This window comes from Rhodococcus sp. 05-2255-1e (genome assembly GCF_002259025.1).
Lineage (GTDB): Bacteria > Actinomycetota > Actinomycetes > Mycobacteriales > Mycobacteriaceae > Rhodococcoides > Rhodococcoides fascians.
On the sequence record NZ_NOZE01000046.1, the window covers coordinates 114,042 to 171,712 of the forward strand.

General features: G+C 61.9%; 48 protein-coding genes and 2 pseudogenes (2 of these 50 cut by a window edge). 18 read left to right on the forward strand and 32 right to left on the reverse strand.

Translation table 11 applies throughout. The features are described 5' to 3' along the window. Both CH262_RS25725 and CH262_RS25730 read right to left on the reverse strand, forming a co-directional pair. On the reverse strand, positions 1-370 hold the 5' portion of the coding sequence (locus CH262_RS25725; RefSeq protein ID WP_094718780.1) for an ArsR/SmtB family transcription factor. The gene continues 104 nt to the left of window position 1, outside the view; only the first 370 of its 474 coding nucleotides appear in the window; the start codon lies at positions 368-370; its stop codon lies off the left edge, out of view. Then, complete coding sequence (locus CH262_RS25730) at positions 367-1,470, reverse strand: serine hydrolase (RefSeq protein ID WP_094718781.1); 1,104 nt, start codon at positions 1,468-1,470, stop codon at positions 367-369. Before CH262_RS25730 ends, CH262_RS25725 begins: the two co-directional genes overlap by 4 nt. A gap of 159 nt (positions 1,471-1,629) precedes the next feature. On the opposite strand from CH262_RS25730, the gene CH262_RS25735 reads away from it, so the two are divergent. Further along, complete coding sequence (locus tag CH262_RS25735; protein WP_179275116.1) at positions 1,630-2,232, forward strand: TetR/AcrR family transcriptional regulator; 603 nt, start codon at positions 1,630-1,632, stop codon at positions 2,230-2,232. A gap of 31 nt (positions 2,233-2,263) precedes the next feature. Continuing rightward, the gene (locus CH262_RS25740) at positions 2,264-2,695 is read left to right on the forward strand and encodes a GNAT family N-acetyltransferase (RefSeq protein ID WP_094718785.1); all 432 of its coding nucleotides are present in this window, start codon (positions 2,264-2,266) and stop codon (positions 2,693-2,695) included. A gap of 55 nt (positions 2,696-2,750) precedes the next feature. On the opposite strand, the gene CH262_RS25745 is transcribed toward CH262_RS25740, so the two are convergent. Then, positions 2,751-3,524, reverse strand: a complete 774-nt coding sequence (locus CH262_RS25745) for an 8-oxoguanine DNA glycosylase OGG fold protein (RefSeq protein ID WP_094718787.1) — start codon at positions 3,522-3,524, stop codon at positions 2,751-2,753. A gap of 43 nt (positions 3,525-3,567) precedes the next feature. Further along, complete coding sequence (locus CH262_RS25750; protein WP_094718788.1) at positions 3,568-4,443, reverse strand: helix-turn-helix transcriptional regulator; 876 nt, start codon at positions 4,441-4,443, stop codon at positions 3,568-3,570. A gap of 86 nt (positions 4,444-4,529) precedes the next feature. Here CH262_RS25750 and CH262_RS25755 point away from each other — a divergent pair, with 86 nt between their 5' ends. Further along, positions 4,530-5,315 (forward strand): SDR family NAD(P)-dependent oxidoreductase, encoded by a 786-nt coding sequence (locus CH262_RS25755; RefSeq protein WP_094718789.1) that lies wholly within the window; start codon positions 4,530-4,532, stop codon positions 5,313-5,315. A 75-nt stretch (positions 5,316-5,390) separates the two neighbouring features. After that, positions 5,391-5,873, forward strand: a pseudogene (locus CH262_RS25760) (AAA family ATPase); the annotation flags it as partial. A 183-nt stretch (positions 5,874-6,056) separates the two neighbouring features. Here the strand turns inward: CH262_RS25760 and CH262_RS28365 are convergent. From CH262_RS28365 to CH262_RS28485, 3 genes are read right to left on the reverse strand one after another with little or no spacing between them, the layout of a single operon-like run. Then, positions 6,057-6,221 carry a hypothetical protein gene (locus tag CH262_RS28365; protein ID WP_306436804.1) on the reverse strand — a complete coding sequence of 55 codons (165 nt, stop codon included), beginning with the start codon at positions 6,219-6,221 and terminating at the stop codon, positions 6,057-6,059. A 3-nt stretch (positions 6,222-6,224) separates the two neighbouring features. Further along, entirely contained in the window at positions 6,225-6,926 is a 702-nt protein-coding gene (locus CH262_RS25765) for an 8-oxoguanine DNA glycosylase OGG fold protein (RefSeq protein WP_256988995.1), read from the reverse strand. Between the two features lie 42 nt (positions 6,927-6,968). Next, complete coding sequence (locus CH262_RS28485) at positions 6,969-7,277, reverse strand: MmyB family transcriptional regulator (protein WP_373453800.1); 309 nt, start codon at positions 7,275-7,277, stop codon at positions 6,969-6,971. 412 nt (positions 7,278-7,689) lie between these two features. Between CH262_RS28485 and CH262_RS25780 the strand changes: the two genes are divergently transcribed. After that, positions 7,690-10,794, forward strand: a complete 3,105-nt coding sequence (locus CH262_RS25780) for a DEAD/DEAH box helicase (RefSeq protein WP_094718792.1) — start codon at positions 7,690-7,692, stop codon at positions 10,792-10,794. Positions 10,795-11,146: 352 nt separating this feature from the next. Here the strand turns inward: CH262_RS25780 and CH262_RS25785 are convergent, their stop codons facing one another. Both CH262_RS25785 and CH262_RS25790 read right to left on the reverse strand, forming a co-directional pair. Continuing rightward, on the reverse strand, positions 11,147-12,148 hold the full coding sequence (locus tag CH262_RS25785) for a NaeI family type II restriction endonuclease (protein WP_256988996.1): 1,002 nt from the start codon (positions 12,146-12,148) through the stop codon (positions 11,147-11,149). Positions 12,149-12,376: 228 nt separating this feature from the next. Continuing rightward, positions 12,377-13,462 carry a DNA cytosine methyltransferase gene (locus CH262_RS25790; protein ID WP_094718795.1) on the reverse strand — a complete coding sequence of 362 codons (1,086 nt, stop codon included), beginning with the start codon at positions 13,460-13,462 and terminating at the stop codon, positions 12,377-12,379. 172 nt (positions 13,463-13,634) lie between these two features. Between CH262_RS25790 and CH262_RS25795 the strand changes: the two genes are divergently transcribed. The 5 genes from CH262_RS25795 to CH262_RS25815 all read left to right on the forward strand — a co-directional run bounded on the left by CH262_RS25795 (position 13,635) and on the right by CH262_RS25815 (position 19,511). Beyond that, a complete protein-coding gene (locus CH262_RS25795; protein ID WP_094718797.1) occupies positions 13,635-15,644 on the forward strand; it encodes an ATP-binding protein in 2,010 nt (669 codons plus the stop codon). 195 nt (positions 15,645-15,839) lie between these two features. After that, positions 15,840-16,463, forward strand: coding sequence for a hypothetical protein (locus tag CH262_RS25800; RefSeq protein ID WP_094718799.1), 624 nt, complete (start codon positions 15,840-15,842; stop codon positions 16,461-16,463). A 923-nt stretch (positions 16,464-17,386) separates the two neighbouring features. After that, a complete protein-coding gene (locus CH262_RS25805) occupies positions 17,387-17,878 on the forward strand; it encodes a hypothetical protein (protein WP_143547175.1) in 492 nt (163 codons plus the stop codon). Continuing rightward, a complete protein-coding gene (locus CH262_RS25810; protein WP_094718801.1) occupies positions 17,875-18,537 on the forward strand; it encodes a hypothetical protein in 663 nt (220 codons plus the stop codon). Before CH262_RS25805 ends, CH262_RS25810 begins: the two co-directional genes overlap by 4 nt. Then, positions 18,471-19,511, forward strand: a complete 1,041-nt coding sequence (locus CH262_RS25815; RefSeq protein WP_143547176.1) for a hypothetical protein — start codon at positions 18,471-18,473, stop codon at positions 19,509-19,511. Before CH262_RS25810 ends, CH262_RS25815 begins: the two co-directional genes overlap by 67 nt. 582 nt (positions 19,512-20,093) lie before the next feature. On the opposite strand, the gene CH262_RS25825 is transcribed toward CH262_RS25815, so the two are convergent. Then, entirely contained in the window at positions 20,094-21,329 is a 1,236-nt protein-coding gene (locus CH262_RS25825) for a helix-turn-helix domain-containing protein (RefSeq protein WP_094718806.1), read from the reverse strand. Positions 21,330-23,060: 1,731 nt separating this feature from the next. Between CH262_RS25825 and CH262_RS27895 the strand changes: the two genes are divergently transcribed. Next, positions 23,061-23,222, forward strand: coding sequence for a hypothetical protein (locus CH262_RS27895; protein WP_179275117.1), 162 nt, complete (start codon positions 23,061-23,063; stop codon positions 23,220-23,222). 212 nt (positions 23,223-23,434) lie between these two features. On the opposite strand, the gene CH262_RS25850 is transcribed toward CH262_RS27895, so the two are convergent. The 3 genes from CH262_RS25850 to CH262_RS25860 form a co-directional block, all read right to left on the reverse strand. Then, on the reverse strand, positions 23,435-23,812 hold the full coding sequence (locus CH262_RS25850; RefSeq protein ID WP_032393076.1) for a DUF6941 family protein: 378 nt from the start codon (positions 23,810-23,812) through the stop codon (positions 23,435-23,437). Positions 23,813-23,873: 61 nt separating this feature from the next. Next, positions 23,874-25,184 (reverse strand): cytosine permease, encoded by a 1,311-nt coding sequence (codB, locus tag CH262_RS25855; RefSeq protein ID WP_094718812.1) that lies wholly within the window; start codon positions 25,182-25,184, stop codon positions 23,874-23,876. After that, positions 25,181-25,645, reverse strand: a complete 465-nt coding sequence (locus tag CH262_RS25860; RefSeq protein ID WP_032368971.1) for a nucleoside deaminase — start codon at positions 25,643-25,645, stop codon at positions 25,181-25,183. The genes codB and CH262_RS25860 overlap by 4 nt, the downstream gene beginning before the upstream one ends. 144 nt (positions 25,646-25,789) lie before the next feature. Here CH262_RS25860 and CH262_RS25865 point away from each other — a divergent pair, with 144 nt between their 5' ends. The 3 genes and pseudogenes from CH262_RS25865 (at position 25,790) to CH262_RS25875 (ending at position 28,576) form a co-directional block, all read left to right on the forward strand. Next, positions 25,790-27,343 (forward strand): helix-turn-helix domain-containing protein, encoded by a 1,554-nt coding sequence (locus CH262_RS25865; RefSeq protein ID WP_094718863.1) that lies wholly within the window; start codon positions 25,790-25,792, stop codon positions 27,341-27,343. A 59-nt stretch (positions 27,344-27,402) separates the two neighbouring features. Beyond that, positions 27,403-27,741 (forward strand): annotated as a pseudogene (locus CH262_RS25870) (NADP-specific glutamate dehydrogenase); the annotation flags it as partial. Positions 27,742-28,105: 364 nt separating this feature from the next. Beyond that, positions 28,106-28,576, forward strand: a complete 471-nt coding sequence (locus CH262_RS25875) for a GreA/GreB family elongation factor (RefSeq protein WP_143547177.1) — start codon at positions 28,106-28,108, stop codon at positions 28,574-28,576. 33 nt (positions 28,577-28,609) lie between these two features. On the opposite strand, the gene CH262_RS25880 is transcribed toward CH262_RS25875, so the two are convergent. The 16 genes from CH262_RS25880 to CH262_RS25955 form a co-directional block, all read right to left on the reverse strand. Continuing rightward, entirely contained in the window at positions 28,610-29,446 is an 837-nt protein-coding gene (locus CH262_RS25880; RefSeq protein ID WP_094718814.1) for an SDR family oxidoreductase, read from the reverse strand. Positions 29,447-29,455: 9 nt separating this feature from the next. Beyond that, positions 29,456-31,387, reverse strand: coding sequence for a hydantoinase B/oxoprolinase family protein (locus CH262_RS25885; RefSeq protein WP_094718815.1), 1,932 nt, complete (start codon positions 31,385-31,387; stop codon positions 29,456-29,458). Beyond that, on the reverse strand, positions 31,387-33,486 hold the full coding sequence (locus CH262_RS25890) for a hydantoinase/oxoprolinase family protein (RefSeq protein ID WP_094718864.1): 2,100 nt from the start codon (positions 33,484-33,486) through the stop codon (positions 31,387-31,389). The genes CH262_RS25885 and CH262_RS25890 overlap by 1 nt, the downstream gene beginning before the upstream one ends. A 250-nt stretch (positions 33,487-33,736) precedes the next feature. Continuing rightward, entirely contained in the window at positions 33,737-34,399 is a 663-nt protein-coding gene (locus CH262_RS25895; protein WP_094718816.1) for an SRPBCC family protein, read from the reverse strand. Next, a complete protein-coding gene (gene cutA / locus CH262_RS25900) occupies positions 34,396-36,876 on the reverse strand; it encodes an aerobic carbon-monoxide dehydrogenase large subunit (RefSeq protein ID WP_094714604.1) in 2,481 nt (826 codons plus the stop codon). The genes CH262_RS25895 and cutA overlap by 4 nt, the downstream gene beginning before the upstream one ends. After that, a complete protein-coding gene (locus CH262_RS25905) occupies positions 36,873-37,511 on the reverse strand; it encodes a (2Fe-2S)-binding protein (protein ID WP_027497753.1) in 639 nt (212 codons plus the stop codon). The genes cutA and CH262_RS25905 overlap by 4 nt, the downstream gene beginning before the upstream one ends. Further along, complete coding sequence (locus tag CH262_RS25910; protein WP_094718817.1) at positions 37,511-38,422, reverse strand: FAD binding domain-containing protein; 912 nt, start codon at positions 38,420-38,422, stop codon at positions 37,511-37,513. Before CH262_RS25910 ends, CH262_RS25905 begins: the two co-directional genes overlap by 1 nt. Positions 38,423-38,502: 80 nt before the next feature. Beyond that, entirely contained in the window at positions 38,503-39,963 is a 1,461-nt protein-coding gene (locus CH262_RS25915; RefSeq protein WP_045840797.1) for a uracil-xanthine permease family protein, read from the reverse strand. A 129-nt stretch (positions 39,964-40,092) separates the two neighbouring features. Further along, complete coding sequence (locus CH262_RS25920) at positions 40,093-41,697, reverse strand: helix-turn-helix domain-containing protein (protein WP_256988998.1); 1,605 nt, start codon at positions 41,695-41,697, stop codon at positions 40,093-40,095. A gap of 56 nt (positions 41,698-41,753) precedes the next feature. Continuing rightward, positions 41,754-42,896: an XdhC family protein gene (locus CH262_RS25925; protein WP_094718820.1), complete on the reverse strand. Its 1,143-nt coding sequence runs from the start codon at positions 42,894-42,896 to the stop codon at positions 41,754-41,756. A 141-nt stretch (positions 42,897-43,037) separates the two neighbouring features. Continuing rightward, positions 43,038-44,414 (reverse strand): amidase, encoded by a 1,377-nt coding sequence (locus tag CH262_RS25930; protein ID WP_094718821.1) that lies wholly within the window; start codon positions 44,412-44,414, stop codon positions 43,038-43,040. A 21-nt stretch (positions 44,415-44,435) separates the two neighbouring features. Then, positions 44,436-46,154 carry a PucR family transcriptional regulator gene (locus CH262_RS25935; RefSeq protein WP_094718822.1) on the reverse strand — a complete coding sequence of 573 codons (1,719 nt, stop codon included), beginning with the start codon at positions 46,152-46,154 and terminating at the stop codon, positions 44,436-44,438. Positions 46,155-46,196: 42 nt separating this feature from the next. Beyond that, on the reverse strand, positions 46,197-47,645 hold the full coding sequence (locus CH262_RS25940; protein WP_094718823.1) for an amidase: 1,449 nt from the start codon (positions 47,643-47,645) through the stop codon (positions 46,197-46,199). 105 nt (positions 47,646-47,750) lie between these two features. Next, a complete protein-coding gene (locus CH262_RS25945) occupies positions 47,751-48,857 on the reverse strand; it encodes a ring-opening amidohydrolase (protein WP_032375321.1) in 1,107 nt (368 codons plus the stop codon). A gap of 78 nt (positions 48,858-48,935) precedes the next feature. Continuing rightward, positions 48,936-50,516 carry a carboxyl transferase domain-containing protein gene (locus tag CH262_RS25950; protein WP_094718824.1) on the reverse strand — a complete coding sequence of 527 codons (1,581 nt, stop codon included), beginning with the start codon at positions 50,514-50,516 and terminating at the stop codon, positions 48,936-48,938. Further along, positions 50,513-51,685 (reverse strand): CaiB/BaiF CoA transferase family protein, encoded by a 1,173-nt coding sequence (locus CH262_RS25955; protein ID WP_032364454.1) that lies wholly within the window; start codon positions 51,683-51,685, stop codon positions 50,513-50,515. Before CH262_RS25955 ends, CH262_RS25950 begins: the two co-directional genes overlap by 4 nt. A gap of 203 nt (positions 51,686-51,888) precedes the next feature. Here CH262_RS25955 and upp point away from each other — a divergent pair, with 203 nt between their 5' ends. The 3 genes from upp to CH262_RS25975 all read left to right on the forward strand — a co-directional run bounded on the left by upp (position 51,889) and on the right by CH262_RS25975 (position 54,602). After that, entirely contained in the window at positions 51,889-52,512 is a 624-nt protein-coding gene (gene upp, locus CH262_RS25960; RefSeq protein WP_094718825.1) for a uracil phosphoribosyltransferase, read from the forward strand. A gap of 395 nt (positions 52,513-52,907) precedes the next feature. Beyond that, a complete protein-coding gene (locus CH262_RS25965; RefSeq protein ID WP_032384880.1) occupies positions 52,908-53,285 on the forward strand; it encodes a PH domain-containing protein in 378 nt (125 codons plus the stop codon). A gap of 1,029 nt (positions 53,286-54,314) precedes the next feature. Further along, positions 54,315-54,602, forward strand: a complete 288-nt coding sequence (locus tag CH262_RS25975; RefSeq protein WP_094718826.1) for a hypothetical protein — start codon at positions 54,315-54,317, stop codon at positions 54,600-54,602. 22 nt (positions 54,603-54,624) lie between these two features. Here the strand turns inward: CH262_RS25975 and CH262_RS25980 are convergent, their stop codons facing one another. Together CH262_RS25980 and CH262_RS25985 are read right to left on the reverse strand one after the other, a co-directional pair. After that, positions 54,625-55,494 (reverse strand): TIGR03619 family F420-dependent LLM class oxidoreductase, encoded by an 870-nt coding sequence (locus CH262_RS25980; RefSeq protein ID WP_094718827.1) that lies wholly within the window; start codon positions 55,492-55,494, stop codon positions 54,625-54,627. Positions 55,495-55,525: 31 nt separating this feature from the next. Beyond that, positions 55,526-56,425 (reverse strand): NADP-dependent oxidoreductase, encoded by a 900-nt coding sequence (locus CH262_RS25985; protein ID WP_094718828.1) that lies wholly within the window; start codon positions 56,423-56,425, stop codon positions 55,526-55,528. A gap of 120 nt (positions 56,426-56,545) precedes the next feature. On the opposite strand from CH262_RS25985, the gene CH262_RS25990 reads away from it, so the two are divergent. Continuing rightward, the gene (locus CH262_RS25990; protein ID WP_094718829.1) at positions 56,546-57,160 is read left to right on the forward strand and encodes a TetR/AcrR family transcriptional regulator; all 615 of its coding nucleotides are present in this window, start codon (positions 56,546-56,548) and stop codon (positions 57,158-57,160) included. Positions 57,161-57,193: 33 nt separating this feature from the next. Here the strand turns inward: CH262_RS25990 and CH262_RS25995 are convergent, their stop codons facing one another. Beyond that, positions 57,194-57,671, reverse strand: partial view of a long-chain fatty acid--CoA ligase gene (locus tag CH262_RS25995; RefSeq protein ID WP_094718866.1) — the final stretch only. 1,148 nt of this gene lie beyond the right edge of the window; the window shows 478 of its 1,626 coding nt (coding positions 1,149-1,626); its start codon lies off the right edge, out of view; its stop codon occupies positions 57,194-57,196.

Below are 57,671 nucleotides of genomic sequence, written 5' to 3' on the forward strand. Positions count from 1 at the left end.
CGACGATGTTCGCCGAGCTCAGCGTCTTGAGATGGTGGTAGATCTGGCCCGAGGAGCCGACTCCCACCGCGGCATGGAGATCAGCCGCGTTCGCCGGACCGCGCAGCAAGGTTCGTACGATCTGCAACCGAACCGGATGGCCCAGTGCAGCAAGCACTTCCGACATCGAGGCAACGGGCAGGTCGACGATGGCGTCGGGGGAGTAGCTGATGTCCCAGCGGACCGTTCCGTTCAGATGCACGTCGCCCTGGTAGGCCACGATGCCGCCCGTCGACGGGGCGGCATCGACCTGCTCGGGAGCGTCGCGTCGTTCCAGCTCGGCGACGCGGGCTTCCAGCTCTGCCAGTCTCGACTCGAACTCTGCGCTCACACCACGCAGGCTATCCGGTCGAGAACGTCCGGCGATTGCATCGCCTCTAGGATGAGTTGCTGCTGGACTCCGATGCCGGCCATGGCTTGATCGAATTTGTCCCCTGGGATGCCGTCGATCAGCCACACTGCGGTAGCGACAGTTCCGTCGGTGCGGCGTAACTCGAATCCCTGGGTCAGCACACCAGGGAGGCTGCCGCCTTTAAAACCGACACCGAGAACGCTGTCACCTGCGGGTTGCCATTCCAGTTGGCGCAGAATGGTTTCGGACGCAGTGTCGTACGTCCCGTCCGTGAAAGCGCGATACAGTCCATTGAGTTGTTCCGCCGAGGCACCGCGAAAGTTGTTCTGCACGCGGGTGGCCTGGTCTTCGTAAGTCGGTAGTTGCACGGCTGCGTCGACCTGGGCTCGGAACTGCGGATCGAATGCCCACTTCTGCGCGGTCTCCCAGCGGTCCTCGTCGGCGAGGGCGGGGTCGAATACTGACAGCATGTCGGCCACCAGGCTCGGCACCTCGAAGTTCTCCCACCTTCCGGTGGCGGCTGCGTCGATGATGGCTTGGTCGCCGAGTCGGTATCGGAGGTAGTCGGGGACGGAGTTGTCGCTTTCCTGAATCATGGCCGTGACGATGTCGTCGATGCGGACCGTGGCATTGGGGTCGGTTGCATGGGTGCCGCTGTTTGCGATTCCCAAGCGATTCAGGGCATTCGGGTGGGCACCGCCATCGGTGTTGGGTACGTACCAGCGCTCCCAATCCGAGAGCGTTACTTGCTCGTTCGGGTCGATGCTGCCGTTCGCGACGGCCTGGGCGTAGGCGGCGAGATGCACCACCTTGATCGCGGATGCGAGTACCTGCTCCTGGTCGGCCCGATGCTCGACGGTGCGGCCGCGGCCGTCGTCGATGACGAGGCCGACGGTGTCGGGTGCCTGATCGATCAGTCCGATCCACCCGTCTTCGGTGGCGAGGTCGGTCGAGGTGACAGGTGCGCAATTCTCCGGCGTCGGAGTGGCGGCCTCGGCTGTGTCGGGGTCGGCGGAGGCACATCCGCTCATCAACAGGACCGTCGCGCAGGCTGCCGAAACCAGGGTGAGGCGTCGCATCTCGAGCTCCTTGGTTGTTATTCCGTAATTACGGAATAACAGTAAAACGGATTGTGCGTCTGGGCAACCCCTTCGTGTGGCGTTCGGAAGATGGCTCGCCGTAACACCTGTTACGCTCGTTCGTAACAAGTGTTACGGCGAGAGGGGAGGTGGGAACGAGTGACACTCGAAGCGGACGACCCACGGCACCGCATTTCGCAGGCCGTGTGGGACACGATCGCGGAGTTGGGGATCGAGGCTACGACGGTGCGCGCGGTCGCGACTCGGGCGGGCTGCACCACCGGTCTGATCATGCACCGCTTCGGCTCCCGGTCTGCGATGTTGGTGCACGCGCGACAGACCCTGTTCGAGCGCACGGCAGCACGGGCCGACGAGGCCGGTGCCGGTGGCACGCGGTCCGCGGCGGAGCGTCTGTATGCCATTGTCTGCTCAGTACTTCCGCTCGACGACGAGCGCATTGTCGAAGCCCGAATCTTCACGGGCTTCGCGGCGGCGGCGATCGCGGACGACGAACTGCGAAACCCCCACGTGACCCACACGCGTCAGTGGCTCACCCGGATCGCCGGTCTCGTTGCCGAGCTCGGCACTCACATCACCGATGCCGAGGCCGCGGTTTACGCGTTGCAGATTGCTACCTCAGTGGAAGGCATCGTGGTCCTGGCGGTGCTCGATCGCGAGACGTATCCGCCGGCGACGCAGAGACGACTGGCTCGGCGCACGATCGCCAATGTGGTCGACCGCAGTACCGCAACCGACCGGTGACCTTGTCCCTACCTTCGACAGAACGGACCCCATGCCCACTCTCCATCACGCCCCGCTGGCACGCGTGGACCAGAACACCCTGTACCGCATCATGGCGCTTCGGGTCGCGGTATTCGTGCACGAGCAGGGAATCGTCGACGACATCGAGCTCGATGGCGCGGACCTGCTTCCGACGACGGAGTTGTTCTGGATGCAGGACGATGACGGTGAGGTGCTGGCGACCATTCGAGTCCTCGTCGACGACACGGTTCACATCGGCCGAGTCGCGACCGCCGCCAGTGCACGGGGTCGGGGCTATGCCGGAGACCTCGTAAAAGCGGCACAGACGGCGTATCCCGGGGTTGTCGAACTCTCCGCGCAGGCGCACCTCGAAGAGTGGTACGGCCGCTTCGGATTCGTTCGTGTGGGGGAGAACTACCTGGACGCTGGAATCCCGCACGTGCGGATGGTGACGAGCGGATGATGACCCCTGTTTTGTTCTGACCAATACGGTTGAGCTGCAGTGATGTTCGAGCGTTTTAGAACAACGTGGGTGCGGTGTATCGGCCGTGTCGTGCTTCGTTCAGTCGGGCGCTCCAGCGCTGCACGAGCCACATTTCGACGAGCTCGGGGCTGGTGCCGATATCGGTGGCCCATGCGGTGATGAGTTCGACGTACCGGTCGTAGCGACGACGAGTGAATCCGGTGACGGACGGGTCTTCGAGCCATCCTTCATGGATAAGCGTCGAGACACCGTATTGGTCGATCAGCTGCGCCGGCCCGCCGTAGACCGACGCGTTCACCGCCCATAGGAACGTGGCCGTGAGGGACATTCCGACGCCCGGTGCGTCGGGCCAGCCGGACCAGGTGGAGTTCGGATGGTCGGGGACTGCGCGGTTGCGGACGCAGCTGTCGAGCACCGCGAGAGTCTTGGCGACGGGGTTCTCGTCGGGACGGCTGAGGTGTGGGTTCATGACGTCCGGGAATCGCCTCATCGCTCTACGGTGTCGGTGACTGCCCTGCCACGCCGCGCAGAGAAACAGAAGACCGAGCGAATCATGTTCGCCTACAGCCAGATCGGTGCCGATTCTAAGATCGTTGCGCTGCATGGTGGCACCGCCGTACTCGACGATTTCTCCATCGAGGTTGCGGCCGCGCAGTCGCAAATCGTGGCCCGCCCGGTCGAGGTGGCCGTTCCACCAATCCAGGTCCACCTCCACACCGTCGTCGAGCACATGCAGGTCGTAGCTGCGGTGCTGACACCACTGCACACAGGCCGTGGGAGGTGGGAACCCCTCGTCGAGTCGTGACATACCGCCATCGAAGCATTGGGTACCGACAGATCGAAGGCTGCTGTCACTCCGAGCGGGTTCCGGCTGGTTTGTCGTGGTGATGAATTTCCTGATGTCCGATCATTGCCAGTAGCGCCAGTTTGTCGGCATCAGGGGTGCCGACAGCGGCGGTGTACAGGATCAGGTGCTGGTCGAGTTCGACGAGCTTCAGCGAATCGCAGTCCACCGTGATTTCTCCAACGGGGGTGTTCCGAAAGGTCTTTCGCAGGGCGGGGGAGACTGCAACGTCGTGTCGTTCCCACAGTCGCGCGAAGTCGGGGCTGCCCTCGCGCAGTTCGGTGACGAGGTTGCTCACAGTCCCGTCTGTCGGATATCGGGTGAGTGCGGTGCGGAGTTCGTTGACCACGCTGTGGCGGAAGTGGACGTCGTCGGAGATGCCATAGAGCCGCTCGCTCGGCTGCTCTGTGCCGAGGAAAGCTTTGCGCGCAAGATTGCGATCACGAGGGGTCAGGGCACCGAAATCTTCCATGAGCGCTGCGGCGAGATCGTTCCAGGCGAGTACCTCGAACGCGGCCGACATGACGATGCCGGCGGTCTGCGGTAACCGTTCCAGGAGCGTGAGGATGCTGGGCCGAACATCGCGCCGGTGCACACCTGATTTCGCGGGTGCGGTGCCCGCCAGCGCGTGCAGATGGTCGGACTCGGTGTCGCCGAGGCACAGGGCAGCCGCGATCCCCGCCAGCACTTCTGCCGACGGTCGTGGTGCGCGGCCCTGTTCGAGGCGCACGTAGTACTCCGTCGAAATATGTGCGAGCACGGCTACTTCTTCACGGCGAAGACCCGGGGTCCGGCGGCGAGGGCCGGACGGAAGACCGACATCCTGCGGTTGAAGCTTTTCGCGGCGGCTACGGAGAAACGCCCCGAGTTCCTGCTTGTCCATGAGTTCGATTGTGCCCCGAGTAGAGCGTCGGACCCTAGTACCGTTTGTGCCTGTATCCGTTGGTGATAAGCCTTGATGCTTGCATCATGACCACCGAAACAGCTTCCAGTACAGCCGGCCTTCTGGCCGGAAAAATCATGTTCATCACCGGTGCAAGTCGAGGAATCGGTGCCGCTGCGGCTCAACTTTTCTCGGCTGAAGGAGCTGCTGTTGTCCTCGCCGCCCGCAACGTCGACGCGCTCGATCAGCTCGTGACGACAATCCGAACGGCCGGGGGTACCGCCGACGCAGTCTCCATGGACCTTGCTGACTCTCACAGCATCCGGGCCGCCGTCGCCCGCGTCGAGCAGCTGCACGGACGACTCGACGGCGCGTTCAACAACGGTGGCGTCAACCAGCAGGAGATAGGTCCCCTCGACACCACCACCGAAGACGACCTCGACGAGCAGTTCACCGTCAACTTCCGCGCCCACTGGACCGCGATGAATGCCGAAGCCGCCCTTATGCGTCGGAGTGGAGGCGGTGCCATCGTGAACACCTCGAGCATCGGCAGCCGCCGCGCAGTTCCGCCGCTTCCGGCGTACGGGGCGATGAAGCGGGCGCTCAACAGCATCACCGAAACAGCAGCGGTCACCTGGGCCCCTGAGAGTATCCGGGTCAACGGTCTGATGCCCGGAGGAACTGCAACAGAAATGATGGACGAATGGGAGGCGAAGACACCCGGTGTCATTGCGGCCAGTAGCGCTGCGTCACCGATGGGTCGGATAGCCGAAGCCCGCGAAGTTGCCGAGGCCGCCGCGTGGCTGCTGAGTGACAGGGCTTCCGCGGTGACCGGGGCGATCGTGCCCGTCGACTGCGGTGCGGGGGCCTGAACCTGATCCCCACGTTCGTGCCTTCCTGAGACCAACCTTTATCGGTCCGAGCTGTCGGTGAATCGGAGATGGTTCATGTGCCTGCGAACTGTAAGTCCCATATGGAACTGTGGGGTCTGGTTAGCCATCAGAACGAACAGGGGAGTGCCGGTGCCCGTTGCCGACAATGCTGTCGACAGGCCACTCGTCGACGTGGTGATCGAGGCCATCGACGTGTCCGACGAGGCCAAGTACTTCGTTCTCGCAGCCCTGGAAGGGCCGACAGCACTACAAGAGCTGCTCGACGGCATCTCGACCCCGCACGTTCCGGAGCCGTCGGGTAGCCAGCTCGTCGAAGAGCCGGTCGGTGCATTTCTGACCTCGATCACGGTCGCGGGATTCCGCGGTATCGGGCCCAAGGCAGCGCTGGAGCTACACCCCGCGCCGGGCATCACGATCGTCAGTGGCCGCAACGGATCGGGAAAGTCGAGCTTTGCCGAGGCACTCGAATTCGCGATCACCGGTTCGAGTTACCGCTGGGAGAACAAGGCCAAGCTGTGGGCCGACACCTGGCGCAATCTGCATCAGGGAGATCCGTGTGAGGTGCGGGTGGGGCTCACGATCGAAGGGTCCGAACCGACGGTTGTCGGCGTCGACTGGACCTCCGATGCCACGCTGAAGGGATGCTCCACCTGGACTCAGGTGGGAAAACAGAAGCGCAGCACCGGTACCGATGCACTTGGGTGGAAGTCTGCCGTCGAATTACATCGCCCAATCCTGTCCTACGACGAAATCGGCGGCCTGTTCGACGCGACGCCGTCCACCCTGCACGACGCCCTGGCCAAACTCCTCGGGCTCGACGAGATCACCGATGCCGAGAAGCGACTGGCAGCGGTCTTCGTTGAGTCGGGCGCTCCAGCGCTGCACGAGCTACATTTCGACGAGTTCTGGGCTGGTGCCGATGTCGGCGGCCCATGCGGTGATGAGTTCGACGTAGCGGTCGTAGCGGCGACGGGTGAATCCGGTGACGGACGGGTCTTCGAGCCATCCTTCGTGGATGAGGGTCGAGACTCCGTATTGGTCGATCAGCTGCGCCGGCCCGCCGTAGACCGATGCCTTCACAGCCCACAGAAATGTGGCCATGAGAGACATTCCGACGCCCGGTGCGTCGGGCCAGCCGGACCAGGTCGAGTTCGGATGGTCGGGCACTGCGCGATTGCGGACGCAGCTGTCGAGCACCGCGAGAGTCTTGGCGACGGGGTTCTCGTCGGGATGGCTGAGGTGCGGGTTCATGACGTCCGGGAATCGTCGCATCGCTCTGCGGTGTCGATGGCTGCCCTGCCACGCTGCGCAGAGGAACAGTAGGCCGAGCGAATCGTGTTCGCCTACAGCCAGATCGGTGCCGATCCGTAGATCGTTCCGCTGAACGGTGGCACCGCCGTACTCGACGATCTCACCGTCGAGGTTGCGGCCGCGCAGTCGCAGATCGTGGCCTGCTCGGTCGAGGTGGCCGTTCCACCAATCCAGGTCCACCTCCACACCGTCGTCGAGGACGTGCAGGTCGTAGCTGCGGTGCTGACACCACTGCACACAGGCCGTGGGCGGCGGGAACCCCTCGTCGAGTCGTGACATACCGCCATCGAAGCATTGGGTACTGACAGTTCGCCGCTGCCTTCACGTGGAAAGCTTCACTGATTTCACTCTGAGCGGTTCCGGCTGATCTGTCTTGGTGTCAACTTTCTGGTGTCCGAGAACTGCCAGGAGCGCCAATTTGTCGGCACCCGGGGTGCCGCTAGCGGCGGTGTAGAGGACCAGGTGCTGGTCGAGTTCGACGAGTTTCAGCGAATCGCAGCATACCGTGATCTCTCCAGCGGAGGTGTTTCGAAGCGTCCTCCGATGGGCGGGGCGACTGCGACGGCGTGTGGCTCTCACAGTCGAGCGAAGTCGGGGCTGCCGTCGCGGAGTTGGGCGACGAAATCGCACACAGTCTCATCCGTGGGATACCGGGTGAGACTGTGTGCGAGGTTCATACACCACGCTATTGCGGAATTGGACTTCGTCGGAGATGCTGCAGAGCCGCTCGGTGCCGAGGAGAGCTTCGCAGGAAAAGTTGCGATCACCAGGGGTAGGCCGAAGGGGTATCCCATGAGCGCTGCGTCAAGATCATTCCAGTCGAGAACCTCGAACGCGGCGGGCATAACAATCTCGGCGATCGGGGCAACCGCTCCTGGAGCGTGAGAATATTGAGCCGAACGTCCCGCCGGTGTAAACCTGGTCTCGCGGGTGCGGTGCCCGCCAGCGCTTGCAGATAGGCTGACTCGGTATCGTCGAGGAGCAAGGCAGCTGCAACACTTGCCGGGTCTAATATAGACGAGTAGGCAAGAAAGGTTGAAGCATGAAATTTCACGGACTCTTTATTGGGATTGACAGGTATAAAGATAGTCGAATCGGCTGGCTGCAAGGTGCTGTGCGTGACGCGCAGGCGGTTCACGCTCTATTCTCCGACACTCTTGATGGCCAGTCACATATGCTCCTCACCGATTCAGGCGCAACAGCTGACGCGATTCGGAACTCCTTATCTAAGCTTGCCGAGGATAGCAGTGACGATGATATAGTCGTGATCTTCTATGCGGGTCACGGTTCTGACAGGCATCAAGTAATTTGTCATGATACGGACGTGGGAAGCCTGGCGGGTACGACGATACCTCTTGAAGAGATCGGCACTTCGCTGTCTGAAATTCCAGGCAAAACTGTATTGTGTGCTCTAGATTGCTGCTTTTCTGGTGGCATAGGCAGTCGCGTTTTTTCATCAGGAATCAATTCTCGCGACTTCAAAATATCCGATCCTGTAGAGGTTCTCTCGCATTTTACAGGAACCGGTAGAATTGCATTCACTGCGTCAGCAAATGATGAAGAGGCGTTCGAATCAGCGAAGCATGGTCATGGTCTATTTACATACCGTCTGCTAGAAGCGTTACAGGGCGTTGAGGGTGTTGAAATCAACGGACGAGTTGACTTGATTAATCTGGTTCACTATGTGAGTGAACGAGTAACTGCGGATGCCAGTCAGATGGGTTATGTACAGACTCCTACTATGCGCGGGCAGTTTGACGGTACTCCACTTTGGCCGGTTTTTCGGCCGGGCGATGCATATAACGCCCTATTTCCCGATAGAATCCGAGAACCGGCTACGTCTGACCCGGCATCACTTGTTGCGTACGGTATAGCTCAGACTACTCTCGATGCTTGGGCGGGATCGGTTAAGTCTCTGAACGCTCTACAGTTGCAAGCAATCAACGAGTTCGGACTTCTCGACGACTGCAGTGTAGTTGTTACTGCACCTACATCATCGGGCAAGACAATGATCGGAGAGCTCGCTGCTCTAAAAGCTGCAGCCCGACGCGGTAGAACGATCTTTCTTCTTCCTATGAAGGCGCTCGTCAATGACAAATTCGAATACTTCGACGAGCTGTACGCTGCTAGTGGGATTAAGACTATCCGGGCTACCGGTGATTACAGCGACCAAGTATCCGAGTTTCTTCGCGGACAATTCGACTTTGCATTGCTGACTTACGAAAAAATGTCGCACCTGGCACTGAGCAATCCACATGTTCTTGGTATGGCTTCAGTCGTGGTTGTCGATGAAGCCCAAGCATTAACTGATAAGAGTCGCGGATCGAATCTTGAGTTTCTTTTGACGATGCTGAACAATCGTCGTGGCCAGACTGGGACCCCTCAGATAATTACATTATCTGCCGTAGTGGGAGATTTGCAAGGGCTTGACGTCTGGCTTGGCGGCAAGAATCTTCACACAGATAAGCGACCCGTGCCACTGCGTGAAGGCGTCTTGGATCAAACTGGCAGGTTACGTTATCTCGACGTAGACGGTCTTGAGCGTGTCGAACAGCACTTTGTTCATGTTTCCACCTACACGGGAAAGACTCGCGATATTTTGATCCCGCTCGTCCAAAAGCTAATTGGCGAAGGTAAGAAGGTTATTGTATTTCGTCAGACCAAAGGCGAAGCAGTTGCATGCTCACGTTATCTGTCTAGAGCTTTACAAATTAAATCGTTGCCCAAAATTTTGGAAGAGATTGCGGGGGGCGAAGTCTCCACTAGCAATACGGCCTTGCAAGAGGTGCTGAGTAAGGGTGTCGCATTCCATACTGCTGATTTAGATCGCATTGAGCGGGCTGCCCTCGAAACTGCATTTCGTGACCCGGGCTCGGGACTAGATCTAATAGTGGCGACACCGACATTAGCTATGGGTGTCAATACACCTGCTTCAGCGGTAATAATAGTTGGATTGACTCACCCGATTGACAATCCTTATACAGTTGCCGAATATAAGAATATGGTCGGGCGTGCGGGCCGTTTGGGATACACTGAACTAGGCGAATCTTACCTTATCCCGGAGGGAGTACTGGACGCCGGCAGCGCGTGGACGCACTACGTAAACGGAACACTGGAGCCTCTTGACTCGCAGCTCGTAGCTGACGGCGATCCACGCACTCTCATGCTCCGTGTACTTGCACTATCTGAACCGGACACCGTCGGTGCAATCCATGAGGATGACGTCATTTCCTTTCTGGACTCCAGCTTTGCCGCCCATCAGCATCGCGCGGGTGGCCAGGCTCAGTGGAGTCCGAGGGCACTGAAAGCGGCATTTTCACAGTTGGAGTCGGCACGTCTTATAAGGAACGAGGCGAATGGATATGTTTTGACTCCACTTGGCAGGTTTACCGGCGAGTCTGGGGTGCATGTGGATTCCATAACCCGGCTTTCATACTCGCTACGGTCTATCGATCCGAGTGCAATAAAGAGTACAACGTTAATCGCGGCAGCCCAGCTGACAAGTGAACTTGACGAGACATGGATTCCCGCGACCGTATATAAGAATGGTGGCGGCAAAGAATCGGCACTATGGTTTCAGGTGCTTGCGCAACAGCAAGTTCCTGCGAGTCTGATCAACGCAATCCGCACTACAGGCTTGGAAATTGCCGGTAGTGTTCGTCGAGCGAAGCGCGCATCCGCAGCAATTTATTGGATCAACGGCATCGAGATGCCGTTGATCGAACATCAACTCAACCAACACACATGGCAGCGACCGAGTATGGCCGGATCTGTACGAAGCGTATCTGATCGCACCCGCGATCTGTTGCCCGCCGTCAAGGAGGTTCTTGCAGAGCTATTTCCGGAGTTTGCAATTGAAACTGCAAAGTTGACCGATCGGACGATTGTCAGACTCGAACTGGGAATACCTGCAAGTTGCTTAGAACTGGGCATCGCGCTCCCATATCTCTCTAGAACCCAGCTAATATCTTTTGACAGGGCTGGATTGTCAACGCCTGGCGCTGTGGCGGACGCCTCGATTGCAGCTTTGGTGGAGCTTGTGGGATCTCGTGAAATGGCCGACCGTGTTGTGCGGTCTTGCTGTCTCCTGGAAGATCTCAAACATGAGCACGTGGATGATATTAAAATTGCGCCGCCAACTGAATGACCAACGGATGCCGTTCGTGATCTAGAGAATATATTGCGCGATTCTTAACAAAGCCGGAAAATGCGACAGGTGTTGACGTCAATATAAAATCGAGGTACATCCTAAAGAAATGGGAAAACACCGGGTGGGTGTACCGGTCATCCTTTAAAATGCTACTCGAAGAACAGATGATAGATACAGTCGTTTTAGCTTGTTCTACTGGTCAGACCTTGAATTCAAGACATAGGCCGCACCGGTACATGCTGACGACGAGCACCACGTCGTAAATACAAGAATGCGCGACACCGCAGTGATCCGTGGCGATGCGTGGGTTTTGCGAGCCCAACTGTATCTACGGGTCATTGTCGACGTGTCAGCCGTTTATCCGCAGCTCGTCCCACTTCTCAGGGAAGACGGGAGCGCTCGACGGCTCTTTTTCGCTATCGCTTTTCGTCCACCATTGGCCATCTAGGAAGAAACGGCGGCTGGGATCGGTATCGGTGACGGGCGCCACGCGGGTCGATATCCAAGACCCTTTCCTGGGTAAGTCAATGCCGAGTGCCTTCGCAATAGTCTGATGTGGCACGGCATGCCCGAGAACGATAATTCCTTCGTCTCGAAGACGAATGCGAGCATCTCGGGCTCGTTTTGGTGCATCGTCCTGCTGTCCGACTGTCAGCACTACCTGACGGTTAATCAGACGGTCTTGAACAGCTCGAAAAAGGTCGTTAACCCGCCCCTGTCCGCTGGAGTCGGTGCGCAAGATATTGCCTCTAGTTGCCTCAGGTAGCTGAAGGAGCAGGTTCGGAGGTAGGTCGGTTTGAATACCACCCCAGAGCCACGCAACTTGTCCAAGCGCAGCATCTGAGATCCGCCGCTTGTTATCACGGTTGTACGCGCGGGCTGCAGCGCCGGAACCTGACTTTTTCCAACGGAGAGCGTCATCAGTAATCCTAAGCACGCCTGCAGCCCATTCGTTGGTGTCATCGTTCATCCAGGTGAGCACTGCTGGATGATTCGCGTCGGCCGATTGTCCGCCGTGGTCGTGACATATATACATCTCCATCGGAATTTCCCAGCCGCCGATGTCGCGAGAAAACTTACAGTCGATCTCGGAGTCGGCGATCCGCCAATCGAGGTGATCGCCGTCAGCAATCTCGAATTCACGAGTCAAATTGATCTCGATCGCTGTACCAAGATAGGTCTTCTCAGTCTTCCTCAGATGTTGGTAGCACCAACGTCCCGTCCTCTGACCGTCGAGTATCTCATCGAGCGAGTCTCGAAGTGTCCATCGAAACCGCTCGCGCCCATCAGCGGCGTCCTCGAAGAATGCAATCAAGGGCTCTAAGGCGTCTTCTACAGCGGACTTTGTCACACTGGGTCGGAAGCGGACTCTAGACATCGGAACGGTTGGAGTCGGATGCAAACGAAAACTGTTCCTAGTACGCCGCATCGCTGCCGCTCGTGCATCAGCTGGATGTTCGCCGCGATTCGTACTCGCAGTCTCGAGGTCAAACAGGTAGCTATCGTCAGGCATCCGTCGATCATGCCGGCAGCCTCAGGCGCCTCGGATACCGGTTGTACGCATACCGATACGGTTCGTCTACAGGTATTGAGATATGTGCTGCGCAATGCTCCTAGCTAGTCCCACTGGAACGGCGTTACCGATCTGCTTGGCTATCTGGATTTTTGTACCGCACCACAGAAAATCCTCTGGGAAATCCTGAAGACGGGCCGCCTCGTAGTGGGTGATCGGGCGATTAACGCGGTGTTTGCCGGCTTTATCCCACTGGGGATGCAGGTACGAGCCCTTCTCTGGCTTGAAGAACTCTGTGCGGATTGTGTGCGAGGGAAGAGTCCACCGCATACGTCCCATTACGTCGGTCGTTCCTGTCGGCTTCTCGCGCCAGCATCGTGGTAGGAGGTGCGCTGGCACGTCGAATCGGCCACCGCCCGGTGGCACGTGGTCGTAACGTTCAAGCGACAGGGGTGTCGGGGTTCGGCCCAGATGTATGTCCAAACCCTTGAACGTGCCGGGCACAGTTTGACCGAAAAACTCGACGGTTGACTGTGGAAGATTTGTGGTGAACGGGGTTTCGGGCAACCTGCCAATCCGTTGCCGTGTTCCAATCCACTTTGCCACGTCTTTGCTGGTGGGGACACGCGCGTGAGTTGGCTCCGGCAGGTCGATGGACCCAATCCTTGACCCGATGACGATAGTTCGCTTCCGTCTCTGTGCCACCCCGAAGTCCGCAGCGTTGAGGTGACCGTACGACAGCTGATAGTTCTTCAACGATCCGCCGTCGACCTCCCTTAAGAGCAGCTGGAACTCTGGTGACCGCATGAACCGATCTACGTTTTCGATCACAAAGATCTTCGGGTTGGCTTTAGTTACCACTCGCAGGTACTCGCGCCAGAGTTGGTTGCGCGGATCGCCGATGTCCTTGGACCCCAGGTTCGAGAAGCCCTGGCATGGCGGCCCACCGATGACGACGTCCGCCTTCGGAATCTCACATGCCTTTACCGAGGCGATGTCGCGGTAAAGGATGTGATCCTCACCGAAGTTCGCCGCGTATGTCGCGGCGGCGTGCAGATCGAACTCGATGGCGAGTTTGGGCGCGAACCCTTCGGCGACGAAACCGCTGGTCATGCCGCCGCAACCGGCGAACAGGTCAATCACTGTGTGCACAGCTCGATAGTACGGGGCACCGGTGACAAATTTGCTTCCGGCACGCGTTCGCCTGCGCCGACCGCCGGCACGGGCGACGGTCCATGGTCCGCGCGGTCTGCTCGACCAGATTGCAGCAAGCTTCTTGCGGCAACCCACTGGGAAGGCCGATCTTCAGCGATATGCTGCGCCAATGACCCCCCCGCTTGTAACACGAGACTTCAAGATCAAGGTTCTAGGTAGAACCCTTGAACATCTGGGCGTCCAGATGTATAAGCGCCGAGATATTGCCCTTGCCGAACTCGTGGCAAATGCGTGGGATGCGGGTGCCGATCGAGTCGACATCACGATTCCGACTCCGGATGGCTACGATCAGACGACGTCGGAGATTGTTGTTATGGATAACGGATCCGGCATGACTGGAGACGAGATCCAGAATGCATACCTTGTGATTGGACGAAACCGACGTTCTGACGGTCAACGTGGACCCGCGGGCCGTCCAATAATGGGAAGAAAAGGCGTCGGTAAACTGGCTGGTTTTGGGATTGGCAAGGAAATGCTGGTCGAGACGTGGCGCGACGGAACGACGACAGCGTTCATGCTGAACAGTACAGAATTGAAAGCTGACGACGGAGACACGGCGGAACATAAGATCCCGGGGACAGTAACAACGTCACTGCCAGAGTCAGGTTCCTCAGGCTCCAAAATAGTGATGTCTGATCTAAAACACAAAACTCCGCCGGACATCCGAGCTTTACATGAGTCACTTTCACGCCGCTTTAGTAGGGCAGTGAAGGGCGCAATGTCGATACATGTCAATGGGACTGAGCTGCAAGAGCCGGTCCTAAATTTCTCTCAGCGCTGGCCTGCTGAAGATGAAGCTGACCTGCGAGCCACCTTAAATGACGGAAATGAAGTTGCATGGTGGGCCGGCTTCTCAGATACGGTTTTGCAGCCCCAGTTGCAGGGCTTTACCCTACTCGTAAACGGTAAGACTGCGCAGGCGCCGCCGTTCTTCTTCGGAGTGGAGAGTTCGGCGTCTGGCCAACACGGAACGAAGTATCTGACGGGCGTCATCGAGGCTGACTTCCTAGATTCGGGCGATGGCGATGAACCAGATCGGATTTCCACGGATCGGCAGGAGATCGATTGGGAAGACGAGGACACGAGCGCCCTCAGAACGTGGGGAGCCAACAAAACTCGAGAATTGCTGTTGGAAAGAGTCAAGTCTAGGGAAAATACGACTGAAGATCTCATCATGAAATCACCCGATATAGCCGACCGGGTTGGAAATCTCGATAGCGAGTCTCAGAAACGAGTGCGTCAGTTCATTAGGAAGTTGGGATGGTCCGAAACTGATCACGAAAAGTTGCATGAACTTGCCGACACAATCGTTCGTGCATTTGAGTACCGACATTTCCATGACTATATCGACGAACTCGAGCGCGTGGTCCATGACGAGCCATTGCATCTAACTGAGTTAGTGTCACATCTAAGTGGCTGGAAAGTCCTCGAAAGCCGCGCCATTCTTGAAGTGGTCCGTGGCCGCATCGAGATTTTGGACACGTTTCATAAGATGCTTGTAGAAGACAGTCCCGAGACAGCACCGAAGATCGGCGGTGACAACTTACACGACCTCGTCGCGTCATTTCCCTGGCTGATAAATCCAGAGTGGCAAACGTTTGCAGAAGAGAAGACTATCTCTAAGCAGTTGCGAGATTGGGGTGATGTAGACCTGGACCCATCCGACCGAACTCGATATGACTTCTTGGCGTTAAGCTCAGACTCCGAATATGTCGTCATCGAGATCAAGCGTGCTTCTCACGCCGCGACTCTCGAGGATCTTCAGCAGCTTGAGAGATATGTCGGTAAATTGGGCCAAGCCCGCGAATCCGTCTCAGGGCTATTTATCGCTGGCGGTGGATATAACATGTCAGAGAAAATGTTCGCCTCTTGGAACGCCGGCGACCTGATGGAAGCAACCGAGTGGTCGATTGTGCATGAGAGAACGAGAAAATACTACGATCATTATCATGCTGTGCTCGATGGAGATATAGAATCCGACAGCTTCGCTCGTAAGGAACGTGAAGTTTCCCGCACTCGAAACGTTCTAAAACGCGGAAGCTATCGGGGTCCTGCTGGACGCGCGGGGGGAATCGATGACCAAGACGTCAACTATTCGGGCGGATCGGCTAGTCGGTGAAGGTTTCTCGGAAGGCGGGCACAGGACGGCAGCGTCACCGCCGCGAAGCTCGATAGATCCTGTCATCGATGATATCTAGGGCCTGAGTGGATGTCCTCTGAGCCTCAGATGTGATCATAACGCGGCGGCCATAATTTCGGGTAACCACTGCGCACGATGATGCCTAAGAATTGAACTATCTTTCAGAACCAGTGTATGGAGGACGACATGGTGGACGGGCCAATTGATTACGATGAGTGGTTGCGCAAGTACAGTGAAATTTGGCAGTATTATCCCGCTGACGTCGACTGGCCCCGAGTTCTTTTATGGGATCTGAGACACCGGATGTCCGGTGAGCTACTCGGTCGTGCAATACACGATTTGTGGATCACAATCAACGACGGTTTGGTGCAGCTTCCGGGAGTGACGTTCCCGGATCCTGATAATGATCAAAAGCTCACACGCCTTAGGCCGGATGAATGGCGCGTGCTCTTCGCTGAGGCCGGTTATCTATCCGTCGAAAATGACGAGCTTGCTGATCGGGGCGTGTGTGAATTACCGAGAACTCTCTATCGGTATTCCGAGCGGATGAGCAGGCTTGGGTGGGCTTGGACGACCACCTACGAGGATGCTGTTCAGTATCGGGTTGATTACAAGCCCGAGATCCGGGATGGGTGCGTATGGAAGGTCGACAACGTCGACCCGTCACGCCTACTCGCGCACTATCACGACAGAGGTCGAACTATAGCGGGTTTGCCTGCTTATGAGGATGAGTACGTTTACGACCCGCATGACAGTGAAGTGCTGGTGGGTCCGGATAGTTGTGATATTGAAACTTGAGTGTACTTTCGTACTTAGTTTCTGTTGAGCCCGGTACGGAAGTTCAGGAGCAAGCACATCGTCGTGGCGAAACTTGCGCGGGCTAATAAGTGACTCGGAGTCGTCTGGGCGACGTATTTCGGTCTCGGAATTTTCTGATCGGCACCACCAAACTGATTCCGAGCAACGAGCCTCGCGAGACAATGCTCATGGGCGCGAGAAGCAAAGCTGGCGATGGAGTCGGCACTTGACGTCACTCCTCCCACCACAGCGGAAACTTGAGTGACCCCACCCTATGCGGACCCAGTTTTCTAGCCTTTCAGAGTGGTCCGTTTCCGAGTTCCTACCAGCCGCGGACGGGAACGTCGCCTTTGATCGCTTAGGCCGCAGCGGCCAAATATATCTGAGTGAGCTGCCACTGAGGTCGAGGGCAAATAATTAGACCGTCGCCGTCAACATGCAGTAAAAGTTCAACGGTTGTTTGGCGGCATTGGCACGGGCAAGGACGAGATATCCGGTCCTTCCGTTCCGGATACCGGTTCCTACTTGGGTGAAGGCGTCAGCGCGGGGCTGGGGTGGCCATCCAGCGGTGAAGCCTGAACCGAGGGGCAGGCTTGTCGCAGGGCGGGGAGCACCTACCGCAGAGTATGATCTTGAGCGCCACACCCTCCGAGGCTGCTCTCCTTCGCCACGGAGATAGAAGGCGATCTGTGTAACGTTACCTGCAGGAATACGGCTACTAGCAGAGCCTGCGAGTTCAATCACTGGTTTTTCGTCGTCAGCCACCCGTGTCCGAAACCGGGGCGGCCTCGGCCTTACGGCACCCAGACTACGGGCGAGCTGTGTCGTGGAGCGGGACGTGGCTATCTCAAGCTAGGTGGCACTTTGCCGGTGGTGCGTTGATCCAGGGTTCGCTAATGAGTTGGTTGAGGCAGTATTGGGGCATGGCCAACACGCAAATTCTCGCTCGCGTGTCTCCGCGCGAGTCGAGGCAGCTCATCTGGGCTGAGCCGGGGCCAGGCTTGTCATCGAACTCGTATGCCGACTACGAGGCGTCGGCCCCTGGGCTGCCGATCAGGATCGGCACCGAGAAGTTACTCCGAGCCACAGTCGACCTACGTTCGTACGGCTTCAGCGCAACTGCGCTGCAGTTGGTGAGCTCAAAGTTCTTGGCCTTGAGCGACCTGGAGCGTGATCGAGAAGTGCAGGAGGAGGCAATCCAGCTCCTTCGTAGCGCACCGGCGGACAAGGTGGTGTCCTTCTTCCGGGTCGAGGCGCGCGATGCACACGTGGTTGGGGTCGAGATGGCTATTGTTGGAGGCCAGGGCAGAATGACGCTGCGGCGCAACGGCTGGGTGACGGTCCACGATGATCAGAGCACATCGCTTGTCAAATCGAGCTTGCAGGAGACGTCGCGACGAGTTGGCATCGTGTGAAAGAGATCTACGGCGTGCTTCAGCTGGCGGCAGCTCTGGTGCTGTTTCGGTACGTTGACCCATACCTAGCAAAGCTCACTGACGGGTACGGCGACGTTGGGGAAATCGCGAAGAACCTCGTGAACATCTTGATAAGTGCCGCCGCTGTGTATTTCGTTACTGGCCGCATCTTCGCGCGACCACGAATCAGAATCGATTGGGTGCAGGATCGAGTGGAGACTTCAGGTCCAGAAGCGCAACTCGCGTATCCCGCTGCAAACCATGGACGGATTCAAGTCTTCGAGCTGAAGTTGAGATGCGAGGGCAACTCGCTGGTCGCGTGGGCCTTAAGGGCTCTCTGTGAGCGAAACGGCGCGCTCGCGTCTGTCCGCCTTGCGCCGTCGCAAAGGGCTTTCCTGGTCGACGAGATGACCGGCAACCAACACAACACTGCAAGCGTCGTTGCGTCGTCAGAGGTTCGGTTTCAAATGAATCGGCTTGAAACCGACGTCGACTCCAGTTGGATAGAAGTGAGTTTGGAGGCGCAACCCGGGTGCGCGTCGCTCGTCCAGGTAAAGTGCGAATACGATTTTACGATCTACGGTTTGTGGCCGTGGCTGTCACACCGGCTGATGCCGATATCATCGCCGGTGAAGAAGTTCGAGCTCAGGAGAGTGTGATGTCCAATCTTGCCGAGGGGCAATTGCACTGCAGCAGAATCAGGCTCAAATCCAAACGCAGCCTCGACCAACTCGCGATTGGTTTGAAAGGCCAGCTGTACCCATCCACCGTGCCCTCCAGAGGGTGGGGGAGCGTCCATGACGATGCTGACGATCTTCGTAAGACGTCCAAGCATCGACCGGCTGTGCATCCGCCGCTGGTCGCTGCTGGCCACTCGGGCTTACCGCGAATGCTCAAGGCCCGCTACTACTGGGACGCGGTCGACGTGAAGGCGAAGCGGGTGTTGGCAAACAAAGGTGCGACCGCAGACCCCCTCGATGTCCACACCTTCAACGCGGTGGATCTCGTCATTGCGAAATCTGGCACTCCCCACGTCTACGAAGGCGTTTTTACGTCACGCAACGAAACAGAGATTGCCCGATATGTGAACGATGGTCTACGTCAGTCTTTCGCCGCAATCGATTCCAGCTCGACCGTTGAGATGGACAGTAGCGACTTCATCGTCGAGAGCGACTTCTACATGTGGCTAGTGCATCGCTACGACGGGGACCCGAAACTCGACACCGACTTGAAGCTTGAGGTCGTCAGGTCGTTGTCCTCCGAGGATGGCTTGTCCCGTCCGCTCAGCCTCGCATCCGGGGCTCAGATGGATAGAGCTGAACTCGCGGCAGCGGTCTTACAGCGGTCGGGAAAACTCGGTCCTGCGCAGTTCGCCGTCTACAGTAGTTTGCTCGACTTAACGCTGGAGTTGGAGCTTCATCCGGACGGCAGCTTCCAGATAATTATCGGGAAGTGTTTCTATCGTGATCGACAGCCAAGGCATGTTATTGGGCCAAGGTTGGTCGACGACGCAGTGTACAAGATAATTCCTGCGGTAATTTCAGCGTACTCGACGGATCTGACTTGGCCGACACCTGGTTACGACGCGCTCATGGACAAGGCGAAAAAGGTTCTGATCGACCACGCGAAGTAATAGATTTCGAGGACCGTCCAACCATCTATGCGACTGGAATCAGGGTAGGAAAGCTAACTCCTGGAAATTGGCTTTATTAATTGAACGTGGCGTTCTATAATAGAGTAGTTTTGAGTAATAAACACACAACTGAGGCTAAGGGCGATCGAATGAATGCGGTAGATGTGGTAGCGCGCAGGCAGATCGGCAGAGCCGATAGCCTGGAGGCGGCGGCCACGTCTGACTACCAGCTTCCCGACCTGTCGACGACCCCTGTGCCTCTTGAGCTTGCCATTCAGGGCTGGGTTGCCCACGTCAAAGTTGAAACGACAATGTCGCTCCACCCGGCTCTCAGTTCGGCGATTGCTTCGAAGTTGGCTGGACGCCACCCCGTCGTTTGGATGGGTGATCGCAGCGTCGAAGTTCAGTTTGCCGTGGAGGACGATTCGAGTAATACAATGTCGCGCGTTGGACAATTCGCACTCAGAATGGTCGACATGCTTGGAGCATCGATCGAGGATGTGACAAGAGCGGAGCTATCTCGGCAGAAAGACCCCGAACGTGACCGACGGCAGAGGATTGGCGATAGGACGCTACGTCTGATTACCGACGCGACTGATGGCCAAGGAACCCTTTCCTAGTGGCGTCAGGGACTTTCCAGTCGTCGAGTAGCTCTTGTGCGATGGTCACTGCACGATCGGTGATCTGGTCATCCGGAGACGCAAGTCCTGGGTGAAAAACGTCATCACTTACATACTTGGTAGTCCAGCTTTTGCTCCGGAGCGCTGCGACTGTATCGATGCTCTTCTCCATCAAGCTGCATGCCTCGGCCGAAAGGTGCCATATATTCGCACCGTACTGGATGACTGTTGGTCTTGCTGATACGTGGACAAATAGGATTTGGCTACTGGCCCTCGACATGGCTTCCAGGGCAAAATCGTCGAAAATTCGAGGGTCTGCGAACGCCTGCACCATATGCGACGAACGAATTGGGTTGTCCAGGCATAGCTCCATAAGACGGTCACGTGCTGAGGATGCGATGACCGATTGATCGATTCCTATGTTGAGCTCGTGAGAAGCACATGCATCTGAGCGTGTGTTTATATATGCATAGCCAAGCGCTTCGGCTACAAGTGAACCGACGAGTTCGGCGTGTGCGTAAGGAACGCCGACAAACACCATCGTGCTGGGAAGTCCTTCGTGGGGTGAGCCAGCGACGGGGCGACTGCGCTCGTGCTCCGGTACGTCTAGGAGCAGGCTGTTGATCGATGTCCAGCCAAACGGAGTGTCGTGGGTTCGCCAAACGGCACCTACCGAAGCTAACGCACGTCCGACGGAGTCGGTAATTCGACGTTTCACTGCATCGAGGCTTTGATCGCTTGTCGGCGTTATCTTGATGACTGTGTTAGGTGCGACTCGGTACTTATTGCCTTTCAAGTTCTGTCGCACGTGCACTTCTAGTGTGGGGTCGCTCTGAAGGAGCAGGCCCACTACCTGTGCGGCGGTGGTGTGGCCAGATGTGTTTAACGAGCTTTGGCTCCAGTCCTGGATCTCGCGAAAGAGCCGTTGCTGTCTGGCGACTGCATCGAGCATCGCGCTGGAGGGGTCGTAAGACGGGGGTAGGTATCCGGCGAGGCTGTAGAGACGCCACTCGGCAATGCCGGTGAGGCGCGCGATGTCAGAGAGCTTCTCTACGGCCGGGCGCGTTGTGCCGTTCATCCAGGACGCAAACGTCGCCGGGCTTACGCGCAGTTCTACTGCCGCTGCATGGTTAGTCAAGTTGCGCCTTTTCAGCGCCGACCGGACTTCTTCGGTCCAGTGGGTCATGTCCGCGTCCATTGATACTCCTTCTCGATGGCGTTGACACTACGCCGACAGCACGTCGTCGTCGGTAGTAGGCTGACGGGTTCTGTCAGCAATCTGCCACTAAGAGTCTTCAGATGATTGACAACATTGAACCCCGGCATTACCGTCAAAAGCGTCAGATGCCGCACATCCTCCAACCCCCGGTAGCTCGCGAGGACCTGGAATCCAGCTTGTGGGCGAAGCTGGGCGGAACGAGTCGCCAGTCGTAGCAATGCACGGATTGAGGCGAGTATGGAAATGATCTACCTCGTCGTGGTCTTGCAGCTGCAGTGGGAAGGAATCGCCCCGCTGCCAGCTCAAGAGCGCGAGACCAAGCAGGTTGACCTGGAGAGCCTTCGTAGCGTTCATCAAGGCGACGTTTCGGCCCGCTGGTCGGGGCCCGGGTACGACTGTGGTGACGACAACTAGATAGGAAGGCGTAGAACGGCGGGCCCGAGTGACCTCGGGCCCGCCGTTCTGTTGGTGCACCGCGCAAGTGCGTGCCCAACTGTTACAGGCCTCATCGTCCGCCGTGTCAACCTCGGGCTGGCAGTCGACGCCTTGCCTGAACCGCAGCCGACGAGCCCTGATCGACACGTTTCATCCATGACTCGACGTCGTGCCATGCCTCGCGTACCAAGCCCACAGGCGTCGGGCTCAGCGTCGGGATGGCATCGATCTCGCGTTGACGGCGCTCGCGTTCGGCATCATGCGGCGATTGCATCGGAGCCGGCGGTGATTCGAGCGACGGTGTCGTCGACGCTGAGCGCCGGGTCGATGATGTTCCTGGACCATGGCGTACTTTCCATTCAGGTTGATTGCGGTGCGCTCAATGAATGTTTCCGGCTTGGGCGATGTAGGCCGGGGCTAGACGGCCACGTTGTGCAGGGCGGCCTCAAGTGTCTGCAAGCGCCCAGCGGGAGGCTCCGGGCGACTGGCCGTCGTGTTGATTGTGACGCGCCAGGTCAATTCGCCGGCGTCGTCGCGGCCGGGCCACTGCGATGAAGCGATAATCACTAAAAGTGTCCTGGTCTCGGTCGAATCCGGCCGCTCCAATCCTATGATGACCACGCTAAACGCCCTACTAAACGTGCGCCTGTCGGTTCCACAAGCCGACTGCAGAGACTGGGCAACATCCGCACACATGACGTTGACTCCTTGACCTCTCGGCGTCCAAACACGAGTGCATGGTGCCCGGTTGATGTGGTGTCAGGGAAAGGGGGTGTCGACCTGACCTGCGGTATCGATCTGCTGACGAAGGATTTCACCTTGACCCGCACCACCCCGAGACACGCCCAGCAGTAGTCGGGCTGTGTCCAGACACGTCGTCGCATGTGTGTTGACTCTCTACATAGGGAACCGATGCGAGATCGGGCGCGTCCAAACGCTATGTGGACGAAGAACGACTAGCTATCGCCCAGGCCGGCTACTCGCCGGATGACCTGGTCGTCGTTGCGGCCTTGCTTAGGGTTCGTTCCGAGCTGGCCGAGATGGGGAGGTGCTACGGCCGATTCGCTCACGCGACAGACCGACCGAGAGGCTGTTTCGCAACCGACGTGCTGCGCCACTACCATCTGCTGGAGGACGGATGCTAGAGCCCTGTTTGTGCAGCCAGACGAGTTGCGGATTCTGGCCACGGTGGTCGACAGCGCACAGACCGAGGCCTCGACAGACGCAACCGACCAACACCTGGTAGGAACTCGGCCCCTAGTTACAGGCGCCTTGGTGGCCGGTGAACTGTCAAAGATTGACGTCAGTTTGCTCATCGCCCTGTCGGAGGCAGTTGATCAACTCGTGGCTTTCGGCGAGTCCGTCGCCCAATGCGCGACCGACTACGAGCAGGCCGACGCGGCGAGTGCCCGCACGATTCAAGCCGTAACCGAGTGACGAATCTGAGAAGCACGATCGAGTCATGTGATCCTGCGACTGCCGCTGCCCAGGCGAAGGCACGCGGAAATGTTGGACCGGATGGTGATCGGGGCCACACCGGCTCTGGGCAGCACCGCCACGATGGGATACAGCGCGAACGTGGGCACTGAGGAATGTACTTTGAGATACAGCTGAAACTCTTTGTGCCGCAACTAGTGCCGCGCCTGACTTTAACGGAAGGCGATGCGAAGCCCGACGCTCGCGGTGGCACCACCGGCGCTGAGGATGAAGTTGTGTCGTCCTTCGTCCCGGAACACCATCTGCATCGGCAGGAACCAGAATCGATTCTCGCCGGTGAAGCCGGCACCGGGGATCTGCAGACCCCGCTGATTCACGATGTGTTCGCCCGTCGCATCGAGCACCTCGAGTGTCGCGGGAAAGTCCTTGCCGATGTCGTCGGGTCCCGTCTGTAGCAGCGCGACCAGACGGCATTCGAGCATGCGGGTATCGCGAGGGACGGTGCAGGTGTCCCAGACACCGCCGAGAATGTCGAGCATGTCTTCGCTGACTCGCGCGTACTCCGCGAAGAACAGCCCGGTGATGATCATCGGCTTCGGCCACCTCTTTCGCCCAACACTGGCCTCGGGGTTGACAGTCGTGTAGACAACCCTAAGCGGCCACGGAGCCACTTGCTGACGCCGCGGCACGTCGATGCAGAACCACCGTCAGCGCGATGGCGACCACGATGCCGATCAGGGGTGGTATTCCGAATTCGAGTTCCCCGGACAGCCACGCAAGGAATGCCGCGAAGGCGTAGACCGCGAGATGTCGCCAATGCACGAGCGGGGGAGTGTGCCCCTCGGGTATGCCCTGACGCCAGCGGCACAGGAAGTCCCCGATGAGAACACCGCCCAACGGGGGAATGAAGGTGCCGAGCAGGCTCAGGTAGTCGACCAGATGATTGTGCACACCGACGAGTGCGAGCACGGTCCCGATGACGCAGCCGCCGATGATGAACGGTGCCTTCCGGGGATGCCGGAACATTTCCGCGCCGGCGACGCCGAAGGCATATGCGGTGTCCGCGTTGCTCTTCCACAGGTTACCGAAGAGCAGAATCAGGCCCCAGCCGACGAGTCCCAGGTTGTAGAGAACCAGAACGAAATCGCCCTCACCGAAGGTGATTGCTCCGATCGCTCCGAACAGAATCATCATTCCGTTGCCGAGAAGGAACCCGATGATGCACGCCCACGCCGCTTGCGACCCGGATCGTGCGAATCGAGTCCAATTGGGTGCCTGTGTCCCCGCGGAGACGAAAGTGCCGACGACCGTCGTGATGGCGAGCGTGACCGTCATGGTCGTCGTGGGTGCGATCGACGTCAGACCGGAGAACCCACCGACCTCGTCGAGAGAGCGGGAGACCACCCAACACGCCAAGGCAATAATCAATGGCGTCGACACGACCGAGACCCAGTACATCCCGCGGTATCCGTAGCAGGCGGTGATGCACATGAGGATGCTCGCACCGATCATGACCGCCGCCCGCGCGGCATAGGACTCCCAGCCCAATGCCTGCGAGGTGAGCTCACCGATGGTGCCGATGATGACGCCATACCAACCAATCTGCGTACCACCGAGGAGCAACGACGCGAGCTTGGATCCGCGGGTGCCGAAGCTGTAACGCGCCATGAGCACGGTCGTCAAACCTGTACGTGCACCGGCAAATCCCATCATGGCCACGTACGCGCCCAGAATCGCCGAGCCGGCGACGATCACCAGGATGAGGGTCCAGAAACTGAACGCCGTGCCGAGCGCAGCACCGGCCAGCATTGTCGGCGTGAAGATGGTAAAGCCCAGCAGCACAATGGCCAACGAGAAGAACGGCTTGCGGGCAGTGCGGGGCACGGGCGTGACGGGGTAGTCCAGGTCGACCGGTTCGTCGGCCTTCTGTGCGGTGGACTCGTGATCGGCTCGGTTGCTCATGCCTCCTCGCCGATGTCTTCGAGCCACAGGCCTGGGCGCTCCGCCAACATGCGTTCCATGAGCTGCAGACAGGCGGGGTCGTCGACGACGTCGAGCTGTACTCCATGCTCGCGCAACAGACTCTCCGACATCTCGAAGGAGCGGTTCTCACCGATGACGATTCGCGGAATCTCGTACAGCAATGCGGTTCCCGCGCACATGAAGCACGGCGACAGGGTGGTGTAGAGAACGGATTTGCGGTACACCGAAGCCGGTAGTCGCCCCGCTCGCTCGATGCAGTCGGTTTCGCCATGACGAATTGCGCTGTCCATCTGCACGCGCCGGTTCCGTCCCACCGCGAGAACTTCGCCGTCGTGCACGAGTGCCGCGCCGATGGGAACGCCGCCCTCCTCCCAGCCGATCTGTGCCTGTTCGATTGCAAGTCCGAGGAAGTACTCGTCGGTGTGCGCGGGATCGGTCAAGGGGTCCTCCTGAAGCGTCTACGAACGGTAAGGCTGATGCGTGTCATCAGTCGACCAGGCCTCGCACAGATTGCCAAGGGACAACGTGTCACTCGAGCAATAGTCGATCTGGAGCACTGTGTCCCGTCGGCGGAGCATGGACGAATGCTGCCGACTCTGCGAAACGTTCTGGCGCTGCCGTCTTTCGAAGCGGCTGCTCTCGAGATACTCACGGGCTCACCCGACACCGTGGTCGTCCGCTGGGTGCATTCGTCCGAGGTCTACGAGATGGGCGGCTTGCTGTCGGGCGGAGAGCTGTTGTTGACCACCGGACTCGGCCTCCAAGGGCGATCGGCCCAGCAGCTGACTGCCTACGTCGACCAACTGGCCGACGCGGGATGTGCCGCTCTCGCAATGGAAGTCGGACGCTCATTTCTCGTGGCACCGCCGGAATTGGTCGAGGCCGCGCGTCGCCGAGGGGTGGCGTTCCTGACGCTGCACACGATTGTCCCATTCGAGCGGATGGTCGAGGACTTCCACGACCTCGTGATGAGGCGCCGGCTCGGAATGCAGCGCACCGGCGAGCCGGTCTGGCATCAGCTCATGGACCTCGTCGTGGCGGGGCAGGGCATGACTGCCCTACTCGACGCGATCGCACGGCTGGCCGGCTGTGGCGTCGACCTGCTCGACGCGGAGGGCCGCGTCGTCGAACACAACGCTACCGCTGCGCCGCGATCGGCCGATGAAAAAACGGTCCTCGACGTGCGCGGACCCGCGGGCTCGCTCGGTCGGCTCGTGCTGGCCGGACGGACCACTGCACGCCGCTCGGCCATCGGTCACTGCGCGGCCGTCGCGGTAGCTCTGGAACTCGGTCGACATCCCGGCCTCGGTCCCCGACAGTCCCGTGCACAGGCCGTGATCACCGATCTCGTGGGAGGCACGTCGACCTCACACGGTGACCTGGTCGAGCGCCTCGGCGCAGCCGGTTGGGCACCCACCGAAGGCCACCATGTTCTGGTGGCCGCCGTCGACGTCGATCAACGAACTCCGGCGCGCGAGCTGTTGATTCCGGTTCGAGAGGCGGTCGAGTCCGTCCTCGGGCGGTGTTTGGTCGGGGTGGCTGCGAACCACGTCGTCGTGCTCGCGCAGGGCTGGGTGCAGCCGTCGCCTGCGCGAGTTCGCTCCGCGTTCAACGAGATCGAGGCTCTGCTCCGCGGCGGATCTCATGGTTCAGCATTGCGCACGATCGGTGCGTCGGCTGCGGTTCTCGGGTTGTCTCACATCTCCGATGCGATCGGCCGAGCGCGTGAGGTGGTCCAGATCGCGCGGCGCTTCGGAACTCGCACCGGTGTTCTGTGCGCTCGCGATGTCGGTGTTCAACGGTTGCTGGGCGCGTGCGTACCGGCCATGATCACGGAGTTCGTCACCGAACAGCTCGGTGACGTGATCGCTTTCGACACCGAGCACTCTGCCGATCTCGTGCGAACCCTCGATGCCTTCGTGGCGAACGGCGGTAGTAAGGCCCAGACCGCGATCGGACTGGGCATCAGGCGACAGTCTCTCTACGCCCGGTTGTCTCGACTCGACACGCTCCTGGGCACCTCGCTCGATGATCCGACGCACCTGGCCGGTCTGGGACTCGCTCTGACGGCGTGGCGTATGCAGACAGGTGTTGACCCGCAGGCCGCATTCGCGCGTACATCGCGCTGCGGAAGCTGACCCCACTCGATCGGAAACGTCGTGGACCCAGTCCTGTGAGGCCCCAACCTGTGTGCCCATCTCACGGCGTGAAGGTGGTGGCCGAAGGGGCCAACATGCCGACCACACCGGACGCCGTCCAGATCTTCCGCGACGCCTCAGTGGCGTTCGCACCTGGCAAGGCGACCATTGCCGGGGGAGTGGCTACCTCCGCTCTCGAGATGCAGCAGAACGCATCTCGTGACTCGTGGAGTTTCGAGTACACCGACGAACGCCTCGCCGCGATCATGCACGGAATCCATCACCGAACCATCGCGACCGCCGAGGAGTACGGCAAGCCGGGCGACTACGTCCACGGCGCGAATATCGCCGGTTTCATCAAAGTCGCCGACGCGATGATCGCTCTCGGCATCGTCTGAAGCACCGCCCTCATCACCGACTGGCTTTTTGTTTTCTTTCGGCTACAGTCGGCTGCACGAGCTCGAACCGAAAGAAGGTGTGTCGCTGTGATCCCCGATGGAGCAGAGGTGCGGTAGCGTTCGCGCTTTCGTCACCTCGTTCGATCCTCGGTCCCTCGACTCCGTCCTGGACCCGATTTCAGCGCCACCACTTTCGACCACCGGCCGTTCTGATCGCGCTCGGTAAAGCCTGTCCGTCGGCTCATCGAGAAACAGCGGTCATCGAATATTCATCTCGAATCGGCGGGCGCAGTTCTGCGTCCGTACATCGCGCAACGACGTGCTGCTCGAGAACTCTCACAACCCCAGTCACACAGGAGAAACCGTGACCACTATCGATCACCTGCCGTTCGACACACCCGCACCCCGTGAGCAACAACTGTCGGAGCTACTGGAGAGCCGAGTGATGGCTTTCAACAACGTTCTGGTGCAACGTGCTTCGGGTGACCTGGACAACAACGACGCGTACCACCGCGCTCGCGCCGAGCTGCAGCGCATCGATCGCACGATCGCAGAAGTGAAGAGACGCATCGCAGAATCGGACGCATCGAAAACCATCGACCGCGATATCGCCGGCCCAGGATCTGCTGTCACCGTCATGTTCGATGGTGACGAGAAGGACGTGGACACCTTCGTGCTGGTCGAACACGCGATGGAGAGCAGCGGCCGAACCTGCTCGACCGCTTCACCTTTGGGCGCCGCCTTGGACGGGAGTCGAGTGCGTGACGTACGCACGTACTCGCTCCCCTCCGGTGCCGAAAGCACAGTGACAATCCTGGGCATCACCTGGCCGTGAGGGTGTTGCAGTGGCCTGCTCGTCGAGAAACGACTAGCTGATCAGCGCACGCACCGGCGTCGGCTCCCGGCCCAACAGGGCTGCGGTGACGGCACTCCCGGCCAGAAAGTCTCGGTCGTCGTAGAACTCGAACATTGCCCCGAGTCGATGTTGCTCATCGGCGAGCATCGAGTCGCTGTGCAGCCTCATCCATTCATCGACACTCGAGGACCTGGAAGCGACCACACGGCCGGTGGCCACCTCGACCAGACGAACCACGTCTCGGACACTGAGCGCTTCCGGCCCACCGAGCTCGTACGTCGCCCCATGGTGCAGCTCAGGTCCCTCGATGAGGACCCGGGCTGCCACCTCGGCCACATCGTCGAGGCTGACGAGCGAGAACTTACTGTCCAGGCTGTAGGGCACAACAAGATCGGTACTGCTCCCGTCCAAAACCGCCTCGAAGTTCTGCGCATAGGCACACGGTTGCAGGATGGTCCAGTGCATTCCGTGCTCACTGCAGAAGGCACGAAGATCGTCCTCGCAGCGGGCCTTGTCCATGTGATGCGGCATCCTCGGGCTGTAGGGCCACGCCACCGAGTGGTAGACGACGTGGTCCACTCCTGCGGACGCCGCCGCGTCCAGCGCCCGTAGAAGTAGAGCCGGCTCGTCCGGATGCACATTGGGTGCAATGAAATACACCCCACGGCACCCGGTGAAGGCCTCGGCAAGGCCTTCACCGGTTTCCAGGTCCACCGGATAGTCCGGCGCTGAACGGCTCAGCCGCCGCACCAGCGCAATGCCGTCGAGTGCATCTGCGACGGCTCGTCCGGTCTTGCCCGTGGCACCGACGATCGCGATGTCGGTGCCACGGGAAACATCAAGCGCCATCAGTGAATCTCAGCGATCGATGAAGTCGTACTCGGCGAACTTCGCGCCACCGGAGAGGCGTTCGTAACCGGGCCCACGATCGAAGAACGGCTCATCGAGGCCGCGTGCATTGCGCATCTCCGCACGCAGCTTCTCCGATGCCTCCACATCCGCGGTCGCCGTCTCCTCGGCTATGACGACGCCGTAGTCCTTGGCCGCGAACTCGCGAGACACTTTGCCCCACAGCACGTCCTGCTCCACCGATTCGATGGGACGTTCCAGCGGATCGCCCCAGCCGCCGCCACCCGTCGTACGGATACGGATGGTGTCGCCGGCCAAGATCGGCTCGGCATCGGTCAACGCGTCGAACTCACGCTCGTTGGGCTGACCCGGATTCAGCGTCACCGAGAACGATCCGCCGGCCTTGCCGCCCTTGACGCCCCAGCACGCAAGAATCGAGCGGTCGGCGATGGACATGAAGTGCGCATCCTTGAGCATCCGGATGTGCTTCTCGTAACCGAGGCCGCCGCGGTAGCGTCCGGCACCGCCGGAATCCTTGGCCAGGCCGAGCTTTTCGACGATGAACGGGAAGCGGCTCTCGGTGAATTCGGTCGGCAGGTTCCGCGAATCGGGCACGACGTGGATGGTGTCCTCACCGTCCGCGTAATGCCGTCCACCGGAGCCGCCGCCGAGCACCTCACGCATGAGGTACGAGTTGCCGTCGAAGTCGTCGCCGTACACGCCCGTGTAGCGGATGGTTTCCTGATCGGCAGGCATGTTGCCGTCCACAGCTTTTGCCACGACGCCGGCGAGCACACCGAGCAGACGCAGGATGACGAACGTCCGAGCGTTGGTCGGGGCCGGGAAGATCGGGGTGATGAGCGTGCCCTTTTCGGGGAACTTCATTTCGATCAGCGGGATGACGCCCTCGTTGACGTCGAGCTCGGCCATACGCTCGGGGGAGTCCGCGAGGTTGCGAAGCACCGGTGCAAGCCATTTCGCGAGGAAGTTGCCGTCGGCGTAATCACCACAGTGGTTGATCGGGCCCTTGGCCTGCGGTCCGGTGCCGGTGAAGTCGAGGATGAGTCGCTCGCCGCGCTCGTCCTCGGGACCGGTCTTGGTGAGTGTGATGCGCTGAACGTGCAACATGGGCTCGTCGACGCCGTCGTGCTCGGCGTAGTCCTCCCAGGTGTATTCACCCTTAGGGATCTTGCTCAGGATCTCGCGACGGTAGATCTCGGTGGTGGCATCCATCATCGAGTCGAAGCACGCCTCGACGGTGTCGATGCCGTAGCGCTCGTACAGCTCCGTCATCCGCCGGGCACCCATGAGGCACGCCGAGCATTCGGCGTCGAGATCGGCGGCCAACGCGTCGGGCATGCGCGAGTTGCGCGTCATGATCGTCAACGCGGCCTGGTTGGGTACGCCCTGATCCCACAGCTTGATCGGCGGAACCATCAGGCCCTCTTCGTACACGGTGGTCGCACCGGACGGCATGGAGCCGGGGCAGCAGCCGCCGATGTCGTCGTGATGGCCGAAGGCCTGCACGAAAGCAACGACGGACGGCTCGGTGTCGCCGGGCTTCGTTGCGAACACCGGCACGGTGACACAGAGGTCAGGGAGGTGGCCGATGCCACCCTCGGAGAGATAGACGTCGTTGTGGAAGTAGACGTCGCCCGGCTTCATGGTCTCGAGCGGGAAGTCGCGAGCCACCGGATGCACCAGCGCGGAGTAGGAACGCCCCGTCAGCTTGCGCAGATTGCGGTCGTGAATTCCGGCGCGGAAATCGTGGGCGTCACGAATCATCGGTGACCGCGACGTCCGTGAAATGGCCGTCTCCACTTCCATTTCGACGCTTGCGAGGTAGCCGGCCACGATCTCGACGAGAACGGGATCAGGCGCAGGCGCGTCGACCGGAGAGAGCCGGTAGGGCTTGTTGTTCACCATGTCGATGACGGTCATCAGTTCGCTCCGTTCGAGTCGAGAGTGCGGGTGATGCGGACGTTGCCGAACGTGTCGATGCGGGCGGAGAAGCCCGGATCGATCGGCACGGTGGAGCTGAATTCTTCGATGACGGCCGGTCCGGTGATCGTGTCACCGGCACCGAGATCCGCACGGCTGTAGATCGCGGTCTCGTGCCAGCCGTCGAAGTACGCCTGACGCGTTCCGGTGCGGGCACTTTCGGCTCCGGTTCCGGCGGCGATCTCCGACAGCACGGGGCGCTTGATGGGGCCGATACCGCTGACGCGCAGGTTGACCCACTCGACGAACTGACTCTGATCTCCGCGGAAGTCGTACCCGTACAGCTCGCGGTGAGCTTCGTGGAAGGCCTCGGCTGCTTGATCAATGCTCGCCTGGGTGATCTCGCCGTCGGCGATCGGGACACGCACCTCGAAGGCCTGCCCGAAGTAGCGCAGGTCGGCCGAGCGTGCGTAGCGACGATCCTCGGCGGCGAAGCCTTCACCGGCGAGTGCCTCGTCGGCCCGAGAGGCCAGCACTGTCAGCTCCGATTCCAGATCCTCCGCGCGCAGACGGTCGTGCCGACTGACGTGCGTCTGCACGTAGTCGTTGCGCACATCGACGGTCAGCAAACCGAACGCCGAGACGTTGCCCGGGTTCAGCGGTACCAGAACATCTTTCAGGCCCAGGATGTCCACCAAGCGGCAGGCGAGCAGCGACCCGGATCCGCCGAAGGTGACGAGGGTGAAGTCGCGGACGTCGAGGCCACGCTTGACCGAGATCTGTCGCAGCGCATTGGCCTGGTTCCAGGCCGACACCTCGAGGATGCCGGTGCCGCAGGCTTCGACTTCGAGCGAGAGCTGTTGCGCGAGGTCTTCGATGCCCTTGCGTGCCAGGTCGGTATCGAGGGGGATCTCGCCGCCGAGCAGGTGGGGAGGAATGCGGCCGAGAAGGACGTGGGCATCGGTGATCGTGGGCGCGGAGCCGCCGTTGCCGTAACACATGGGCCCGGGATCGGCACCGGCCGAATGCGGCCCGACGCGCAGCGTTCCCTCGGGTGTCATCCAGGCGATCGATCCTCCGCCTGCGCCGACGGTGACGACGTCGATCATCGGGATCTTCGACGGGTAGTTGCCGACGCGTCCCTCGGTGGTCAGCGCGGGCTCGCCGCGGACCACGACGGTCACGTCGGTGGAGGTGCCGCCGCCGTCGCACGTCAACACCTGTTCGACGCCTGCAGCGCTGGCCACCAAGGCCGCACCCAGCGCGCCGGCGGCCGGCCCGGAGAGCACGGTGGTGATGGGCTGGTGCACAACCTCTTTGGCGGACAGGACACCGCCGTTGGACTTCATCACGTAGAACGGCACGTCGCGTGCATCACCGGATTCAGTGGCGAACTCACGCAGGCGGTTCGCGATGTTGTTGACGTAGCTGCGAATGTTCGGCTTCACGGCCGCGTCGACCAATGTGGTTATGGCGCGCTCGAATTCGCGGTACTCGCGCAGCACCTCGGTGGAGATGGAGACCGTCGCCTCGGGGTATTCCTCGAGAAGGATGTCGCGGACGCGCTGCTCGTGATCGGGGTTGGCATAGGAGTGCACCAGGCAGACGCCGAGGGTCTTGACGCCCTCTGCTTTGAAGAATGCTGCTGCCGCGCGTACGTCGTCGTCGTTGAGAGGGCGAATCTCGTTGCCGTCGAACGAGAGCCGGCCGCGGATGGTGCGGACGCGGTGTGCGGGCACGATGCGATCGGGCTTGACCCAGAAGTACGAGTTGCCGTAGCCGTCGGGTACCGACTGGCGCGCGATCTCGAGTACGTGCTCGTAGCCCTCGGTGGTGATGAACCCCAGGTTCTCCACCTTGCCTTCGAGCAGCTTGTTGGTGGCGACGGTGGTGCCATGGCTGACGGCGCTGAGTGAATCGCCGGATACGCCGAGCTGGCGGAGTACCTTGTCGATGCCGGTCAGGAATCCCTCGGCCGGATCACTCGGCGTCGACGGAGTCTTGGTGGTCACCATGGCTCCCGACTCCTCGTCCACTGCCACGACGTCGGTGAATGTGCCACCGGTGTCGATACCGACCCGAATCTTTCGTGGTTCCACGCTTCCTCCTCGATATGGTTCGTAGGCCACGCGTCCGTTGATCGGATCGGCGGGTACCTGACGTGTACTCACATTCGACCCGTTCTGCGTCTCAGTATCTTTGGCACAAGGTGCCAAACTCCAGCCGAGCATTTGAGCTTCGCGCGCCCTGCACCGGCGTCGAATTGGCAGTACTTGCAACGACAAAGGCCGCTCACCCCCCGATCGAATGGGATGAGCGGCCTTTGTCGTGAGCCGTGACGGTGCGAAGTTACCGGTGACAGGACGAGCGCGTGAGCAGTCCGCCCAACACGACTCCGGCCAGTGCAAAGCCTGCGCCGGCTGCGGCGGCCAGCAGGGTGCTGCGGACGGACTGCGCAGCGACGGGTGCACCGGCACTCACAGCGCGTCCGGCCGCGACAGGCAGGGCAGTGGGGGTGGTGCCGGAATCGCTGGCTGTTGCCTCCGCGGGCGCAGCAGCGGCCTCCGGGACCCCGTTGGCGATGACGCCGTCGAGGCCGTTGAAGAACACCCCGGCCATCTTCTTGGCGACACCGGTGATCATGCGCTGACCGACCCCGCCGACCATGCCGCCGACCACGGCGTCGGCGTCGTAGCTGAGCATCGTGCCACCGCCTTCGGTGGGCTCGAGCTTGATGGTGACGTCGGCGCGCACCGTGCCCGGTGCGCCGGCACCGGAGGCGGTCATGACGAACGACTCGGGCCGATTCTGTTGCGAGAGGACAACTTCACCGTCGTAGGTGCCCTTGATGGCTGCGACGCCTGCGGTGATCGAGAGCTTGTAGTGATCGTCGCTCAACTGCTCGAGCGACTGCACTCCGGGGATGGTCGCGGCCAGGACCCGGCCGTCCTGCATGCTGTCGTACACCTCGGCGGGAGGTGCGGCCAGCGTTGCGGTTCCTGCGATTCTCATGAAATCTCCTCGGTTGTCTGAGCGACCGCATGGGTCAGCCGCAGCTCGTACAGGTCGGACGGTGAAATGGGCATGGAGGTGATCGAAAAGCCCTCGGCGTCTTCGACAGCGGCCGCGATGACGGCGCTGGTGGGGATGACGCCGGCTTCGCCGGCACCCTTCATGCCCAATGGATTGAGCCCGGACGGGGTGACGGTGTGGTCCATCTCGATGGTCTCGGGAACTTCGGTGACGAAGGGCATCAGGAAGTCCATGAACGAGGCGTTCAGTAGTTGCCCGTGCTCGTCGTAGGCGATCTTCTCGTACAACGCTCCGCCGATTCCCTGGGCGACGCCGCCGTGAATCTGGCCCTCGACGATCCGAGGGTTGATGACGTTGCCGCAGTCGTGCACCACTGCATACCGCTCGACGTGGATCTCGGCCGTCACCGGATCGGTCTCGACGATCGCCGCATGGATGCCCGACGCGAACGTCGAGCGCGGGGGAGAGTAGTACCCGGTGGCTTCGAGGCCCGGCTGTTCGCCCTCCGGCACCGGCGGGATCGTCATGTCGGTGTCCATCTTCGCGAACCCGGTGGCCTGCCTCGACTCCTTGTCGAAGGCATAGCGCAGCGGATTGGACAGCACGGCAACGACACCGAGGGAGATGGACGTGCCCTCTGCTCCGGGTTCGGTGCCGATCTTGCAGACGTAGCCCCCGCGCAATTCGAGCTCGACGGGGTCGAGATCGAGGGCACGCCCGGCGATGACCTTCGCTTTCTCGGCGACCATCTGCGCGGCCACGTGGAACGCCGAACCGGACATCACCGCACCACGGGAGGCGAATGTGCCGACGGCATAACCGAATCGACGAGTATCGCCGGTGGTGATCTCGACGTCGGCGATGGAGACACCCAGGTCATCGGCGACGATCTGCGCGAACGTCGTCTGATGGCCCTGGCCCTGCGTCGTCAACCCCGTTGCGCCCTTGATCTTTCCCGAGTTCTCGATGAGCACGTGCGCGCCCTCGTACGGTCCGGGGCCGGTGCCCTCGACGTAGGCACCGACACCGATACCGACGGTGCGGCCCTGCGCGGCTGCCTGCTTCTTGTATTCGGGGAAGCCGTCCCAGTCGATCAGCGCCTTGAGCTTGTCGATGCCGGCCTGGTAATCGCCGGTGTCGTAGATCAACGGTCGACCGTCCTGGAACATCAAACCGAAGTCGTAGGGCATCTCCTCGGGCCTGATCAGGTTCTTCTCGCGGACCTCGAGGCGGTCCTTGCCGAGGTACTGGGCGATAGCGTCCATCGAGCGTTCCATCGCGAACACCCCCTGCGGGCGTCCTGCTCCTCGATACGGAATGACGATGACGGTGTTGGTGTACAGCGAATAACCGTTGCAGCGGAACGAGACCGGCTTGTAGGGCCCGAGTACCTGCGTCGCGGTGTTGATCAGCACGATGATGCCGTACGGCAGGTATGCGCCGTTGTCGTGCCAGACGGTGAAGTCGAACGCCAACAGCCGTCCCTCGTCGTCGAAACCCAGGGTGACCTCTTGGACCTGTGCACGTTCGTGCGCACTCGAGATGAAATGCTCGCGGCGGTCCTCGACCCACTTGACCTCGTTGGAGATGCCGGCGCGACCGAGCTGTCGAGCTGCCCACGTCACCATCACCTCCTCCGGCCACGGGTGCATGATCTTGACGCCGAAGCCGCCACCGACGTCCGGGGCGATGCAGTGAATCTTGTTCATCGCCATGCCGAGTCGCGCCGCGACGGCCGCGCGCACCGACGTGGAGGTCTGTGTGGACGACCAGAAGGTCAGCGTCTCCTCGTCACTGTCCCAGCGCGCGTAGACGCCCTTGCCCTCCATCGGCATCGCCGCCGAACGCTCGATGTTCAGGTCGAGGGTGATGCGGTGTGGTGCAGCGGCAAGTTCGGCGTCGATGTCTCCGAAACCGTGCTGCAGGTGCGCGGCCACGTTGTCCGGAACGTCGTCGTGTACTCGTCGAGCCGCGACGCGCGCGGTGTCGATGCCGACCACGGGTTCGAGGATGTCGTAGCGGACGTCGATGACCGCGCAGGCGTCTTCGGCCACGTAGCGGTTGGTTGCGATGACCATGACGATGGCCTCACCGACGTGATTGACCTCGTCCTTGGCGAGCGGGAATCCGTTGCGCGGAGCCACGATTGCCGGATGGGGGATCAGCAGCGGCAGCCCTTCGGCCATCTCGGCCGAGTCCGCTTCGAGATCGTCATAGGTGTACACCGCGTGCACGCCCGGCATGGCCAGCGCGTCGTCGATATCGATGGCGGTGATGCGTGCATGTGCATGCGGGGAGCGCACGAAGGCAGCGATCAGCGCGCCGTGACCGAGGTCGTCGAGATACTTGCCCTTGCCGCTGAGCAGGCGTTCGTCCTCCGACCGCGACAGCGGCTGGCCGAACAGGGGAGCGGTGTTGGTGGGAGTGTGCGGCGGTGCGGTGCGCGTGGTGCTCATGCTCGGCCCATCCGTCCGCCGACGGGACTGGTGGATCCGCGTACCTTGCGGTCGAGTGCGGCACGACTCGACTCGTCGTCGGGCCCGAGCGGGAACTCGCCCGCCCGTTCGCGTTTGATCTCGGCGGCGCGCAGCACCGAAGCCTTGATGTTCTGATAGCCCGTACACCGACAGATGTTGCCGGCGATGGCCTCGGTGGCCTCCTCCTGCGTCGGTGAATCGTTTTCGTCGAGGAACGCGGCGATGGTGGTGACGAATCCCGGTGTGCAGAAACCGCACTGCAGACCGTGGCAGTCCTTGAAGGCCTGCTGCACGGGATGCAGGGTGCCGTCCGGCTCGACGAGGCCTTCGACCGTGGTGACGGTCTGCCCTTCGAGGCTGGCGGCGAGCATCAGGCAGGCGCGGACCGGCTTGCCGTCGAGGAGCACCGTGCACGCGCCGCACACGCCGTGCTCGCATCCCACGTGGGTGCCGGTCTGACGAAGGTCGTGGCGGATGGCGTCCGACGCGAGAGTGCGGGCCGGAACGACGATCGTCTGCTTGGTTGCGTTGAGCGTGAACGTCACCTGTACGTGTTGTTCACCGGTCTCCGCCATCAGATCGTCCAACTGCTGTTCGATATCTGTTGTCTTCATCAGTGGTTCACTCCGGAATCGGCGTGCTGCGGGTGAGCGGACTTCGACGACGCGCCGTCGACTGCGGCGGCCATCACCACCCGTGCGGTCAGTGCTGCGACGAGTTGGGATCGATACGCCGCGGTGGCATGAATATCGGACTCGGTCTCGACGCGTCGACGTGCGTCCTCTGACAACGCGTTCCACTTCGGATCACGTGCGGACACCGCGGCCCCACCGATGACGTCGGTGTAGTCGACGACCTCGCCGAATTCTCCGGCGGACACATAGGTGACGTGCGCGGTGCGTACTGCGTTGTCGGCAACGGTGACGCGAGCCGCGACTCCGACGAGCGCGTAGTCACCGCGTCGGCGGGCAACCTCGTCGATGGCCGTGCCCTCGCCGGATCTGGCGGCGGGAACCGTTGCGGCGATCGCGATCTCGTCGGTTTCGAGCGAGGACTCCAGCGGCCCGAGGAACAGATCCTTCGCCGCGATCTCTCGGCGGCCGCGGACGGACTGCACCGTCACGGAACCGTCGAGCAACCGTATGACGGCAGGCATCTCCGCCGACGGGTCGGCATGCACGATGGATCCAACGGTGGTCCCACGGTTCCGGATGGTCGCGTGGGCCACCAGCTGCAGTGCCCGTCCGAGCAACGGCTGCGTCCGGGCGGCAGCCCGGTTCGACGCGAGCGACGCGTGCGTGGCCAGAGCCGCGAACGTGACGCCCGAGTCGGTCGACCCGGTGATGTCGTCGAGACCGTCGATGCCGGTGATGTCGATCAGGTTCCCGGGGGCGGCCAGGCGCATCGACAGCATCGGAATGAGGGACTGACCGCCGGCCAGCACCTTGCCGTCGACCTCGGCCAGGATGCGGCACGCCTCCTCGATCGACCGCGGCCGATGGTATTTCAATGGAGAAGGTTTCATATCCCGATCCTGCCTGCCTGTGCCTGTAAGTGTTTCGTCAAGAGGTGACAAACGTCACGCCCCAGTGTTGCAATCGCTCGTTACCGCAACGGCTTCAGGGTGTCGACCTCGCCGGCAACCCCGTCTCCGTCGCTGCCGTCGGAACGTGCTGTGGTAGAGGAGGATCGATGCCGAGGCGACGCGTCGACCGGTGTCTTCATGTGGGCCGGGGCAATGCGAGCGCACAGGTGGTAGAGCCCGATAACGACGATCGTGCCGAGGGAGATACCGCTCAACGAGAACGAATCGCTGAAGACGAGCGAGGTGTCGCCGATCGCGATGATCAGACCCGCGGCAACCGGCATCATGTTGAGCGGGTTGCCGAAGTCGACACCGTTCTCGCGCCAGATCTTGGCACCCAGCAGGCCGATCATGCCGTAGAGGACGACGGTGATACCGCCGAGTACGCCGCCGGGGGTGGCGGAGATCAGCGCGCCGAACTTCGGCGAGAATCCGAGGATCATGGCGATGATTCCGGCCGCCGTGTATGCCGCCGTCGAATAGACCTTGGTCGCCGCCATGACGCCGATGTTCTCGGCGTAGGTCGTCGTCGGTGAGCCACCGACAGAGCTGGCCATGACCGTTGCGATGCCGTCGGCAGCGAGTGCCCGGCCCATCATCGGGTCGAGATCGTCACCGGTCATCTCCGCGACAGCCTTGACGTGTCCTGCGTTCTCGGCGATCAGAGCGATGACACCCGGGAGGACGAGCACGATGAAGGCGAGACTGAACGACGGTGCGTGAATGCCGACGATGCCGTTGGCCTCGTCGCTGAACGGCGGGAGCCCGAACCACTGCGACGCCTCGACACCCGACCAATTGACGCGGAAGTGCTCGGTGACCTCGCCGGCCGTGGCGTCGTAGGACGTGATGGGCCCGGATACGAGGTCGAGGATCCAGGACAGCGCGTACCCGAAGACCAGCGACAGCAGAATTGCGATTCGACCGAGGAACCCGCGCAACGCCACGCTCATGACGATGAGCACGAACATCACTGCGAGAGCTACCCATTGGTCCTGCGGCCAGTAGGTGCTGGCTACGACGGGCGCGAGATTGAAGCCGATCAACATGACTACCGCACCGGTGACGACCGGGGGCAGCACCCGCACCACGACGCCGCCGCCCATGAAGTGGATGGCGAGCCCGGCGAGAGCCAGGACGAGGCCCGATACGAGGATGGCACCGGTGACCTCGGCCGACGTTCCACCCTGCGCTCGGATGGCCGCGACACCGCCGACGAACACCGCGGACGTGCCGAGGTAGCTGGGGATGCGGCCCTTGACCATGAGTAGGAAGAAGATGGTGCAGAAGCCCGACATCAGAATGGCGAGTTGAGGATTGAGTCCCATGATGATGGGGAAGACGAATGTGGCCCCGAACATCGACACCACATGCTGGCCGCCGAGACTGATGGTGCGGCCCCAGTTCAACCGTTCGTTCGGCGCGACGACGTCACCCGGTCGAACATTCTTTCCGTCTCCGTGAATCTTCCAGATAGGCATGTCGAGCCTTTCTCCAACGTATCGAACCGGGGTGGTTCGCGGGATGGGTAAAGCATTGTCCTGCAACGTTACTGACGCATTTCCAAATCGCTACGAGCGCAATCTGCCAAGCGCTCGATGGCGGGTCCGTCACATGTGGTGGTCGGTTCCGCGCATGGCCATGATTTTCAGCGCAAGGGAAAGATCCAGGCGTAGATCGGCGCGATCGGTGAAGGGGCCCAGTATCTTTTCGAGTTTCGTTATTCGGTATCGCAAGGTGTTGTAGTGAAAGTGCAGTGCCCGAGCGGTTTCGGCGATGTTGATGTTGGTGGCCAGCAACGTCTCCAGCGTTCTGCGCATGTCGCGTGCCTCGTCGTCGTGTCCGGCGAGGTCGTGCAGGGTTTCCCGGGTGAACGATTCGAGCTCGTCGACGTTGTCCACCAGGCTCAGTAGTCGGAACACGCCGAGTTCGTCGAACGTGGTGACGGCCCAGTCCCCGGATACCTGCCGGCCGACCTTCAACGCGGTACGCGCCTGGCCGTACCTGCTGGGGATGTCGGCCACCGTGGTGCACGGACGCGAAATCCCGACCGTGAACGGTTGCCGACCACCGCCGCCGTCTCCGTGCACTCGTTCGACGATCTCGTGCACGTCCGCGACCGTCGTCGGACGTTCGCCCATGATGATGACGGTCTCGGTGCCGAGGGCGGCGATGGCGGCCTGCGGATCTCGTTGTGCCAGAGCCCCTGCGAAAGCCGACATCTGCCGATCGACGAGTGGCCTGCGGCCGGGCGTCGGTTCGTCGTCGAGGTGTGGGATCGGTTCGATCGCGACGATCACCACCGGCCTGCCGAGATCCCAGCCGAAGCGTCGAGCATGCGCCACCGCGTGTGCGTGCTCGCCGCCTCGGCCCAGGAGAAGATCGCGCAGAAAATTCGATCGGTGTTTCTCCTCGACTGCTGACAGCGCGAGATCGCGAGTGACGACCATCGCCAACACGCCTGCGGCCGCGTCGGCAGTGTGCAGGTCCGATTCCGTCAGAGGCCGACGTGAGGAGAACAGGACGATGCGTCCGTGGTCGATTCCGTTGGCAGTGATGGCGCATACCGCGATCGAATTGCCCTGTTGCGAACGAAGACCGAGGCCGCCGTCGACGGAGTCGGTGCGCAGTCTTCCGGTGGGATCGAGGGCGGTGCTGGTGCGGAGGGCGGACAGTTCGTCGTCACTGCCTGCCGAGGCAAGTTCGCGTCCGTCCACCGTGGTGATCGACACTGCCACATCGCATTCGACCGAGGTTGCGAATGCCAGTTGTGCCACCCCGCCGCCGGCGAGCGTGATGTCGGTCAATGCCCGGCGCAGACGTTCGGACCGAAACATCGCTCGTGCCTGCGTCTTTGCGTTGTCGCGTAGGCCCGCGGTGAGATCGTGCCCGGGGTCGAGTTCGCCGCAGACCTGAACCAGCGGCAGGCCCAGGTTCTCGGCACTCACGCCGACGCAGTCCGGAACGGCGATGTCGTCGTCCACCCGCACCAGAATCCCGGCAACGCCGAGGGAGTGAGCTCGGGACAGCAGCGCTGCCGTCGGCTCCGTCAGGTGCGTGAGGGCCTCGCTCGTCGTGGACAACAGGTCACCCGGTCGAATCCAGAACCGAATGCCGGCGGGGTCGTCGACATGATTGATTCTGCGTACCGGCCGGCCGAGGCCGGCGCGGCCGGCGAGCAACGTGGCGTGCGCCAGCAGGTTCGAGCCCAGCACGGTCTCGACGGTATGCGGTACCTCCGTGGTGGGCGAGCGTCGCTCGTCGTGCAGTGTCAGCACCTGACGGCCGATCGAACGGGTGATGTCGCGTCGATCTCGGCAGCGGCATCGCGGTGGATCGGCCCACTGAGACTTCGCAATTCGAGCCCGGTCGTCTGCCGTGAGACCTTGAGGATCTCGGCCACGATGGAGATCGCCGTTTCCGGTGGAGTGGAGGCACCGAGATCCAGCCCGATGGGGGAGTGCAGCCGCGCCAGCTCGCTGTCGGTCACCCCACGCTCGCAGAGAAGTTCCACCCGGCGGCGGTGGGTAGATCGACTGCCCAGCGCGCCCACGTAGGCGGCACCACTACGCAGCGCAACCTCGAGCAACGGGATGTCGAACTTCTCGTCGTGGGTGAGAACGGTGATGACGGTGCGCTCGTCCACCGGCGCAGTAGTGAGGAACGTGTGCGGCCACGCCACCACGACGTCGTGCGCGTCGGGGAATCGTGCTCGGGTGGCGAATACCGGGCGGGCGTCGACGACGGTGACGGTGAAGCCGGCGAACGTGCCAAGGCGACACATCGCAGCGGCGAAATCGATGGCACCGAACACATACATCCGGGGCGGTGGTCCGAACAACTCGACCATGACGGACCGCGCTCCGTCGTCGGCGATGCGAATGTCCAAGCCGGACTCCCCGCGGTGCAGTCGGTCGAGAACGGCGAGACCCACGCTCGAACCGTCGGACTCGATGTCGGTGAGACCGTCGGAATCGACGGTTGCCTCCGTTCCCAGAACCGCCAGCCGCGTCGGGGCCCCGGTGGTGAGGTCGGTGAGCACGGCCACCGGCTCGCCGCTCGAGACCAGACGAGCGACGTCTTCGAGTGCCGCGCACGCGTCGCTGTCGATGAGACGAACGAACACCTCGATGGTGCCGCCGCACGTGAGACCCACGCCGATCGCGTCGTCGTCCGCTACCCGGTAGGTCTCGCTCCTGGCCATACCGTCGGCCAGGACGTCGTTCGCCAGCTCGTACAGGGCACCTTCGATGCAGCCGCCGGACACGCTGCCGATGACCTGACCGGACGCGGCTACTGCCATGGCAGCACCCGCAGGGCGCGGTGACGACTGCCACGTACGTACCACCGTGGCCAGGGCGAACGGCTCACGTTCGCGCACCCACGGGGCCACGTCGTCGAGAATGTCGCGCATGCCGCCGCCTTTCGACCGGATGAGTGATGCCCATCACGCTAGTTGCTGGCGCGGGCCGACCATGAAACACATTTCGACCAAATCGACAGCGGGTCGTTGTAAGAACCTGCCGTCGCGGTACGGATGGACGGACCGCGCGGGCTACGTCAGAGCGGCGGCGACGGCAAGAGCGTGGTGCTCGTGCCACGGCTTGGCGATGATCTGTACACCGATCGGCAGACCGCCGCTGGAGGTGGCAACGGGAATCACCACCGAGGGCACCCCGAGGATGCTGATCGCTCGGCTGCTCGCCAGCGCCTGCGACCACGACAGAGCTGCACCGTCGACCTCGAAGCTCGTCTCACCGAGCGGCGGAGCGAGAATCGATGCGACGGGAAGTATCAGGACGTCGCCCATCGTGGACATCAGCTGGTGCTGCATCTCGGCGCGTCGAGCCCACAGTGCCTCGACGTCTGCGGCGGTGGTGGTTCGGACGGCAGCCAGAATGGCCCGAATGTTGGCGCTGAACTCGGCGGGGCCGTATTGCTCGATGTCCGTTTGGGTTTCGCAGCCCCGCATCCGAGTGAACAGCTCATGAGCTTCGCGTAGTGCGGTGCCCTCGTACGGCGTCACCGATCCGACGATCGGCTCTGTGCGCAGTGCTGCGGCCTCGACGGCAGCGCGGATCTCCGCGTCGACCGGAATCGTGCCTTCTCCTGTGGCCCAACGAATATCGAGCTCGCGGAGGTTCACGCTCGCAGGGTCGGTCCAGGAGTATTGCGGCGACGACAGCACGCGCAGCAACAGGATCACGTCGTCGAGAGTGCGGGCCACGGGTCCGATGGTCTGCACAGTGCCGTGCATGGTCGCCGGATTCGTCAGCACTCGGTTGTCGCTCATGACACCGGGATACTGCCCCTCGGAGTCGATTCGGCCCGGTGTCGGCCTGATCGAGCACAGACCGGTGCAGTGCGCGGGCCACCGCACCGAGCCACCGAAATCGGTGCCCAGTCCCACCACGCTCATGCCCGACGCGATGGCCGCCGACTCACCGCCGCTGCTCCCGCCCGGTGACAGCTTCGTGTCGGCGGGGGAGAGCGGGTTGACGGTGTAGCCGAACAGGTCGTTGTGCGTGAGTCCGCTGGCACCGAACTCGGGTGTGTTGGTCTTACCGATCAGGATTGCGCCCTGGGCGCGCATCCGAGCAACGGCGGGAGCGTCGACGCGAGGGACGTTGTCCGCGAGCGCATGTGAACCCGCCGTGGTGCGAACTCCGGCGGTGGCGATCAGGTCCTTGACCGTGAACGGCACTCCGGCGAGGTCGCCGACCCGCTCGCCGCGGGCGATGCGGGTATCGATTCCGTCGGCTGCCAGCAGTGCCGATTCGGCTGCGACGGTGACGATCGCATTCAGCTCGGTGTTGATTCGGCCGATGTGTTCGAGGTGCTGCTCGGTCACCTCGCGCGCGGACACGGTGCCGGCGCGCACTGCTGCCGCGAGTGCGACGGCGTCGGCTCCGATCGAATTGCTCTTAGGCACTGGGTGTCTCCTCGGGTGGTGTCACAGCCCCTTCATCTCCGCGACCCGCAGCGCCAGCGCTACATCCAGGCGCAGAATCGGATCGGTGGTGAACGGGCCGACGATGGACTCCAGCTTGCCGATGCGGTAGCGGAGTGTGTTGTAGTGGAAATGCAAGACGCGGGCGGTCTCTGCCACGTTGCAGTTGGTGTCCAGCAGCGCCTGCAACGTCTGGCGCAGGTCGACGGCATCGGCGTCGTCGCCCGCGAGTGAGCCCAACACCTCGGTTGCGAAGGCCTGCAGCTCGGCTCCGTCGGTGACCAGTGACAACAGTCGATGCACGCCGAGGCTGTCGAAATGCGCTACCGATCCGTTTCCGCGCATACGGCGTCCTACGACGACTGCTTTGCGGGCTTGATCGTAGGCGCGCGGAATGTCGGCAACGGAGTCGATGACGCGGCTCACGCCCGCGCCGAACGAGTTTCGTCCGCCGCCCTTGTCTCCGGCGACGGAGGCGATCAGATCCTCGACGACTTCCCGTTCGGTGCCGGGTTCGGCCGGCATCAGCGTGACGACCTCGTTGCTGAACCCGACGACGGGAGCCCGACGATCGCGCCTGCGCACCACCTGCTGCCATGCCGCGGTCAGGCGCTCCTGCGGCAGGCGGCCGGACACGGCCGGCTTCGCCGAATTACTTACGGCCACTTCGGCAATCTCGTCCAATTGGGCCACGATGACCACCATGCTCCGGTCCACGTCCCAGTCGAGCTGGGCGCAGTACTCGATGATCTGTTCGGGGGATTCGGTTGCGCCGTTGAGGACGTCCCGCAGGAAGTCGCCGCGAAACTTGGACTCGACGGCAGAGACCGCGAGCTTCTTGATGACCGCCAACGCCACGACGGTGGCCGCGCGTTCGAGGGACTGCATCGTGACGGGACCGAGTCGCTCGGCGGCCGCCACAGCCACGATCAGTCCGTGGTCGGTGCCGCCCGCGATGATCGGTGCGACGGCAATGCGGTGCCCGCTGTCGCCCGGTACCGGTTGCAGGCCTTCGTGGAGCCGTTCGGTGAGCAGACGACCGGACGGGTCGAACAGGGGCATCTCTTCCAGGGCAGCAACATCTGCGTCTGCTCCTGCTGTGGCCTGGACTCGACCGTCCGGGGTGCAGATGAGCACCGATGCCTCGAAGAGCGTGGCGACCTCATCGGCGATCTGCGGTAGATCGCCGCCTTCGAGCACGATCGAGGTCAGTGCTCGATGCATGCGATCGGCGATATCCAACGCCCACGCCTGCCGGTCGACGAGGTGTGTGAACACCTCGGAGATGACCTCGTCGAAGCCGACATCTCGGCGAATGAGGAAGAGCGGCAGGCCGAGTCGATCTGCTGCCTCGATCATCGCAGCGGGCACGTCTCCGAAGTAGCGTCCTTCTTTGACTCCGAGCGCTGCCGCGCCGCGTTCGGCGAGTCCTTCGACCAGCTCCACCAGGGCACCGGCATCGAACGGGCGGCCCGAATCTGCATGCCGCAGTGGGAAACCCGTCGTCAACAGCAGTTCGTTCGGTTTCACCCACGGCAGGATGTCGGGAACTTCGATGACGTTGACGCGTCGAACCACATTCTCGAGTCCCTGCTCGCCTGCGACAAGAGTGGACCCCGAGAGGCTGGGGAGCGCAAGCAATTCTGCGACGGTGAGCGCGTAACTCGCCGACGCCGGGAAGTCTCGTACTCGTGGCCGAAGCGCACCGACCATGTCATCCATTGTTCAACAATACTGTGTGGGGCATGTCGCGACGGCGGGGGATCAGCCGACGTGCAGTGCCGGCGGGAGGACGCGCTCGACCCACCGCGAGGCCTGCTCGTAGGCGTAGGCGAGCTGCAGAACCGCCCGGTCGGCACCGTGCCTGCCGATGATCTGAACACCCATCGGCAGACCCCGATCGTCGAATCCGACCGGGACGGCGGCGGCAGGAACACCGGTCATCGTCCAGGGCACCACCGTCTCCATCCACCGGTGATAGGTGTCCATGGGTCGACCCGCGATGGACTGCGGCCAGTGTTGGTCCTTGTCGAACGGGAACACCTGAGCGGTGGGCGCGAGAACGAAATCGTAGGTCTCGAACAATGTCGTCAGTGCGCTCTGCCAGTCGTTGCGAGCCTGCGCTGCCTTGGTGACATCGAGTGCGGTCAATGCGACGGCATGCTCCATCTCCCACAGCATTTCGGGCTTCATCAGCTCCCTCGTGCGCGGGTTCTCGTACAGATCGGCCATCCCGAGCTGCGCCCACCACCGCCACGTCAGGAACGAGTCCCAGATTTTCGCCGGGTCGTACGACGGCACGGTGCTCTCCACTGCGCAGCCGAGGTCTTCGAAAACTGTGAACGACGACTCGCACAGATCGAGGACACCGGGTTCGGTAGCCAGGTGACCGTTCCAATCTCCGACCCACGCGATGCGGGCACCGCGGAAGCTGCGTTCGAGAGTGCGGGTGAAGATCTCCGGGTCCTCGTCTATTCCGAGGGGCGCGTTGGCATCCGGGCCCGCCATCGTCGACAGCAGATGTGCGACGTCGGTGACCGATCGGCCCATCGGTCCGGCGACCGCGCCCTGTGCGATGAAGCCGGGCTCGGGAATGCGTCCCCACGACGGGCGAAAGCCGACCACATTGTTGAAGGCTGCGGGGTTGCGCAGCGATCCCATGTAGTCGGTGCCGTCGGCGACGGGCAGCATGCGCAGGGCCAATGCTGCCGCCGCACCTCCGCTGCTTCCGCCTGCAGTGCGCGAGGTGCCGTAGGGCGAGACGGTGGTTCCGTACACCGGGTTGTACGTCTGAGATCCGAACCCGAATTCCGGTGTGTTGGTCTTGCCGATGACGATGGCACCGGCCGCTTTCACGCGGGCGACGAACAGATCGTCCGCGTCGGCGATGCGATCGGCGAAGATCGGTGACCCCGATGTGAACGGTAGCCCTCGGGCGGCCGACAGATCCTTCACCGCATGGGGAAATCCGTGCATCCACCCGAGATACTGTCCGTCCGAGAGCTGCTGATCTCGCTCGCGTGCCTCGTCCATCAGCTCGTCGCGATCACGAAGGGCGACAATGGCGTTGACCGTCGGATTGTGTGCCTCGATGTGGTCGAGGTACGCCGTCATGGTCTCGACGCACGAGACCTCGCGGCGCTTGATCTTGCCGCTGAGCTCGACCGCGTCGGACATCAGAAGTTCGGCAGCGGGTCCGACGGTGGTTGCCATGGTGGTTCCTTCGTTCGAGAGAGACGCAGAAGCAGGGAGGGCCGGACGCCGCGCGAACCCGAGACTGTCGGGTTCGCGCGGCGCTGTTCGAGGTCGAAACCGGCGTTATCCGAGGTCGACGATCGCGGCGACGGGGCCGCCACCTTCGGGGCCCTGGTGCGCTGCCGAGACCGACACGAAGACCGCTGGGTCGCCGGTCACTGCCGCGGTGACGCCGCCGACGCACGCCTTGATCTGGCGGTGCCAATGGACGTCGGAATCGTCGAGCATGGCGTTGCGTCGTCCACGGACCGTACCGTCCTGGCTTGCTTCGCATTTGAGGAAGACGTTGACGAGCTTGCCGCCCAGATCCTTGGTGTGCGGCCGTTCGGGGAGTTCGAGACCGGCATCCTTGATCGCGTTCCAGATGCCGTCCTGATCGAGCGCGTCGTTCATCACGCTGTGTCCGATGCGGTACCGGCCGCCGATTCCGCGAGTGTTACCCACGACGACGATCTGCGCACGGTCCAACTCGACGCCCGAGGAGCACGACGCCACCGAGGAGTACAGCTCACGACTGTGCATGACGTCCTCGTCGGTCGGCATATCGATCTCACCGAGTGCGACAGCGATACCGAGAGCGGTGCCGCCGTTGGACAGATCCATCGACTCGTGGGTCTGCTCGGTCCAGACGGTCTTGCCACGGCTCTTGGCGTCGCGGATGGTGTGAATCGTCAGCAGCGGGGTCTTGGTCTGCACGTAGTGCACGTCTGCGGGATCGGTGATGCCGGCGTTGGCCATCGCATCCTTGACTGCCGCAGCCACTTTGGTGATCATCGCGGTGCGGCCGATGTCCTCTGGCATCAACTGCTCGCTCATCGCGACGCCGACCGTCAGGCGCGGCTCCTCGGTCTGCACTGCCTTGTCCGACGGGACGGTCGCGAAGATGGTGGCGTGGGGGCTGATGACTCCGTCGGTGCCACCGGACCAGACGATCGGAACCTCGCCGACGTCGTGTGCGCTGCGAGTTCCTTTCGCGGACAACACTTCGCGGAATGCTCGGTCGGCGATGATGCGGGTGTAGTCGTTGACTCCGCCGTTGCCTTCGGTCTTACCGATGACTGCAATGACCCGGTCGGCGTCGAGCACCCCGTCGTCGATGAGCTTCGCCAGCTCGCTGGCATCGGACACGTTGTGGAGCGGGACCTTGCGGACCTCGATTGCGTCGGGCACTGAAATCTCCTTCATCGGGATCTGTGGGTACTGCAGAGTCGGCCGGCGTTCGCGCGGCGGGGGCTCGCCCCACGAACGTTATCGACCGGTGGACCGGGGGTGCACTGGCAAGCTTTGCCCAATCAGCGCACTTTTTTGGTTATCGGACATCCCCAGGTAGCGGTAGCGCTGCAGCCGGGAGGTCGCCAGGGCGGCCGGGTCGGCGGCGAGGAGTACGGCCAACTCGTGTTCGAGCACGGTACCGAGGCGAGACAGGAACGCCGCAGGTTCGTCGGAGGCATCCGGCCGTTCGGCCACGATCCGGTCGATGACGCCGTTACGGAGCAGGTCCAGGCTGCGCACGCCCTGCTCCTCTGCCATCTCGGCTGCGCGGTCGGTGGTGTGGAACTTGATCGCCGATGCGCCCTCCGGCGGCAGTGGCGACAGCCAACCGTGCTGGGCACACAGCACCCGATCGGCCGGGAGCAGTGCGAGTGCGCCGCCGCCGGCACCCTGGCCCAGCAGCAGGCAGATCGTCGGTGCCTTCAGTGTCGTGAGTTCGACCAAGCAGCGGGCGATCTCGCCCGCGAGGCCACCCTCTTCGGCCTCCTTGCTCAAGGCGGCACCGGCAGTGTCGATCACGGTGACGAGGGGGAGTTGCAGCTCTTCCGCCAGCCGCATTCCGCGTCGTGCTTCCCGGAGGCCGGCGGGACCCAACGGCTGATCGGCGAAAGTGCGGTCCTGGCCGAGAAGTACACACGCCGAGGCCCCGAACTTGGCAAGGGCCAGAAACAATCCGGGCTCGATCTCACCGGCTCCGGTGCCCTGCAACGTCGTCACCGTGTTCGCGGCCGATCGCACGAGGTGGCGTACTCCCGGCCGTTCCGGCCGTCGAGAACGACGGATGGATTCCCATGCAGGCACATCGTCGAGGTGCTCCAACGGGATGTTCGGAACCGGCGGAGGTGGCTCGTGTGGCGCGCACAGGACGGCGAGCGCCGAAATCGCAACCTCACGGAGTTGCTCGGGAGGGACCACCGCGTCGACCAGGCCACGAGCGGCGAGGTTTTCGGCTGTCTGCACTCCCTCGGGAAACTTTTCGCCGTACAGCGCCTGGTACACGCGCGGACCGAGAAAGCCCAGGAGCGCACCCGGTTCGGCCGCAGTGACGTGGCCGAGAGAGCCCCACGAGGCAAGTGCTCCACCGGTCGTGGGATGGCGAAGGTAGACGGCGTAGGCGAGACCCGCCGACTTGTGTGCAGCGATAGCCGCCGAGATCTTGACCATCTGCAAGAAGGCGACCGTGCCCTCCTGCATCCGTGTTCCGCCGGAGGTCGGCGAGGCGAGCAGCGGAAGCTGTTCTGCTGTCGCCTTTTCGACGGCCTGTACCAATCGTTCGGCGGCCGCAGTTCCGATGGAGCCGGCGAGAAATCCGAACTCGCACAGGACGAGTGCCACCCGGCGCCCTGCGAGGGTGGCTTCGCCGGTCAACACCGACTCGTCGCAGCCGCTCGTTTCACGGGCCGCGGCCAGCTCGTCGAGATAGCCCTGATCCGCCGGTCCGTGCACCCCGATCGGGGGAAGCGGGTCGGTGTCCCATCGGACGAAACTGCCGGCGTCGACGACCATCTCGACGAGTTCGATCGCGCCGAGCCGGGCCGGCGCGCCGGTGCGGGTCATGGCGTCGTCTCGAGCCAGGCGCGGATCGAGTCGCCGTGCTGGTCGAGGGTCGGCGGGGCTGCGTGCGTCGTGCGCATCGCGGCACCCTCGCAATCCTCGTCCATGCGCAGCGGTGGGCCGGGCAACGTGATGGTGCCCAGGGCCGAATGGTCGACGTCGATCATCAGTCCTTGCGACCGGGTCTGTTCCCAGGTGTAGACCTCGGCCAGATCGCGGACGCGTCCGGCCGGTATGCCGAGCTCACCGAGTAGTCCGAGAAGTTTGTCGGTCGGCCAGTCCGCGAAAACGGCATCGACAGCGGCGATGACGGCCTCTCGGTCGTCGACGCGTTGGGGGTTGGTGGCCCACTCCGGACGGTCCAATCCGAATGCGGGAGCGAAGCGTTGCCACAATCCCTCGCTGCCCACGGCAATCTGAACCAGACCCTCGGACGAGTGGAACAGACCGTACGGGCAGATCGACGGGTGATGTCCGCCGGTGGGGCGGGGCACCTCGCCGGCGACGGTGTAGCGAGTGCCTTGAAATGCGTGCACCCCGACGATGGAGGCCAACAGGCTGGTTCGCACGACGCGGCCGCGTCCGGTGGTGTTGCGCTCGTGCAATGCGGCCACGACGCCGTATGCGCCGTTCATTCCGGCGAGCAGATCTCCGATGGGAACGCCGACCCGAGTGGGTTCGTCCTTCGACGGCCCGGTCAGGGACATCAATCCTGCTTCGCCCTGAGCGATCTGGTCGTAACCGGGGCGCGTGCCTTCTGGCCCGTCGTGGCCGAAACCGGTGATCGACAGGATCACCAGACGGGGATTCAGCTCGTGCAATGCCTCCATGCTGTAGCCGAGGCGAGCGAGAACGCCGGGGCGGAAGTTCTCGACGAGTACGTCGGCGCGGCGGATCAATGCGGTGAGCGTTTCTCGGCCGTCGACAGCTTTCAGGTCGAGTGCGATGGATTCCTTGTTGCGATTGCACGAGAGGAAGTACGTCGAGTGTCGATCGCCCTCGTCGTCGGCGACGAAGGGTGGGCCCCAGCTTCGCGTGTCGTCACCGCCGCTGGGCGATTCGACCTTGATCACTCGCGCGCCGAGGTCCCCGAGCATCATCGCGGCATGGGGTCCGGCGAGTGCCCGTGACAGGTCGACGACCAGGCAGTCGGAGAGCGGTCCGACCGTCATCGGATTGCGTTCCGAGACAGGTGAGCCATGTCGGTGTCGAACTCGAATCGATCGTTGCGAAGCGTCATGCGTCCGAGTCAACGTGCCGGTCGCGGCCCCGTCGTGGGCAAAAGTTGCCGACGCTGAGGGGTCGCTTTCGGACAGTTCGAGCGAGCGCGAGCCGTGTGGACGGATGGCCGACGAGGGGCCCATAATCTGCGACCATGGATACCCACGTAGTCGACCATCCCTTGACCACAGCGCTTTTGACGACGATGCGCGACGTCCACAGTGACAACGCGACCTTCCGTTCGGCGCTGCGGCAGCTGACACACACGTTGGTGTACGAGGCTTTGCGTGATGCCCCGGTGGACACCTTCGAGGTCGACACCCCGGTTGCCCGCACCACCGGTGTGCGGTTGGCGAACCCACCTCTGCTGGTTCCGGTTCTCCGGGCAGGGCTGGGCATGGTGGAGCAGGCGAGTGCGCTCATTCCGCGATCCGGTGTGGGATTCATCGGCATGGCACGAGACGAGAAGACACTGCAGCCGGTGCCGTACCTCGAGTCTCTCCCCGCAGATCTCGCCGGCACACCGGTGTTCGTTCTCGACCCGATGTTGGCCACAGGCGGGTCCATGACCGCGACGATCGACTTGCTCGTCGCTCGCGGGGCAACCGACGTGGTAGTCGTGTGTGTCGTCGTGACCCCCGAAGGACTTGCAGCGCTGGAGAAGTCAGGACATCCCGTCCGCGTGGTCTGTGCCGCCGTCGACAATGAGCTCAACGATCAGGGCATCATCGTGCCCGGACTGGGGGATGCGGGAGACCGTCAATTCGGGCCTCGGTGACGATTCGACGCAGATGAGTCGTCGAGGTAGGTGCTGTCGTATCGAAACACCATGTCGTTTCCCGAGCGGGTCAGTTGATCGGGAAGAAGAGGTCTTCCCTGGTAGGCATCGGCTGCATCGACCTCTCGTAGCTCGAATGCTTGAATCATGTCGAATCCAGCGGTGGCACAAACGATCCGGCGCGCGTGGGCAGTGCGATATCGCACCCCAGAGCATCCGCGACCGCGACCACGCTGTCGAGCTGCACAGATCGGCACGGAGAGCGTCTGTACTTCGGAGTGATCGCACCAATCCAGATCTTGGTCAAGTGAGTGTGTGGTAACGAGAGTGGATTCGTCAGCGACTAGATTTCAGGTGTCCGCACGCGGCGGACTGGGCGGAAGAGGCGTGAGCACATGGGCTTCATGGACGGTCTGATCGGCAACGCAGGAAAGATCGATCCTGTCGCAGCGCATCAGGAGTACAGCCGGCTACTCGGCGGTGGCGAGCAAATCCACGCGGCGTATCAGTTGGTCCGAGACGCCTTCCTGTTCACCAACCGTCGTCTACTGATGATCGACAAACAAGGTCTGACCGGCAAGAAAGTCGAATACCACAGCGTGCCCTACCGCTCGATCACACACTTCGCTGTCGAAACTGCCGGTACCTTCGATCTAGACGCCGAATTGAAAATCTGGATTTCGGGCAACGCGGTTCCTATCCAGAAGCAGTTCACCAAGCAGGTCGACATCTACGAGGTTCAAGCGATCCTCTCGCACTTCGTAGTGTCCTGAGCTAGCTCGCTGTAAATCCGAGCAGGCACTCGCAGCCAGGATCTTTGGCGGTTGCATCCGGACTGCGCTCGGACAGCCGAGGTGCGGCATCGCATTCATCCCGTGTCGCCACCCCTGTGTCCGGGATCAAAGGCGTATCTCCAGATTTCGGGTGTCGAATCAAGCGCTTCAGCGTCCAGTCAATTGCCATACTGGAACGACATTGCCTGTGGTCGGGGACGGGCCCACGCTATCTGATTCGTTCGGAGTGGCTATGTCGAGAAGATTGTCCATTGCAGTCATCGCAATCGCTCTAGCATGCCTGAGCTGCTCAAACGACGGCGCAACCGAGCCTCTGAGCGACAATTCCCCCGTGTCGAGTGGGTCCAGTCCGGCATCCGCACCGCCAACCCTCACCGTCGAGCCGCCGCCGCCACCACCCACGCAGGCACCCGTTCCTCAGCCCCAACCGGTCACCTTTCAATGTGGAGACCTGGGCCTCTACCAGTCCGGCACAGCTTTATATTCAGACGGAACGACGGGGTACGAAGCCGAATGCGACACTTACGTCGCCCCTGCACCTACCGAGTTCAGATACTGCGATTACGGCGGTACCGCGGTCTTCACCGATGGGTCCTATGCGGTGAACGATCCGAGGTGTTCAGCTACGGTGCCGTCACCGGAATCCGGCTATCCGTACAACGAATCCGAAGACCGCAACGGCGATGGTGTCGTCAACGGGTATGAGCGCTGCGGCGTCCTCTGCGGAGAAGAACCCACCAGCGGTGACATACAAACGCAGTATGGCTGCGAGCAGGGGTACATCACTGGCCCGCAATGTGAATAGCTGTGTGTGCCCAGGACGGTCCCGGTCGTCGACGACGCCGACAAGCCGTATACCGAGTTCGATAGGGCTGCGGGACCGTCGTTTTCTCGCGAGCGGTAACGCGACTCGACCGTCGAGCGACGTCACCAATGAACGGATCGAGTCGGTGGCCGGACCACGGCCGGCGACGTTGTGCAGGACGTGCCGCCACGAAAGGCCCTCGAATGAACCGCATCAGCCGACGTATTGCCGTATTGACCGGACTTCTGGCGCTTCCGCTCGCCGCCGGTGCCACGATGGGAGTTGCAACCGCCAGTGCCGACGAATGGCACTACGGCCCTGTCTATCGCGCCGAGCAGTCCGGGGAAGGCGCGCAATACTTTTGCAACAAGGCGCAGTCACTCGAGAAGGCGTCGCAGTCGTACATCGTGGTGCCGTGCACCAACGTCGAGAACACCGATACCTGGTACCGAATCGTGGTGAACCCCTACAACTGGGGTTGGAGCGGATAGTTCGCACTGTCGAGCGTGTGACTCACATCCCCAACACGTCGCCTGCGTATCGAACTAGTTCGAGATCGTGGGCAGTGGAACTTCGAAGCTTCTGGTCTCCAGGGTCGGTGTCGAGAACGATTGTCTCGGTGCCTAGTTCGGCGAGGAACTGAACGTCTTCAAGAATTTGTTCGGTGGACCCGTAGCCGAGCGGGCGGTTCGGCGATTGCACCGAAGCGTCAGAGGGTAGGAAGAAGATCCGCGGGACGAACTCCTTACCATCGTTCAGCGCGCGGGATCCATCGATGCATTGCTGCCGGGTGGGGTGTAGGGGATGCCAGCCGGTGCCTAACGCGTTCGTCCGGTCGAGTGCGGCTGCACCGTTGCCACCGATCCACAGTGGCGGATGCGGTGTCTGCAGCGGTAGCGGTCCAGTGTGAACTCGGCGGGGTGTGCCGCTTGCTCCCATGGCCCCGTACGTTTCGGAAGACCATGCTGCACGCAGAGTTTCGAGCGTCGAATCGGTCATTCGACCTCGCCGGTCGAAGGGAACACCCAGCACATCGAATGCCTGGGTCGTCCAACCGACGCCCACTCCTACGATGAGTCGTCCACCGCTGAGCCGGTCGATTGTGGCGGTCGCGTGAGCCAGATGCGCCGGATGGCGATGGCTTCCGATCAGTACCCCGCTGCCGAGGCGAATGGAGTCGGTCTGACCCGCGAGCCACGACAGCGTCGCCAGGCATTCGTAGAAGGGTGACGGCGAGCGGCCGTGAGCGTCTTCGGTCAGTACGACGTGATCGGAAAGCAGCACGTTGTCGAAACCAGCGGATTCGGCAGTGCGCGCCCACGCGAGAATTCCGTCCGGGTCGATCTGCGGCCCGAAGTTGGGAAGATTGATTCCGTATTTCATAGCGCACCGGGGACGGGTCGAGCATCACCGATCATGGGATCAACAACACCTTTCCTCGTGTTCCACCGGCGGCCAGCAGCGAATGTGCCTGTGGGGCTTGGTCGAATTCCCATTGGCGAGCGACCGGAACAGTGATCGTCCCCGCGGAGACGAGCGAGACGAATTTCTCGAGCCCCAGCCCGTCCTCGTTCACGTAGCTCTTACTCGGCGTGATATTGCGCTGTGGCTCGGGCTGATTTCCGTCCTCGATCGAGACGTACGCTCCGCCGTCGCGCACGCTGTCGATGGCGTCGACGATGCCGGCCGTATCGACCACGGCGTCGTAAGCGCCCGCAGGCAGGTCGACGGGACTCGTGAACACCCTGCGCATACCGTGTGCGAGGAGGTTTTCGGTATCGGACTTCCGCGCGACAGCGTCGACGGTGTGGCCGCGGATCGACAGAAGCGCCGACGCTATGCCGCCCACCGCACCGGCCGCACCCGTCACCAAGACCGTCGAATGCGCAGGGAGGGTGGTCTTGTCGATGAGTTGCATGGCGGTGAGGGCGGCGAGTGGGATTGCTGCGGCGTGCTGGAGGCTGATGCCGATAGGTGCGTGCGCGAGCAGTGATTCGTCGGCGACGACTCGCTCGGCATAGGTGCCGAAGCGGTGCGCTGGTTGCGCGATCATTCCGATCACGTTGTCGCCTGGTGCAAATCGGGTGACCGATGGTCCGACGGCGACGACGGTGCCGGACAGATCCCAACCGAGGACCGCGGGGTACGTCAGTTCGATAGGCAGGAATCCCGAGCGGGTCTTGATGTCGACCGGATTGACGGCTGCCGCAGCCACCGACACGGTGACGTCGCCCGGGCCTGCGTCGGGCTCGTCGATCTCCGCGACTGTGAGTACCTCGGGTCCACCCTTGCCGTTGATGACAACAGCTTTCATTCGACTTCCTCTCGTTCACGTAGCGCGACCTGTCCGAGGCTAGGCTATTCGTGTATCGATCGCTATACGAGTAAGCTCGGCCACACCGAGCAGTGCAATGCGAGAGAGGGAGGGGGAACAATGGCCGGGGTTCGCGGGCAGGGCCGGAAGTTCGACGTCGACGCTGCGCTCGACAAAGCGATGTTGGCCTTCTGGCGGCACGGGTACGAGGGCACTTCCGTCTCCGTGCTCACCAGTGCAATGGGCATCAACCCGCCAAGTCTCTACAGCGCATTCGGTGGCAAGGAAGAGCTGTTCTTCGCTGCTATCGACCGTTACCTCGCGACCCGCGGTGACTTCATGGGCCGGGCGTTTGCCGAGGAGCCCAACGCTGCCGAACTCATTTCCAGACTGCTGTACGAGGCAGCATCGCACTACACCGATGAGTCCTGTCCGGGGGGCTGTCTGATCATCAGTTCGGCCGTCGGGGTCACCGAGGCCAACCAGAGCATCGCAGATCGGATGCGCGACATACGCAATGCCAACGTCTCACTGTTGGCACAACGCATTTCGGAGAACGCCGCCGACGGAATCCTGCCGCAGTCGTCGGCACCTCTCGACACAGCGGAATTCATCGGCGTCGTCATCCAGGGCATGTCGCAACGTGCCCGAGACGGGTCGACTCGGGATCAACTCGAACGAGTTGCGGACATGACTCTCGCCTCGTTGGGAATGGGCCCGCCGACAACGCACTGACGGCACCATTCGTGAGAGGCGTATCGGCTGGAGCTAGACCAACTCGATGACCTTTAACGCCCCGTCGGCGTGGGAACTCCGCAGCCTTTTCTTGTCGTATTTGCCGACGCTGGTTTTCGGGACCTCGTCGATGAAGGTCCATCGTTCCGGCAACTGCCAATGCGCGACGCGGCTGTCGAGGAACTCCTTCAATTCCTCGGCCGTCACCGACGCACCCTCGCGGACGACGACAGCGACCAGTGGCCGCTCGTCCCACTTCGGGTCGGGCACACCGATGACCGCGGCCTCACGAACAGCCGGATGTCCCATCACCTGGTTCTCGAGTTCCACCGAGGAGATCCATTCACCGCCGGACTTGATGATGTCCTTGGAGCGATCGGTGAGCCGGAGGTAGCCGTTCTCGGAGATGGTGCCCACGTCACCGGTTCGCAGCCAACCGTCGTCGAACTTGTCGTCCGCGTCAGCGCGGTAGTAGCTGCCGGTGATCCACGGGCCACGGACCTCGAGCTCG

What these genes read in the sequence shown, in the direction of transcription:
- CH262_RS25730 (WP_094718781.1), bottom strand. Translation starts at nt 1,470, where the DNA reads ATGCGACGCCTCACCCTGGTTTCGGCAGCCTGCGCGACGGTCCTGTTG.
- CH262_RS25740 (WP_094718785.1), top strand. Translation starts at nt 2,264, where the DNA reads ATGCCCACTCTCCATCACGCCCCGCTGGCACGCGTGGACCAGAACACC.
- CH262_RS25745 (WP_094718787.1), bottom strand. Translation starts at nt 3,524, where the DNA reads ATGTCACGACTCGACGAGGGGTTCCCACCTCCCACGGCCTGTGTGCAG.
- CH262_RS25750 (WP_094718788.1), bottom strand. Translation starts at nt 4,443, where the DNA reads ATGGACAAGCAGGAACTCGGGGCGTTTCTCCGTAGCCGCCGCGAAAAG.
- CH262_RS25755 (WP_094718789.1), top strand. Translation starts at nt 4,530, where the DNA reads ATGACCACCGAAACAGCTTCCAGTACAGCCGGCCTTCTGGCCGGAAAA.
- CH262_RS25765 (WP_256988995.1), bottom strand. Translation starts at nt 6,926, where the DNA reads ATGTCACGACTCGACGAGGGGTTCCCGCCGCCCACGGCCTGTGTGCAG.
- CH262_RS25780 (WP_094718792.1), top strand. Translation starts at nt 7,690, where the DNA reads ATGAAATTTCACGGACTCTTTATTGGGATTGACAGGTATAAAGATAGT.
- CH262_RS25795 (WP_094718797.1), top strand. Translation starts at nt 13,635, where the DNA reads ATGACCCCCCCGCTTGTAACACGAGACTTCAAGATCAAGGTTCTAGGT.
- CH262_RS25800 (WP_094718799.1), top strand. Translation starts at nt 15,840, where the DNA reads ATGGAGGACGACATGGTGGACGGGCCAATTGATTACGATGAGTGGTTG.
- CH262_RS25805 (WP_143547175.1), top strand. Translation starts at nt 17,387, where the DNA reads ATGGCCAACACGCAAATTCTCGCTCGCGTGTCTCCGCGCGAGTCGAGG.
- CH262_RS25825 (WP_094718806.1), bottom strand. Translation starts at nt 21,329, where the DNA reads ATGGACGCGGACATGACCCACTGGACCGAAGAAGTCCGGTCGGCGCTG.
- CH262_RS25850 (WP_032393076.1), bottom strand. Translation starts at nt 23,812, where the DNA reads ATGATCATCACCGGGCTGTTCTTCGCGGAGTACGCGCGAGTCAGCGAA.
- codB (WP_094718812.1), bottom strand. Translation starts at nt 25,184, where the DNA reads ATGAGCAACCGAGCCGATCACGAGTCCACCGCACAGAAGGCCGACGAA.
- CH262_RS25865 (WP_094718863.1), top strand. Translation starts at nt 25,790, where the DNA reads ATGCTGCCGACTCTGCGAAACGTTCTGGCGCTGCCGTCTTTCGAAGCG.
- CH262_RS25880 (WP_094718814.1), bottom strand. Translation starts at nt 29,446, where the DNA reads ATGGCGCTTGATGTTTCCCGTGGCACCGACATCGCGATCGTCGGTGCC.
- CH262_RS25885 (WP_094718815.1), bottom strand. Translation starts at nt 31,387, where the DNA reads ATGACCGTCATCGACATGGTGAACAACAAGCCCTACCGGCTCTCTCCG.
- CH262_RS25895 (WP_094718816.1), bottom strand. Translation starts at nt 34,399, where the DNA reads ATGAGAATCGCAGGAACCGCAACGCTGGCCGCACCTCCCGCCGAGGTG.
- cutA (WP_094714604.1), bottom strand. Translation starts at nt 36,876, where the DNA reads ATGAGCACCACGCGCACCGCACCGCCGCACACTCCCACCAACACCGCT.
- CH262_RS25905 (WP_027497753.1), bottom strand. Translation starts at nt 37,511, where the DNA reads ATGAAGACAACAGATATCGAACAGCAGTTGGACGATCTGATGGCGGAG.
- CH262_RS25910 (WP_094718817.1), bottom strand. Translation starts at nt 38,422, where the DNA reads ATGAAACCTTCTCCATTGAAATACCATCGGCCGCGGTCGATCGAGGAG.
- CH262_RS25915 (WP_045840797.1), bottom strand. Translation starts at nt 39,963, where the DNA reads ATGCCTATCTGGAAGATTCACGGAGACGGAAAGAATGTTCGACCGGGT.
- CH262_RS25925 (WP_094718820.1), bottom strand. Translation starts at nt 42,896, where the DNA reads ATGCGCGACATTCTCGACGACGTGGCCCCGTGGGTGCGCGAACGTGAG.
- CH262_RS25935 (WP_094718822.1), bottom strand. Translation starts at nt 46,154, where the DNA reads ATGGATGACATGGTCGGTGCGCTTCGGCCACGAGTACGAGACTTCCCG.
- CH262_RS25940 (WP_094718823.1), bottom strand. Translation starts at nt 47,645, where the DNA reads ATGGCAACCACCGTCGGACCCGCTGCCGAACTTCTGATGTCCGACGCG.
- CH262_RS25950 (WP_094718824.1), bottom strand. Translation starts at nt 50,516, where the DNA reads ATGACCCGCACCGGCGCGCCGGCCCGGCTCGGCGCGATCGAACTCGTC.
- CH262_RS25955 (WP_032364454.1), bottom strand. Translation starts at nt 51,685, where the DNA reads ATGACGGTCGGACCGCTCTCCGACTGCCTGGTCGTCGACCTGTCACGG.
- upp (WP_094718825.1), top strand. Translation starts at nt 51,889, where the DNA reads ATGGATACCCACGTAGTCGACCATCCCTTGACCACAGCGCTTTTGACG.
- CH262_RS25965 (WP_032384880.1), top strand. Translation starts at nt 52,908, where the DNA reads ATGGGCTTCATGGACGGTCTGATCGGCAACGCAGGAAAGATCGATCCT.
- CH262_RS25975 (WP_094718826.1), top strand. Translation starts at nt 54,315, where the DNA reads ATGAACCGCATCAGCCGACGTATTGCCGTATTGACCGGACTTCTGGCG.
- CH262_RS25980 (WP_094718827.1), bottom strand. Translation starts at nt 55,494, where the DNA reads ATGAAATACGGAATCAATCTTCCCAACTTCGGGCCGCAGATCGACCCG.
- CH262_RS25985 (WP_094718828.1), bottom strand. Translation starts at nt 56,425, where the DNA reads ATGAAAGCTGTTGTCATCAACGGCAAGGGTGGACCCGAGGTACTCACA.
- CH262_RS25990 (WP_094718829.1), top strand. Translation starts at nt 56,546, where the DNA reads ATGGCCGGGGTTCGCGGGCAGGGCCGGAAGTTCGACGTCGACGCTGCG.